Here is a 57,671-nt window from a genome sequence, read left to right on the forward strand (position 1 = left end):
GCCCGCCGCCGTACCCCCAACAGCTGGGCGGCTCACCGGGGTTGCCCGCCTACCAGCCGTGGTCGCAGGGCTACCACCCCTACAACCACCCGGCGCCGGTCAACGGCCTCGCCATCGCCTCCCTGGTGCTCGGGGTGCTGTGCTGCCTGCCCGGCGTGGGGCTGGTGCTGGGGCTGGTCGGGCTGCGCCAGATCCGCCGGCGCGGCGAACGCGGCACGGGGCTGGCCGTGGGCGGCGCGGTGCTGTCCGGGGTCGGGCTCGTGCTGTGGGCGCTGCTGCTCGCGACGGGCGGCGCGTCGGCGCTGTGGCACGGGTTCTCGGACGGCGTACGCGGGGGCAGGACCCTCTCGCTGGCCGAGGGCGAGTGCTTCGACACGCCGGGGGGCGCGCTGAGCGGTGACACGTACGACGTGGACAAGGTTTCGTGCGCCGGCGCGCACGACGGCGAGGTGTTCGCGACCGCCACGCTCCCCGGCGGCTCCTACCCCGGGGACGACGCGGTCGGCGACACCGCCGACGAGCGCTGCTGGAGCCTCCGGGACGGCTACGCGATGGACGGCTGGGCGGTCCCGCAGGACGTCGACGTGTACTACCTGACGCCGACCGAGGAGAGCTGGGCCGCCGGGGACCGCGAGATCACCTGCGTGTTCGGCAACACCACCGAGGGCAAGGACCTGACCGGGTCGCTGCGCAACGACGAGACCGTCCTCGACGCCGACCAGGTCGCCTACCTGAAGGCCGCTCACGTCCTCAACGCCGCCCTGGACACCGCTCCTGACGAGGAGTACGTCGAGGACGACCTGCCGGGGCACAAGGCGTGGGCGGGCCGGGTGTCGGCCGCGCTGGGCGAACAGGCCCGGATGCTGCGCGCCCGCGACTGGCCCGCCGGCGCCCGCGGGCCCGTGGCCGCGCTCGCCGCCGACCTGGACAAGGCGCGCGCGGAGTGGGCGAAGGCCGCGAAGGCCGGGGACGCGGACGCCTTCTACGAGCACTACGACGCCGGCTTCGACCTCATCGACCCGTCCCGGGGGGTCGCCGCGCGGGGTGCCCTGGGGCTCACCACGACCGTGCCGACGGGGGAGGACGGATCCGAGGCGAGCATCCAGGTGTGAGGGCGCGCCTATACGGGGCAGAAAGCGCCTGGGTAAAGCCCTCCCCGGGCTTTTGTCATCACATCGAGTGATTCTCTGGCCTTTGCTTGCACGGCTCAACCCAGGGTTGCCAGGCTGTTGCTGTCTGTACAACCTGATGGGAGCGGCCAGTGACTTTCGGTGAGCAGCCGGCGTACCTGCGTGTCGCGGGTGATCTCCGCAAGAAGATCGTCGACGGTTCACTGCCGCCCCACACCCGTCTGCCCTCCCAGGCCCGTATCCGCGAGGAGTACGGCGTCTCGGACACGGTCGCGCTGGAGGCCCGCAAGGTGCTGATGGCCGAGGGGCTGGTGGAGGGCCGCTCCGGCTCGGGGACGTACGTGCGCGAGCGGCCCGTGCCCCGGCGGGTCGCCCGCTCCGGATACCGCCCGGCCGGCGGCGCCACCCCGTTCCGGCAGGAGCAGGCCGACGCCTCGGTGCGCGGTACCTGGGAGTCCAGCAGCGAGCAGACCGAGGCCGGCGCGGCCATCGCCGAGCGGCTCGCGATCCAAGCCGGCGACCGGGTCATGCGCACCAAGTACCTCTTCCGGGACGGCGGCGAGCCGATGATGCTCTCCACCTCCTGGGAACCCCTCGCCGTCACCGGCCGCACCCCGGTGATGCTGCCCGAGGAGGGGCCGCTCGGCGGGATGGGCGTGGTCGAGCGGATGCGGGCCATCGACGTCATCGTGGACAACGTCACCGAGGAGGTCGGCGCCCGCCCCGGCCTCGCCGAGGAACTGCATCTGCTCGGCGGTGTCCCCGGGCACGTGGTCCTCGTCGTCCAGCGCACCTACTTCGCCTCCGGCCGCCCGGTCGAGACGGCCGACGTGGTCATCCCGGCCGACCGCTACCGGGTCGCCTACCACCTGCCCGTCAAATGACCACCCCGCCCGGGCGGTCGGTCCGCGCGTCCCTCGGCGTGAGGTAGCGCACACCCCGACGCGCCGCCCGGGCGGTCACCGGCGTCGTCCCGCCCCCGCCGGCGCCGCGCGAGCGGCAGCGATCCGGCCGTTTTGGCAGGTGGCCGGGGGTGCCTTCGGAGTGCCTCCGACCCGGGGCAGCAGCACTTCCGGCGGCGCATTCGCTCCCGTGCGCCCCCGGCGTTCTGGCTCGATGCGTACCTCTTTGTGAAAAGCCGTATTCGCAGCGTGAAGGTTGGGCGTACGCTCGGGCATATGCGGATTGCGGTTTCCTTATACGGGGCCCGGCGGGGGACCGGGCCCGGGGGAAGGCGGGGCGGTGCGAGAAGGAACGCGGGCGGTGGGGGCCATGAGTGAGGGCACGGTGTCCCTGCCCTGGATCGTGATACGGCAGGACGACAACGGCAATCGCTACCGCGTCGGCCGGTACGCGACCCGCGCGGAGGCCCAGAAGATCGCCGACAGCCTCGATGACCGGGGGCACAAACAGCTCTACTGGGTCGAGCGCATCGGCCAGAACGGGGACGGCACGCAGAACTGACCGGTCGCGTGCTTTTGTAGGCTCCGCTCCATGACGCGTACGACGCCCGAGGCGGAACGGATCGTGGTGGTGGGGGCCGCCCTGCTCGACGGCGGCAGGCTGCTGGCCGCGCGCCGCAGCGCGCCCGCCGACCTGGCCGGGCGCTGGGAGCTGCCCGGCGGCAAGGTCGAGGCGGGGGAGCGGCCCGAGGACGCGCTGGTGCGTGAACTGCGCGAGGAACTGGGCGTCGACGCCGAGCCGGTCGACCGCGTGCCCGGCGAGTGGCCGCTGCGGGCGCCGTACGTCCTCCACGTGTGGACCGTCCGCCTGCGCCCCGGCTCGCCCCTGCCCCGGCCCCTCCAGGACCACGACGAGCTGCGCTGGCTGACGCCTGACCGCATCTGGGAGGTCGACTGGCTCGACCAGGACGTCCCGGCGGTCCGGGAGGTGGCGCCCACGATCGGGCGAGGAGTGTAGGCGCACGGCCCCGGAGCGGAGCGCGCCCGCTCGTGCCACCGTGCGCCGTCTCGCGCGGTACTGCCACCCGGATATCGGGTATGTGCCCATTAACCCCATGAAACCGGACATGGGTGGGCTCGCTGGCCTGGGAAGTGATCGGCGTGATCGACACCGATGGCGACTGCGCCGAGTGGACGTTTCCCGCGGAACCGGGCGCCGTGCGCAGGGCCCGCGCGGCGGTCCGCTCCCAGTTGCACGGCTGGCACCTGGACTGCGTCGCCGACCTCGCCGCGCTGCTGGTCAGCGAGCTGGTCACCAACTCGCTGCGGCATGCCACCGGCCCCATCGGCGTACGGCTCGTCCGGCCCACCGGGCTCGACGGCACGCTGCGCGTGGAAGTCTCCGACCCGCTCCCCGACCTGCCGCGCGAACGCGTCGCCCACCCCGAGGACGAGAGCGGACGCGGCCTTCAGCTGGTCGCCGGCTCCTCGCTCAACTGGGGCACCCGGCCCGGCGCGGGCGGAAAGACGGTCTGGTTCGAACTGGCGGTGCCCGGGTGACGGCACAGCACGCGCAGGGGCACAGGGGCGTACAGCCGACGGCGTGCCGTCCATCGTGCGCGCCGGGGGCGTACGTGGTCCCGCGATACGTGATTCGGCGCTGTGTTCCCTGGTTAGAAGAGTGGAAGTGTTGTCACGGACCGGTCTGAAAAGCACCTGGACCGAGCTGTGATCGTGAACACCGTGTCGTGCGGCGCCGTAGTGCTGGATACTGCGGGCAGCCGCCCCCGGTGACCGGTGCCGGACGCGGTGAGCTGGAGGGGACGGTTCGCGTGAGCGAGATACCAGCGAAGGCCACGGAGTCCGAGGACCCGTCGGACGGCGCGAGGAGGCAGGCCGCGGAGGCTGGTGCGGCACCCGGTGACGCCATGTGGCAGAGCAGTCCGCCTGGTTCCATCTACGACTACATCAAGGTCGCGTCCTTCTCCATCAGTCCCGGCGGGCTGGTCGACCAGTGGAGCCTGCGCGCCGAGCAGCTCTTCGGCATCCCCGCCGCACGCGCCGTCGGCATGGACCCCATAGAGGCCTTCATCGATCCCGACCTGCGCGAGCGCGGCCAGCGGAAGATGGCCGAAATCCTCGACGGCCGCGAATGGACTGGAGTCGTACCGTTCCGGATGCCGGACCGGCCGGACGGCACGCGCGGCGAGGAGGGCCTGGCCGAGGTGTACGTCATGCCGACGCGCACCGCCGAGGGCGACAAGGCCGCCGTGTGCATCGTCGTGGACGTCCGCACACTGCGCAGCATCGAGACCGACCTCGCCGCCTCGCAGTCGATTTTCGGTCAATCCCCTTTCGGATTCCTGCTCATCGACCCGGACCTGCGGGTGCGCCGGGCCAACATGCGGTTCGCCTCCATCTTCGGCGGCACCCCGGACGACCACCGGGGCAAGGGAGTTCACGACTATCTGCCGCGCGGCGAGGCCGAGCGCGTCTCGGCCACGCTGCGACGGGTGCTGGAGAGCGGCGAGTCCATCACCGACATGCACGTCACCGGCTTCGTCCCGGGCTCCGAGGAACGCCGGCACTGGTCGGTCAACCTCTACCGCGTGCACAGCGGCAGCGGCCGGCCCATCGGCATCGCCTGGCTCGGCACCGACATCACCTCCCGCCGCGCCGCCGCCCGCGAGGCCGCCGCCGCCCGGCGCAACCTCGCCCTGCTCAACGAGGCCGGCGCCCGCATAGGGAACTCCCTCGACCTGGAGACCACGGCCCGCGAACTCCTCGACGTCGTCGTCCCCGGCTTCTGCGACCTCGCCACCGTCGACCTCTACCAGGGCCTGCTGGCCGGCGACGAGGCCCCGCCCGGACTCGCCGACGGCAGCGCCGAACTGCGTCGCGTCGCCTTCGCCAGCGCCGTCTCCGGCGCGCCCTTCGGCAGCTCCGGGAAGGCCGTCGAGGTCGGCGCGGTCCACCACTTCCCGTTCAGCTCGCCCTGCGCGGACGCCCTGCGCACCGCCCGCCCGCGGCACGTGCCCCCCGAGGAGGGCGGACTCGTGCAGTCCACGCTGGCCGTGCCGATGGTCGCCCACGACACCGTCGTGGGACTCGCGCAGTTCGCCCGGACGAAGGGCAGCGAGCCGTTCGGCGACCGCGACCGGGACCTCGCGGTCGAACTGGCCGCGCGGGCCGCCGTCTGCATCGACAACGCGCGCCTGTACCGCCGGGAGCACGAACGGGCGTTGATACTGCAACGCTCCCTGCTCCCGCCCGGCGACCCCGAGGCGTCGGGCCTGGACATCGCCTGCCGCTACCTGCCCGGCAACGCGGCGACGGAGGTCGGCGGCGACTGGTTCGACGTCATCGAACTCCCCGGCCACCGCACCGCCCTGGTGGTCGGGGACGTCATGGGCCGGGGCCTCAGGGCGGCGGTGGCGATGGGCGAACTCCGCACGGCCGTACGCACGCTGGCCCTGCTGGACCTGGAACCGGCGGAAGTGCTCTCGGCGTTGGACGAGATCGCGCGGGGCCTCGGCACGCCGGGCGGCGTCCAGCAGGCGACCCGTGCGGCCCGTCAGCCCCGGGACGCGGACCTCTCCGAGGTGTACCTCGCGACCTGCGTGTACGCCGTGTACGACTCCGTCACCAGACGCTGTACGTTCGCCAACGCCGGGCATCTGCCGCCGGTGCTGGTCGAGCCCGGTGAGGCGGCGCTGATGCTCGACGTGCCGCCCGGCATGCCGCTGGGCGTGGGCGGCGAGCCGTTCGAGGAGGTCGAGGTCGAACTCCCCGAGGGGGCGCTGCTCGCGCTCTACACGGACGGCCTGGTCGAATCGCGCGACCACCCGCTGGACGAGGGGCTCCAGGCCTTCGTCGGCGCGCTCACCGATCCCACCCAGCCGCTGGAGGACGTCTGCGACCACGTCCTCAACACCCTCGACACCCACCACGGCGAGGACGACATCGCCCTGCTGATGGCCCGGGTGCAGGGGCTGCCCGCCGAGTCCGTCGGCGACTGGACGCTGCCGCGCGAGCCGCGCAGTGTGGGCCGGGCCCGGGAGTACGCCCGCGGACAGCTGCTCTCCTGGGATCTGGAGCCGCTGGTCGACACGACGGAGCTGCTGGTCAGCGAGCTGGTGACGAACGCGCTGCGGTACGGCGAGGGGGACATCAGGCTACGGCTGCTGCTCGACCGCACGCTGGTCTGCGAGGTCTGGGACTCCGGCCTGGTCCAGCCCCGGCGCCGACGGGCCCGGGACACCGACGAGGGCGGACGGGGCCTGCAACTGGTCGGCCTGCTCAGCGCGGCCTGGGGCTCCCGGCGGACGCCTCGCGGCAAGACGGTCTGGTTCGAGCTGCCGTTGCCGGGAGGAGAGGGCAGCCTCACAGACCCGGCAGAGGCCCTGCTGAGCCTGTTCTGACCCCACTCGGGAGGCAGTCCGCCCCTGCCCCCGATTTCCGGAGGGCGCGTCGGGCCGCACCTACGTGTGCAGCCGGGAGCGGGTCCGCGGGCCGCCGAACGAGGGCGGGGGACCGCCGTCGGGGTCCTCGCCGAGGAGGACGCCGCCCAGGACCGCACCGGCGAGGCCGGCCGCGTCCCCCTCGGTGCCGTGGGCCCGGACATCCCGGTCGGCCAGTCTCCGCGCCTCCCCGGCCACGACGTCGGCCCACCCCACGTTGCCCGCGCCCAGCTCGCGCACCGCCTCCGCCAGCCGGGCCCGGGCCTCCGCGCCCACCGCCCCCCGGTGCACCCCGACGAACTCCTCCGCCCCGGCGACCGAACTCCGCGCCACGAGCAGCGCCGCCGTGTCCAGCACCCCCGACCGCGCCCCCGTCTGCCGCTCCACGGCCCGGGTGATCCGGCGCAGCGCGTCCAGCGGGTCGTACGCCCCACCGGTCAGCTCCTCGCGGACCGCCGCCAGCACTCCATCGGCGTGGGCGGGCCGACCCCCCGGCTCACCCGCCGCCGCGCCCCCTTCGGCCTGGGCCGGCCGGGCAGGCGGTTCACCTGAGGTCGGTGAGGCCTGGTCGGTCGCGCGCTGGGCCGTCGTCGGCGGGGTCTCCGGCTCTCCCGTCGTAGGCGAGGCGCGCCGGGCCGTCGCCGGGCCCCCTTCGGTCTGGGCCGACTGGGCAGGCGGTTCACCTGAGGTCGGTGAGGTCTGGTCGGTCGCGTGCTGGGCCGTCGTCGGCCGGGCTTCCGGCCCATCCAGCGTCGGCGAGGCGCGCCGGGCCGTCGCCAATTTCGACTCCGCGCCGGTCAGCGCCGCCGGTACCAGTCCGGCCGCCTCCCGCAGCTGGTCCGCGAGCCGCTCCACCCCGTCCACCAGCAGCCCCGCCTGGGCCACCGCGCCCTCGCCCGCGCGCAACTGCCACGCGGCCCGCCGTGTCTCGCCCACATCGGCGGCCTGCCGGGCCTCGTTCAGCCGTGCTCCGGCGAACACCAGGCGGTCCTTGGCCAGTTCGACGTACCCGGTGACGGACCCGGTGGCCGAGTGCGCGTACCGCTCCCGCAGCGCCGCCAGTGTCCGCTGCGCGGCCGTCGTCCGCGCCGCCAGCTCCCGGAACCGCTCCTCGGCCACGCCCAGCGCCGCGCGCACCCCCTCCTCGTCCCCCGTGAGTCCCCGCAACCGGTCCAGCGCCTCCGCCTCCGCGTCCAGCCGCCGCCCGGCCTCCGCGCAGCGTCCGATCACCCCGACCAGCGCCTGGCGCCGGGCGCCCGCCTCCTCCGGGACGCCCTCCTCGTACCGCCGCCAGATCGCGAACGCCGCCGACAGCTCGGTCTCGGCGGCTCGCAGCGCGTGCGTGAACGGCTCGGTCCGCTGCTCCCCGAACCGTTCCCGGACGAAGGACAGTTCCTCCCGGCTGGTCCGTACGCAGTCGTCGGCCAGCCGCAGTGCCGCCCGGGCCTGGCGTTCGGAGTCGGCCGGGGCGGGCAGGGGCGGGTGCGTCGAGACGATCCCCGGGGTCGTCCGGGTCCGGGCCCGGCGGGTGCGCCGCAGATAGCCGTATCCGGCCAGGGCGACGGCCGCGACCCCGGCGACGAGCGGCAGCACGAGGTCGGCGGTCGACGTGCCGCCCTGCTGCGGGGCGGCGGCGCTCGCCACCGTGCCGACGGGGGCCACGGGAACCGGATCACCGGCATGGACCGTCATCACCGGCAACATCAGCCACCCGGCTCCCACCAGGGCGCCCAGCACGGCATGCGCCACCCGCACCCGTATGTGTGCGGTGGCCCGCCGGGGCCGGCCCCGGATCAGGGAGGACGTCACATTTCGGAGCGTATGGGCAGGTAGACGGCTCCGCGAGCGGGATGGATACGGGTGGGGGACCAGGCGGACAGGGGGGCGCGATGGACGAGAACCGGACCGACGACATCCGGACCGAGGAAGAGGGGACCGACGAAGACCGGACCGACGACGCACGGGACGAGGAACGCGGTGCGGTGCACATACGTGAGAAAGAGGACCGCGCCGAGCGGCAACCCCCTCACCCGGGTGACCCCGCTGCCCAGCCGGCCCCCGGTCCCCGCCCCCGCAAACGCCGCCTCCTGCGGATCGCCGCCGCTCTCCTCGCCCTCCTCCTGCTCCCCCTCCTCACCGCCGAGACGGCCCTGCGCCTCAACTACACCGGCGATCCCGCCCCCGGCACCCGCACCCGGCACCGGGACGCCCTCTGGCTCGGGCACGCCTGGGTGGACGGGCGGAAGACCGACCGGGACGTCGAGGCCCTCGCCCGCCGCCTGAGGGGCACCGGGATCCGCGATCTGTACGTCCACGCGGGGCCGCTCGAACACGACGGGACCCTGCCGGCGTCGGCGTACCCGAAGGCCCGCCGGCTGATCGCGGCCGTACACCGGGAACTCCCCGGCGTCCGCGTCCAGGCCTGGCTCGGCGACAAACTGGCCACGGAGGGCCCGGACGGCCTGCGCCTGGAGCGCGCCGCGACCCGGGCGGCGATCGTCACCTCGGCCCGGCAGATCCTCGCCGCCGGCTTCGAGGGCACCCACTTCGACCTGGAACCGCTGCACTCCGGCGACCGCGACTACCTGTCCCTCCTCGACGACCTGCGCGCCCTCACCCACGCCCGGGGCGCCGTCCTCTCCGTCGCCGCCCACCAGATCGACCCGCTGCCCGCCTTCCACTCCTTCTGGGGCACGACCACCGGCCACCCCAAGTGGTGGTCGCAGGCGTACTTCGGGCAGGTGGCCCGCCGTGTGGACCAGATCGCCGTCATGTCGTACGACACCATGCAGCCGATGCAGAGCCTGTACGGCGGCTATGTGGCCCAGCAGACCAGCCTCGCCCTGGAGGTCACCCCCGAGAGCACCGACCTGCTGATGGGCCTGCCCTTCTACCACGAGAACCGGTTCGGCCACTGGGCGCACGCCGAGACCGTCCCGGCCGCCGTGCGCGGGGTCCGCCTCGGTCTGAGCCGCACGGACGCCGACCGCGCCCGCTTCGGCGTCGCCCTCTACGTGGACTTCGCGGCCACCGAGGCGGACTGGCGGGCGTACCGGGAGGGCTGGGTGGCTACGCCCCCGAGCGCCTCCTGATCTTCGAACCCAGCCAGACCAGCGGGTCGTACTTGCGGTCCACCGCGCGTTCCTTCAGCGGGATCAGGGCGTTGTCGGTGATCTTGATGCCCTCGGGGCAGACCTCCGTGCAGCACTTGGTGATGTTGCAGTAGCCGAGGCCGTGGTCGTCCTGGGCGGCGCGACCGCGGTCCAGGCCGGTCTCGGCCGCCGCGTCCAGCGGGTGCATGTCGAGCTCGGCGACGCGCATCAGGTAGCGCGGGCCGGCGAACGCCTGCTTGTTCTCCTCGTGGTCGCGCACCACGTGGCAGGTGTTCTGGCACAGGAAGCACTCGATGCACTTGCGGAACTCCTGCGGGCGGTCCACGTCCTCCTGGAACATGCGGTACTCGCCGGGGCCGAGTCCAGCGGGCGGCACGAAGGACGGGACCTCGCGCGCCTTCTGGTAGTTGAAGCCGACGTCCGTCACCAGGTCCCGGATCACCGGGAAGGCACGCAGCGGGGTGATCGTGATCGTCTCCGCGCGGTCGAAGACGGACATGCGGGTCATGCACAGCAGCCGGGGGCGGCCGTTGACCTCCGCCGAGCACGAACCGCACTTGCCCGCCTTGCAGTTCCAGCGCACGGCGAGGTCGGGCGCCTGGGTGGCCTGGAGGCGGTGGACGATGTCCAGGACCACCTCGCCGTCGTTCACCTCGACCGTGAAGTCCTCCAGGTTGCCGCCCTGTTCGTCGCCCCGCCACACCTGGAAGCGGGCTTCGTAGCTGCTCACTCGTACAGCTCCTCTTCGGCGAGGTACTTGACCAGCTCCTCCTTCTCGAAGAGGGCGAGCAGGTCCGGGCGGATGGGGTCGGTGGTCTCGCGGGTGAGGCGGATCTGGCCGCGGGCGGGGTCGGACGCCGCGAGGCCGCCCGTGGGGTCGGCGAGGGCGCACAGCAGGTTCACGTTGCGCCAGGCCCGGTCCATCCGGGGATGGTCCTCGCGGGTGTGCCCGCCGCGCGACTCGGTGCGCTCCAGCGCGGCCCGGGCCACGCACTCGCTGACCAGCAGCATGTTCCTGAGGTCCAGGGCGAGGTGCCAGCCGGGGTTGAACTGGCGGTGGCCCTCGACACCGGCCCGCCGGGCCCGCACCCGCAGCTCGGCGAGCTTGTGCAGGGCCTGCTCCATCTCGCCCTCGCGGCGGATGATGCCGACCAGGTCGTTCATCGCCTGCTGGAGTTCCTGGTGCAGGGTGTACGGGTTCTCCGGCGGCCCCGCCTCGCCCTCCGCCCCGGCGGAGAACGGCCGCAGCGCCTCCGCCGAAGCCGCGCCGATCTGGGCGTCGTCCACCGGCGGGCGCCGGTCGGCCGTCCCCTGCGCGTACTGCGCCGCGTGCCAGCCCGCCCGGCGTCCGAACACCAGCAGGTCGGACAGGGAGTTGCCGCCGAGCCGGTTGGAACCGTGCATGCCGCCGGCCACCTCACCGGCCGCGTACAGCCCCGGCACCCCGCGCGCCGCCGCCGTGTCGGAGTCGACCGCGATGCCGCCCATCACGTAGTGGCAGGTCGGCCCGACCTCCATGGCCTCGGCCGTGATGTCGACGTCCGCCAGCTCCTTGAACTGGTGGTACATGGACGGCAGCCGGCGCCGGATCACCTCGGCGGGCATCCGGGTCGACACGTCCAGGAAGACCCCGCCGTGCGGGGAGCCCCGGCCCGCCTTCACCTCGGCGTTGATCGCGCGGGCCACCTCGTCGCGGGGGAGGAGTTCGGGCGGCCGGCGGTTGTGGTCGGGGTCCTCGTACCACCGGTCGGCCTCGTCCTCCGACTCGGCGTACTTCTCCTTGAAGACGTCCGGGATGTAGTCGAACATGAACCGCTTGCCCTCGGAGTTCCGCAGCACCCCGCCGTCCCCGCGCACCGACTCGGTGACGAGGATGCCCTTCACCGACGGCGGCCAGACCATGCCGGTCGGGTGGAACTGGACGAACTCCATGTTGAGCAGCGGGGCGCCGGCCAGCAGCGCCAGCGCGTGGCCGTCGCCCGTGTACTCCCACGAGTTGGACGTGACCTTGAAGGACTTGCCGATGCCGCCGGTCGCGAGGACCACGGCCGGGGCCTGGAGGACGAAGAAGCGGCCGGTCTCACGGTCGTAGGCGAAGACGCCGCTCACGCGCGAGTCCGCGGCGTCGCCGCTGCCGGGCACGGTCTTCAGGATCCGGGTGACCGTGCACTCCTGGAAGACCTTCAGCCGGGACTCGTAGTCCCCGGTCTCCTTGAAGTCCTCCTGCTGGAGCGCGACGATCTTCTGCTGGAGCGTGCGGATCAGCTCCAGGCCCGTACGGTCGCCCACGTGGGCCAGGCGCGGGTACTCGTGCCCGCCGAAGTTCCGCTGCGAGATGCGGCCGTCCTTCGTACGGTCGAACAGCGCGCCCCAGGTCTCCAGTTCCCACACCCGCTCCGGGGCCTCCTGCGCGTGCAGTTCGGCCATCCGCCACTGGTTGAGGAACTTGCCGCCGCGCATGGTGTCGCGGAAGTGGACCTGCCAGGTGTCGTGCTCGTTGGCGTTGGCCATCGCCGCCGCGATGCCGCCCTCGGCCATCACCGTGTGCGCCTTGCCGAACAGCGACTTGCAGATCACCGCCGTACGGGCGCCCCGTTCGCGCGCCTCGATCGCCGCGCGGAGGCCCGCGCCCCCGGCGCCGACCACGACGACGTCCCACTCCTGCCGGTCGACCACGGACATCAGTCAGTCCCTCACTGGATCTCTAGAAGAAGCGCGGATCGTCGAAGACCCCGGACGCGACCAGGTAGACGTAGAAGTCGGCGAGCGCCACGCTCAGCAGCGAGGCCCAGGCCAGCTGCATGTGGCGGGCGTTGAGCCGGCCGACGAACTGCCACGCGCGGTAGCGCACGGGGTGCCGGGAGAAGTGCTTGAGCTTGCCGCCGACGATGTGCCGGCAGGAGTGGCACGAGAGGGTGTACGCCCAGATCAGCGCGATGTTGGCGAGGAAGACCAGGGTGCCGAGGCCCATGTGCCCCCACCGGTAGTGCTCGTCCCGGAAGGCCAGCACGGTGTCGTACGTCAGCACGCCGGCCACCAGCAGGGCGGCGTAGAAGAAGTACCGGTGGATGTTCTGCAGGACCAGCGGGAAGCGGGTCTCGCCGGTGTACGTCCGGTGCGGCTCGGCCACCGCGCAGGCGGGCGGCGACGCCCAGAAGGCGCGGTAGTACGCCTTGCGGTAGTAGTAGCAGGTCAGCCGGAAGCCGAGCGGGAAGATCAGGATGATGATGGCGGGGGAGATGCCCCACCAGCCCCCGAACAGGTCGGCGTTGGGCCCGGCGCGCATGGTCCGGCAGTTCTCCGCCAGGCACGGCGAGTAGAACGGCGAGACGTACGGCGCCGCGTAGTAGTGGGCGTTCGCGAAGGCCCGCCAGGTCGAGTACACGACGAAGGCCAGCAGGCCGGCCGCGGTGGCGGCGGGCGCCAGCCACCAGCGGTCGGTCCGCAGGTGCGGGGCGGCGATCGCGGCGCGCGTACGGGTGCGTACGCCACCGCTGTTCTGTTGGGGTTCCGTACCAGTAGCCAAGGGGGACTCCGGTCGGTTCGAGGGGGGAGTGTCAGGGGGCGCGGCGGTCGCGGGCGCCCAGGCCCTCGTCGTCCGAGTCCGTCCACAGGCTGATGTCGTAGGGCGCGTCGGAGATGGTGACGAGGTCGGGCCGGCGCGGCGTGGCCGGGGCCGCGGCGGCCTCCCGCAGCAGTGCCACGCTCTCACGCAGATGGTCGGCGTCCAGGCGGACCCGGCGTATCTCCAGAGCGCTGCCGAGCTGGTGTTCCAGGCGGCTCACCGACCGGTTGAGGTCGTCGAGACAGCGCTGGACGGCGTTGATGTCGTCGTGCACGGACATGACTTGCCCTCGCTTCCGCGGGTCCGGCGGTCATGGGCGGCAACGTTCATGCGCCTTGGAGTGTTGCGCCTCACGCCCGCCGGTGTGAAGGGATGTGCAGCGATTGGCCGGGGCGTACGGATGCACCGCCCGGTGTGTTGCGCCGCACGGGTGGGCTTACCGGCCGTCGTCGCCGTGTCGCCCACCGTGGCCGGATCCTTTCCTCTTCAGTGGCCGCATAGATCTGATCAGCTCCATATACCGCCAAACGTGATCAGCTCCATATACCGACAAATGCGAGCATAAGGCCCGTGGCTTCCTGGAGGTAGCAGAGATGTCCTACGACGGCGTTGGGCAGCGCCCCACAGGGGTGCGAGACTCCATCGACGGGCGGCTCTGCCGCGGGGCGCGACCGGCCACGACGCACCCGCGGCCAACCGGCGACCGGTCCCGGCAGCTGAAGCGAGCCCTCGTCTTCCTGAGCGCGAGCGCCCTCGCCGTCCCCCTCCTCGCCGGCTGCGGCGAGGACGACGAGGCCGGCACCCCGCTCGCCCCGCAGGACATCGCTCTCGTCGCCCGCGACAAGGTCGCCGACGGCGGCACCCTGAAGTGGGCCGTGGACGCCGTGCCGGAGACCCTGAACACCTTCCAGGCCGACGCCGACGCCGGCACCGGCCGGGTCGCCCAGGCCGTACTGCCGTCCATGTTCCGGCTCGACGCCGCCGGCCGGCCGGTGGCCAACCCGGCCTACCTGGAGTCGGCCGAGGTCATCGAGACCGAGCCGCGCCAGGTCGTGCTGTACAAGCTGAACCAGCAGGCCGTCTGGACCGACGGCCGGGAGATCGGCGCCGCCGACTTCGTCGCCCAGTGGCGCGCCCTGTCCGGCAGGAACAGCGCCTACTGGACCGCCCGCAACGCCGGCTACGACCGCATCGCCAAGATCGAGCGCGGCGCCAGCGACCTCCAGGTCCGGGTCACCTTCTCCCGCCCCTACGCCGACTGGAAGTCGCTGTTCTCCCCGCTGTACCCGAAGGACGTCATGGGCACCCCGGACGCCTTCAACGACGGCGCCCGGCGCAAGCTGACGGTCACCGCCGGACCCTTCAAGGTCAAGAAGGTCGACACCGCGAAGAAGGACGTCGTCCTCACCCGCAACCCGCGCTGGTGGGGAAAGCCCGCCAAGCTGAACGAGATCGTGCTGCACGCCGTGACGCGCGACAAGCGGGCCGCCGCCCTCGCCGACGGCAGCGTGGACCTGGCCGAGATCGACTCCGCCGACGCCCAGCGGATCGGCCTCGCGGGCCGGGCGAAGGGCACCGGCACCCCGCTCCAGGGCGCCGGCGGCAAGACGTCCGTGAAGAAGCTGCGCGACTGGGCGCTCGCGCACGGCTTCGACTCCGACCAGGTGCACGCGGGCAAGCAGAAGCTGCGCAAGGCCATCACCCGGTACCTGGAGCAGCAGCAGGCGCTGCGGGACGTCGAGGTCCGCAAGTCCCTGGAGCCCGCCTACACGCAGCTCGCCCTCAACGGCTCGACCGGTCCCCTCGCCGACGACCGGGTCCGCCGGGCCGTCGCCCGCGCCCTGGACCGCGTGGAGCTGGCCCGGCTGGTGCTCACCCCGCTGGGGCTGCCCGCCGTCCCGGTCGGCAGCCACCTCGCCCTGTCCGGGCAGGCCGCCTACGCCGACGGCAGCGGCGCGATCGGCGGCCAGGACGCCAAGGAGGCGCAGGCGCTGCTCGCCGACGCCGGCTGGGTGCGCGGCGGCCCGCTCAAGGAGCCGAAGAAGGCCGAGAAGGCGGCCGGCCCCGCGCGCCCGTCCGAGGACGTGTCGAACGGCGGCAAGGACGGCGAGTACATCGTCGGGGAGGACGACGACGAGAAGGGCCACGACGACGGGTCCGGCGGCGGCAGCCACGGCGGCCCGGACGGCGACGGCAAGGGCAAGCACCACGAGTCCGCCGGCGACCAGCACGAGCACCCCGACCAGCACCTCGCGCGGGAGGGCAAGCACGGCGGCGCGCCCGGCGCGTACGCCCCCCAGGGCACGGCCGCCCCGGCCGCCGCGCCCGCCGGACCGCTCGCCAAGGACGGCAAGCCGCTCGCCCTGCGCTTCGTCCTGCCCTCCGGCTCCGGCTCGGACACCCTGAACTCGGTCGCCGAGCGGATCTCCGCGATGCTGGAGCAGGTCGGCATCCGCACGACGATCACGAAGGTCTCGGACGAGAGCTACTTCAAGGACCACATCGCCGCCGGCGACTACGACCTCGCCCTGTACTCCTGGCCGTCCTCCGCGTTCCCGGCGACGGACGCCCGGCCCATCTACGCCAAGCCGGTCGCGGCGGCCGACGGCTCGGTGAACGTCGAGCAGAACTTCACGCGGGTCGGCACGGACCAGGTCGACCAGCTCTTCGACCAGGCCGCGACCACGCTGGACGAGGACGAGGCGCGTTCCCTGATCCGCAAGGCCGACGCCCGCATCTGGGCCGCCGCCGGCTCCATCCCGCTCTACCAGCGGCCTCAGCTGGTGGGAGTCCGGAAGAACGTGGTCAACGCCGGGGCCTTCGGTTTCCGGACGCCGGTGTACGAGGACATGGGCTTCCTGAAGAAGGGTGCGAAGATCTCGCCGAGCCCGGCCAAGTAGCCGCTGCCGGGTGCGTCGGATCCGGCCTGAGCTGCACCGACGTATCCCGGCGAGCTCCGGCGGCAGGGGCCACGTACCATGGGGTGAGGCCGTGGCGTGTCCAGCCCGGCAGGGCCCGCGCGACAGGACGTACGCGCAGGGCAGTCCGCACACTCCGGGAGTACGCCACAATATGACTGCGTTTTCTACGCGTCACGACATCCGCAACGTCGCCATCGTCGCCCACGTCGACCACGGCAAGACCACCATCGTCGACGCGATGCTGAAGCAGGCCGGTGCCTTCGCCGCCCACCAGCTCGAGCAGGTCGACGACCGCGTCATGGACTCGAACGACCTGGAGCGTGAGAAGGGCATCACGATCCTCGCCAAGAACACGGCGGTCAAGTACCACCCGAAGGACGGCGGGGAGCCCATCACCATCAACATCATCGACACCCCCGGCCACGCCGACTTCGGCGGCGAGGTCGAGCGCGGTCTGTCGATGGTCGACGGCGTCGTGCTGCTGGTGGACGCCTCCGAGGGCCCGCTGCCGCAGACCCGCTTCGTGCTGCGCAAGGCGCTCCAGGCCCGGCTCCCCGTCATCCTGTGCATCAACAAGACGGACCGTCCCGACGCCCGCATCGACGAGGTCGTCAACGAGACCTACGACCTCTTCCTCGACCTGGACGCGGACGAGGAGCAGATCGAGTTCCCGATCGTCTACGCCTGCGGCCGTGACGGCATCGCCTCGCTGACCAAGCCGGACAACGGCACGGTCCCGGCCGACTCCACCAGCCTGGAGCCCTTCTTCTCCACCATCCTGGAGCACATCCCGGCCCCGACCTACGACAAGGACGCCCCGCTCCAGGCGCACGTCACCAACCTGGACGCCGACAACTTCCTCGGCCGTATCGCGCTGCTCCGGGTCGAGCAGGGCGAGCTGCGCAAGGGCCAGACGGTCGCCTGGATCAAGCGCGACGGCTCCATCGCCAACGTCCGCATCTCCGAGCTGATGATGACGGAGGCGCTCACCCGCAAGCCGGCCGAGAAAGCGGGCCCGGGTGACATCTGCGCGGTCGCCGGCATCCCGGACATCATGATCGGCGAGACGCTGGCCGACCCGGAGAACCCGGTCGCGCTGCCGCTGATCAAGGTCGACGAGCCGGCGATCTCCATGGTGATCGGCACCAACACCTCCCCGCTGGTCGGCCGTGGCGCCACCGGCAAGGGCGCCGACAAGAAGGCGGCCGTCAAGGACCGCAAGGTCACCGCCCGCCAGGTCAAGGACCGCCTGGACCGCGAGCTGATCGGTAACGTCAGCCTCCGTGTCCTGGAGACCGAGCGCCCGGACGCCTGGGAGGTGCAGGGCCGTGGTGAGCTGGCGCTCGCCATCCTGGTCGAGACCATGCGCCGGGAGGGCTACGAACTGACCGTCGGCAAGCCGCAGGTCGTCACCAAGGAGGTCGACGGCAAGACGTACGAGCCGATGGAGCGCATGACGATCGACGTGCCCGAGGAGCACATGGGCGCCGTCACCCAGCTCATGGGCGTGCGCAAGGGCCGCATGGACAACATGTCCAACCACGGCTCCGGCTGGGTCCGCATGGAGTGGGTCGTCCCCTCCCGCGGCCTGATCGGCTTCCGCACCGAGTTCCTGACGCAGACCCGTGGCACGGGCATCGCCCACTCCATCCACGAGGGCTTCGAGCCGTGGGCCGGCCCGCTGCAGACCCGTAACAACGGCTCCCTGGTCGCCGACCGCTCCGGTGCCGTCACCGCGTTCGCGATGACGAACCTTCAGGAGCGCGGCGTGCTCTTCGTGGAGCCGGGCACCGAGGTGTACGAGGGCATGATCGTCGGCGAGAACTCCCGCTCCGACGACATGGACGTCAACATCACCAAGGAGAAGAAGCTCACCAACATGCGGTCGTCGACGGCCGATGTGACCGAGTCGATCGTGCCGCCGCGCAAGCTGTCGCTGGAGCAGTCGCTGGAGTTCTGCCGCGACGACGAGTGCGTCGAGGTGACCCCGGAGGCCGTTCGCATCCGCAAGGTCGTGCTCGACCAGCGGGAGCGGGCGCGCGCCGCGAGCCGCGCCAAGCACAGCTGATTCCGGCCACCTGAGCCCGGGTTCCCCCATGGTGGGGGAACCCGGGCTTTTTGCAACCGATTTTCGGGCGCCCCATGTCCGACATGCGGAGATCACTGCCCGATAGCCATGTAACAAGTCCGTTTCGCGCCTTCTTCTGGCGAACAGTTTGTCCAGATTTTGGAAGGTGTAGGCGTGAGCTGTGACTGAATTGAGATCTACGGGCAGTGGTCGGTGGTCGACCCATGGCAGATAGTTAGCCGCGTAGCGCTCGGGTCAATGGGTCTCGCGCTGTGGGGACAGCGCCGACTCACGAGCACCACAGGGTTTCTGACCCTCCGTCAGGGGTGTCGGAGGGAAGACGGAAACCCTCGCCAGTTGGTGAACACGTGAAGTCATGAGGAGGGAACCCCGGTAACTACGCGCGTCCGACTGCGGTCACGCGCGTTCTCGGAGTACGCGGACACCTCTCACGCTTATACCTGTGAAACGGACGAACCGTGACAAGTCCTATCGATATAGAGGGCGGCGGGGCTTCGGTCGTCGTCGACGGCGCACCAGGGCCGGAGACGAAGAACGAACCCGTCAAGCTCGCGGGCCGGTCCCCCGGCCAGCTGATGTGGCTGCGCTTCAAGCGCGACCGCACGGGCGTCATCTGCGCCGTGGTGGTGATCGGCTACTTCGTCGTCGCTCTGCTCGCACCGCTGCTGGTGAAGCTGTCGGGCACTGATCCGTACACCCTGTACGGCCAGGACCCCACCTACGCCGACAAGCCCGTCCTCGACGAATTCGGGCTTCCGCTGGGGTATTTGGGGGGCGTCTCCGGCGACCACTGGTTCGGCGTCGAACCGCAGTACGGCCGCGACCTCTACGCCATGCTGCTGTACGGCATGCGCACCTCGCTGTACATGGCGCTCGGCATCACCGTCCTCATCATGGTCACCGGTGTCGTGATCGGCCTGATCGGCGGGTACTTCGGCGGCCGCACGGACTACTGGATCGGCCGCGGCACCGACTTCTTCCTCTCCTTCCCGCAACAGCTCTTCTTCATCGCCTTCATGCCCGTCGTCACGTCCTTCTTCGTGGACCCCCGCGAGGAGACGCCGACCTACTTCCGCGCCCTGGCCATGCTGATCGTGCTGTGGCTGCTGGGCTGGATGGGCATGGCCCGACTGGTCCGGTCGACGGTACTGTCCCTGCGCGAACGGGAGTTCGTGGAGGCGGCCAAGGTCTCGGGCGCCTCGCCGTGGCGGATCGTGCGCAAGGAGATCCTGCCCAACGTCGTGACCCCGATCCTGGTGCAGTTCACGTACCAACTGCCCAGCACCATCCTCAGCATCGCCTTCCTGTCCTTCGCGGGCGTCGGGTTCGTCGAGCCGACACCCGACTGGGGACGCCTCTTCGCCGCCGGCGCCCGATACGCCGAGCAGGACCCGGCGTTCATGTTCTTCCCCGGGGTGGCGCTGGTGATCTTCGTCCTGTGCTTCAACCTCCTCGGGGACTCCGTACGGGACGCGTTCGACCCCAAGTCCGGGCGGTAGGTCGTCCGTTGGGTGGGGGTGGCTGCCGCCCCCGCCGGCCCGCACCCGGCCGGCGCCCGGCAGATCTCACGGATAACAACCGACAGGTAGGTGGATTCGCCACATGATGTCTCATCGCGCCCGCGGAGCGCGTGCCGTAGTGATCGCCATCGCGGCCGGCTCCCTGGCTCTCACGGGCTGCTCCAAGAACGAGGGCGGCAAGTCCGGCAAGGACTCCAAGAAGGACCAGAAGGAAGCGGCGGTCCAGTCGAAGGCGGTCACCTATGTCGACGCCGCGGGTTCGACCGGACCCGCGAAGGACGTGCCCGGCGCGAAGCCCGGCGGCACGATCACGGTGTACCAGGAGGCCGGCCTGTCCCACCTGGACCCCGGCCAGATCTACGTCTCCGACGCCGGCCAGGTCGCCAACCTGCTCTTCCGCCGCCTGACCCAGTTCCAGGAGGACGACAAGGGCAACGTGTCCGTCGCCGGTGACCTCGCCACCGACTCCGGCAAGTCCTCCGACGGCGGCAAGACCTGGACCTTCACGCTGAAGGACGGCATCAAGGACGAGAACGGCAACCCGATCACCTCGGCCGACGTCCGGCACAGCGTCGAGCGCCTGTACGCGAAGTTCATCTTCGACGGCCCGACCTACCTCCAGACCTGGCTGAGCGGCGCCGACTACCGCAAGGCCCTGCCGGGCGGCGGCTTCGACGGCAAGCACCTGCCGGCCTCCGTGCTGGACACCCCGGACGACAAGACGGTGGTCTTCCACTTCGACCAGCCGCGCCCGGACCTGCCGCAGACGCTCGCCATGGCCGGCTACGCGGTCGTCCCGGCGAAGGGCGACACCAAGGAGAGGTACGAGAAGAAGCCGGTCTCCACCGGCCCGTACAAGATCGCCGAGAACAAGGCCGGCAAGACCCTGAAGCTGGTCAAGAACACCAACTGGGACCCGAAGACCGACTCCGTGCGCCACCAGTACGTCGACGGCTTCACCATCCAGTTCGGCGTCACCGAGTCCACCCAGACCAAGCGTCTGATCGCGGACGAGGGCGACAACAAGAACGCCATCCAGCTCACCAACGGCGTCGAGGCCACGCAGATCCAGGACGTCATCAACAACCCCGAGGCCAGCAAGCGCACGGTCAAGGGCTACCAGCCCTACGTGATGACGCTGACCTTCAACCTCGACCGGGTCAAGAACAAGAAGGTGCGCGAGGCCGCCACCTACGCGGTCAACTCCAAGTCCCTCATCGCCGGCGAGGGCGGCGCCTACGGCGGTGACGTCGCGCCGAACTACTTCGCGCCGACCCTGCCCGGCTACGAGCCGAGCTACGACCCCTACGGCCGGCTGAAGACCCCGCAGGGCAACATCGCCAAGGCCAAGGAGATCCTCAAGGGCGTCCCGGCCGCCGAGAAGAAGATCGTCTTCGCCTACGCCAACAGCGAGGCCGGCCAGAAGCGCAAGGTCGCCATCGAGGACGCCCTGACCAAGGTCGGGTTCGACGTCGTCGCCAAGGAGGTCGACGCGGCGAGCTACTACGAGCAGATCGGCAAGCTCAAGAACCCGTACGACGCCTACATCACCGGCTGGGGCCAGGACTGGCCGTCCCCGGGCACGGTCGTCACCCCGATCTACGACGGCTCCCAGGTCTTCGACGGCTCCGCGAACTACTCGCACGTCAAGGACCCGAAGGTCGACGCCCTCATCAAGAAGGCGCTGACGCAGAACCCGACCGACGCCGCCAAGACCTGGAAGGAAGCGCACCACTACCTGCTGGAGAACGTCATCCCGGCGGCCCCGCTGTGGTACACGAAGCAGTTCCAGATCTCCGGCTCCAACGTGGGCGGTGCCCGCTACGGCTCGGTGTCCAGCCTCCTCGACATCAACCGGCTGTACCTGAAGTCGTGACCCGCGGCTGACCCAGGGGGCGCGCTCCGCAGCGAGCGCGCCCCCTGTCCGAGCGCCCCCTACCCACCGTCTCCGCAGAGAGCCAGCCCGCCATGCTTCAGTTCATCCTCCGGCGCACGGTCGGCGCCTTCGTCACGCTCTTCCTCATCGGGGCGGCGACGTTCTTCCTCTTCGTGGCCGCACCCTCCGACTACGCCTCCCTGGCCTGCGGCAAGGACTGTTCGCCCCAGCGGCTGGCGGACATCCGGGAGGCCCTCGGGCTCAACCTGCCCCTGGCCCAGCAGTTCTGGGACTTCATGTCCGGCATCGTGACGGGCCGCGACTTCCCGACCGGACACTGCTCGGCCCCCTGCCTGGGCGTGTCGTTCTACTCGGGGGACATGGTCTGGAGCACCATCATGGACCGGTTCCCGCTGACCCTCACCCTGACCGCCGGCGGCGCGATCGTCTTCCTCGTCATCGGCGTCGGCGCGGGCATGATCGCCGCCTACCGGCGCGGGACGCTGGTCGACAAGGTCGCCACCGGCGCGTCCATGGTGCTGAGCTCGTTCCAGATCTACTTCCTCGGCCCGATCGTGCTGACGGTCCTCGTCTACAGCACCGGCTGGATGGAGGACCCCAAGTACGTGCCCCTCACCGAGGACCCGGTCGGCTGGTTCGTCGGGATGTCGATCCCGGTCTGTGTGATGGCCACGATCTTCACCGCGCAGTACACCCGTATGGCGCGCTCCTCGATGATCGAGCAGCTCGCCGAGGACCATGTGCGCACCGCCCGGGCCAAGGGCATGTCGCGCAAGTACGTCTTCCTGCGCTACGCCTGGCGCGGCTCGCTCATCCCGATCGTCACCGTGCTCGGCATCGACGTCAGCTCCATGCTGGGCGGTGCCGTCGTCACCGAACTGACCTTCTCCCTCCAGGGAATCGGCCGGCTCGCCGTGGACGGCGCGGTCAACAAGGACCTGCCGCTGACCATGGGGGTCATGCTGTTCGGCGCCTTCTTCATCCTGATCATCAACATCCTGACCGACATCACCTACGCGTGGATCGACCCCCGCATCCGGCTCTCCTAGGAAGAACCAGCCATCGTGACCACACTGACCAAGGCCGAAGGGGCACCGGCCCCGACCGGGCCGGACGGATTCCTCTCGGTGCGCGATCTCCAGGTGACGTTCTCCACCGAGGACGGCCCGGTCAAAGCCGTCGACGGTCTCTCCTTCGACCTGTACCGCGGGAAGACCCTCGGCATCGTGGGCGAGTCGGGCTCGGGCAAGTCGGTCACCAACCTGACGATCCTCGGGCTGCACGACCCGATGTTCACGACGATCGACGGGGAGATCCTCCTCGACGGCAAGGAACTGATCACCGCCACCGAGAAGGAGATGGAGAAGCTCCGCGGCAACCGGATGGCGATGATCTTCCAGGACCCGCTCACCGCGCTGTCGCCCTTCTACACCATCGGCCGGCAGATCGCCGAGCCGTACATGAAGCACACGGGCGCCTCGAAGAGGGCCGCCTGGGAGCGGGCCGTGGAGATGCTCGCCAAGGTCGGCATCCCCAACCCCAAGGAGCGCGCGCGGGACTACCCGCACCAGTTCTCCGGCGGTATGCGCCAGCGCGCGATGATCGCCATGGCCCTGGTCTGCGACCCGGACCTGCTGATCGCCGACGAGCCGACCACGGCGCTGGACGTGACCGTGCAGGCCCAGATCCTGGACCTGCTCAAGGACCTCCAGCGGGAGTTCGGCACGGCGATCGTCTTCATCACCCACGACCTCGGGGTCATCGCCGACATGGCCGACGACATCATGGTCATGTACGCCGGGCGCGCGGTGGAGCGCGGCACCGTCGACGAGGTGCTCAGGGCGCCGCAGCACCCGTACACCTGGGGCCTGCTGAACTCCATGCCCCGGCTGGACTCCGACCTCGGCACCCCGCTCTCGCCGATCCCCGGCACCCCGCCGAGCCTGCTCACCCCGCCGACCGGCTGCCGTTTCCACCCCCGGTGCACCTTCCGGGACCGGGTCGAGGGTGACCGGTGCGTCACCGAGCGCCCGCTGCTGGGCCCGGACCGTTCCTCGGCGTGCCACCTCGGCGCGGATCAGAAGCGCACCATCTTCATCGAAGAGATCAGGCCCCGTCTGGGCTAGGAGGACAACCGTCATGAAAGAGGACCTGGTCCTCCCCACCCCCCGCGAGGCCGGTGACGACGCGGTGCCGCAGCCGCTGCTGAAGGTCTCGGGGCTGGTCAAGCACTTCCCGGTCAAGGGCGGCTTCCCGATCCGGCGGACGGTCGGCGCGGTGCAGGCCGTCGACGGCCTGGACTTCCAGGTCGGCGAGGGCGAGAGCTTCGGCCTGGTCGGCGAGTCCGGCTGCGGCAAGTCGACCACCGGCCGGCTCATCACCCGCCTGCTGGAACCGACCAGCGGCACGATCACCTACCGCGGCCAGGACATCAGCCACGCGACCCGCAAGCAGCTCGCGCCGGTCCGCTCCGAGATCCAGATGATCTTCCAGGACCCGTACTCGTCGCTGAACCCGCGGCAGACGGTCGGCAAGATCATCTCCGGTCCGATGGAGATCAACGGCATCGATCCGGAGGGCGGCCGGGAGAAACGCGTGCGCGAACTCCTGGAGATCGTCGGACTGAACCCCGAGCACTACAACCGCTTCCCGCACGAGTTCTCCGGCGGCCAGCGCCAGCGCATCGGCGTCGCCCGCTCGCCCACGACCTGGCCGTCGTACGCCACTTCTCCCAGCGCGTCGCGGTCATGTACCTCGGCAAGATCATCGAGGTGGGTGACCGGGACTCCATCTACGCCCGCCCGCGGCACCCCTACACCCACGCCCTGCTGTCCGCCGTCCCCGAGGTGACCCTGACGGAAGGGGAGGCACCGCAGCGCGAGCGCATCCGCCTCGCCGGCGACGTGCCGTCCCCCATCTCCCCGCCCTCCGGCTGCCGCTTCCGCACCCGTTGCTGGAAGGCGCAGGACAAGTGCGCGGCCGAGGAGCCCCCGCTGCTCCAGCTCTCCGGCAACCGGGACGGCCACCTGACGGCCTGCCACTTCCCGGAGGAGCCGACCATCGAGGCCCGCGAGGAGGACATCGTCCTGGACCCGGCACTGGCGGCACTGGAGGAGGACCAGGCGGACTAGGGGCTGTCGTGCGGATCAGGTCGGCTGTCGGTGCCTTCGAGCCGAGCCGGCCCCGCGACGCCGGAATGATCCGTCCGACAGGGCCCAGGGGCCTCGGCCGGGCGGGTCAGGGGGCTTCGGCCGGGCGGGCCACCGTGATGATCTCCGGGGACGTGTCCGTCAGGGGCCCCCGGTTCCAGTCGCCGTACTGATCGGTGACGGTCAGGCCCGCCTCCGCGAGGAAGGTGTCCAGCGTCCCGGCGTCCAGGAAGCGCAGGACGCTGTGGTTGACCCGGGGGGCGGGCCAGTGGGGGCCGGCGTAGGTCTCGGTGAAGCGGATCCGGCCCCGGTCCGGGCCTCCGCCCCGCACTTCGTGCCAGACCCGCACCGGAGTGCTGTCGGCGGCGGTGATCTCGTGCACCCGGTCCGGGGTCCACCGCTCCCAGGCGCGGGCACCCGGATTGCGGGTCTCGAACACGAACCGCCCCCCGTCCCGCAGGGCCGCGCGGGCGGCGCGCAGGCAGATCCGGATCTCCTCGTCCGTCACCAGTTCCTGGAAGGCGTGCCCGGTCATGACGACGAGGTCGAACTCCCCTTGCCACCGCCGCACCCGCGCATCGCCGAGCACCCACTCGACGTCCGGCCGGGCGCGCCGCGCCTGAACGAGCATGGCGGCGGCCGGATCGAGGCCCATCAGCCGCCCCCGGTGCCCCTCGTCCCGGGCCCTCCGCAGCAACCGACCGGTGCCGCACCCGATGTCCAGCACGGAGCCGGCCTCCCGCAGCAGCCCGAGGTAGAAGTCGTCACCCGGTCCCCAGGGATTGAGGCTGTCGTACAGCGCGGCGAGCGAGAGATCGGCAAAGACGTGATCGACCACCGCGGCAGTCTGACACAGGTTGCTGAACGGTGCGTCAGGAACGGTGCTTCCCGAAGTCCGCGGGTTCAAGGGGCCGTTGACACGGACGGGCTCCGAAGGCGGACCTGCGGAAAGCGGGAGTCCGGGACACGGAAGAGGGCCCGTGCCTGGGGAGGCGCGGGCCCTCGTCCCCCGGAGCGGACGTTCAAAGGCTCGGGTCAATGGGCCGTGAAAGTCCGATCCGCAAGGGGGCGGCCGACGGAAAGGGGTGTGTCAGGCCGCCGCCTCGGGGTCCTTGGAGAGACGGGGGGCCGGGATCGTGGGCTCCGTCTCCGGGTAGTGGCACGCCGTCAGGTGGCCCGGCTTGTTGCCCTCGACCTGCACCAGCGGCGGCGCCTCCGTGGCGCACTTCTCGGTCGCCTTCCAGCACCGGGTGCGGAAGCGGCAGCCGGAGGGCGGGTTGATCGGCGACGGCACATCACCGGTCAGACGGATGCGCTCACGCGGCTCCTCGTCCACCGTCGCCTCGGGCACGGCGGAGAGCAGAGCCCGCGTGTAAGGGTGGCGCGGGTTGTCGTACAGGTCCTCGCGGTCGCCGATCTCGACGATCTTGCCTAGGTACATGACCGCGACGCGGTGGGAGAAGTGCCGCACGATCGCGAGGTCGTGGGCGATGAAGACGAACGCGATGCCCAGTTCCCGCTGCACCTTCTGGAGCAGGTTGACGACCTGGGCCTGGATGGAGACGTCGAGCGCGGAGACCGGCTCGTCGGCGACGATGAGCTTCGGGTTCAGGGCGAGGGCGCGGGCGACGCCGATGCGCTGGCGCTGGCCGCCGGAGAACTCGTGCGGGAAGCGGTTGTAGTGCTCGGGGTTCAGTCCGACGATCTCCGAGCTGCTTGCGGTTGGCGTGCGTGATGTCCTGACCGCGGTAGCTGATCCTGCCGGCCGTGGGTTCCAGCAGGCGGGTGATGAGCCGGCCGGTGGTGGACTTGCCGCAGCCGGACTCGCCGACCAGGCCCAGGCTCTCGCCCTCGGCGACCTGGAAGTCGAGCCCGTCGACGGCCTGCACCGCGCCGACCGTACGGCGGATCGGGAAGCCGCCCTTGATCGGGAAGTGCTTGGTCAGCCCGGAGACGTCCAGGAGGGGAGTGGTGTCGCTCATTGGTGAATTCCGTCTCTTGTACGTCAGTGGGCCTTGGCGGCCGTGTCGGCGAGGTACTCGCGGCGCTGCTCGTCCGTCAGGTGGCAGGCGCTGCCGCGACCGTCCACGATCTCCAGCAGCGGCTGCTCCTTCGAGCACCTGCCGTCCGCCACCTTGTCCGCGAAGGCACAGCGCGGGTGGAAGCGGCAGCCGGACGGCGGGTTCAGCAGCGACGGCGGCGAGCCCGGGATCGGGTTCAACGGTACGTCGACCGGGCCGTCCAGGCTCGGCATGGAGCCGAGCAGACCGTAGGTGTACGGGTGCTGCGGGGTGCGCAGCACCTCCGTCTTCGAACCGCGCTCCACGCACCGGCCGCCGTACATCACCAGGACGTCGTCGGCGATGTCCGCGATCACGCCGAGGTCGTGCGTGATGAAGATGATCGCGGTGCCGAACTCCTGCTGGAGATCCTTGAGCAGATCCATGATCTGGGCCTGCACCGTCACGTCGAGCGCGGTCGTCGGCTCGTCGGCGATCAGCAGCTCCGGGTCGCACACGAGCGCCATCGCGATCATCGCGCGCTGGCGCATACCGCCGGAGAACTCGTGCGGGTAGTTGTCCACCCGCCGGTCGGGCTGGGGGATGCCGACACGCCTCAGCATCTCGATGGCCCGCGCCCGCGACTCGGCCTTGGAGGCGCCGGTGTGCTTGCGGTACACCTCGCCGATCTGCGTGCCGATGGTGTGGTACGGCGACAGCGAGGCCAGGGCGTCCTGGAAGATCATCGCCATCTTGTTGCCGCGGAGCTGCTCCAGGGTCTTCTCCGAGGCGCCGTTCAGCTCCACGCCGTCCAGCTCGATGGAGCCGTCGATCTTCGTGCTGTCCGGATTGTGCAGGCCCAGGATGGCCAGGTTGGTGACCGACTTGCCGGACCCCGACTCACCCACGATGCCCAGCGTCTTGCCGCGTACGAGGTCGAAGGAGAGGCCGTCGACGGCCTTGACGACGCCGTCCTCGGTCGAGAAGTGCACCTTCAGGTCCTTGACGGACAGGAAGGGCTGCGAATCGGTGCTCGTCACGGGGACGCTCCAGAGGGGGGTGATGCGGGGTAGCTGGCGGAGGAGGGCGGGGTCAGGCGAGCCGGATCCGCGGGTCGATCAGGGCGTAGCAGGCGTCGACGACGATGTTGGCGATCACTACGAAGGAGGCCGTGATGATCATGACGCCGAGCAGCATCGGCAGGTCGTTGTTGATCACCGACTTCACGGCGAGCAGGCCGATGCCCTGGAGGCTGAAGGTCTTCTCGGTGATCATCGCGCCACCGAGCAGCACGCCCATGTCGATGCCGAAGATGGTGACGATCGGGCCCATGGCACCGCGCCAGGCGAAGCGGAAGAAGACGTTGCGCCGGGACATGCCCTTGGCGCGGGCGGTGCGGACGTAGTCCTCGGTGAGCGTCTCGACCAGCTGCGAGCGGGTCATACGGGTGTAGTTGGCGGTCCAGATCAGCGCCAGCACCAGCCAGGGCACGAGCAGCCCGGTGAACCAGGCACCCGGGTTCTCACTGAACGGGGTGTAGGAGGGCTGGTTGAGCAGGTGCGACTGGTAGACGAGGAGGTACAGGGCGACCGGGCCGACGAAGTAGATCTGCATCGACGACGCGACCAGCGAGGCGGAGCTGGCGATCTTGTCCAGCGGCTTGCCCTGCTTGACGGCGGCGAGCATGCCGGTGCCGATACCGAAGATCAGGAAGACGACCGCGGAGCCGATGGCGAGGGAGGCCGTGGTCGGGAAGCGGTCCCACACCGTCGCGAGGACGGGCTCACGGTTGATGAACGAGTAGCCCAGGCAGGGGGCGTCGCAGTGGCCGAAGCCCGGGTAGTCGCGGCCCACGAAAATGGCCTCGAGCCAGTGCCAGTACTGGACCGGCAGCGGGTCCGAGATCCCCATGTTGTGCCGGATCACGTCGAGCGTCTCCGGGGTGCAGACCTTGCCGCAGGCGATCCGGGACGGGTCGCGCGGCACCGCGTAGAAGAGCATGTACGTGACCGCGCTGATGATCAGCAGCGTGACCACGGCGCCGAGGAGCCGGCGGACGAGGAAGCGAAGCATGGGGGTTGGCTTTCCTGGGAGGGCCGTCGTGCGGAACGGGCCGGGACGGGATGACCGGAGGCCCGGTGGACGAGCCGAGGGTGGGGCGGCCGGAGCCGCCCCACCTCTCAGGTGTGGATCAGGCCTTGACGTACATCTTGTAGAGCATGCAGCCGTCGAAGTTCGGGTCCATCTTGACGTTGCCGAGCTTCGAGCCGTGGAGGTACAGGCGCTTCATGTAGACGTCGGGGATGAAGGCACCCAGCTCCGTGACCTGCTTGTCCAGGGCGGCCCACATGGCGTTGGCCTTGTCCTGGTCCGTCTCCGCCGTGGCCGCCTTGATGGCCGCGTCGACGTCGGGGTTCTTCAGGTGGCAGTAGTTGGTGCCCTGGTCCACCACGTTGTGGCTGTCGAACAGCGGCTGGAAGACCGAGTAACCGGTCGGCCAGTCGGCGGACCAACCGCCCCAGTAGATGTCGAACTCGTTGTCGAGCTTGCCGATCTGGTCGTACCAGGTGGTGGAGTCGATGCCCTTGGTGACGACATCGAAGCCGGCCGCCTTGAGGGCGTTCTCGACGACGACCTTCACCTTGGCGTTGATCGGGTCCTGCTGGTAGGCGTAGACGACCTTGGTGCCGAGCTTGCCGGCCTTCTTCAGGACAGCCTTGGCGGCGGCCGGGTCGCCGGCCGGGTTCTTCAGCTTGCCCCAGACGTCCTGCGACTTGTAGCCGGCGACGAGCGGGCTCATGATGCCGGTCGCGTAGTCACCGCGGTGCGTGCCGCCCTGGATGGAGCGGATGCCGGCGGTCGGCCAGGCCTTGATGATGGCCTCGCGGACCTTGATGTCGGTGACGCGGGTCTGGTTGATCCAGTAGACGCTGGTGCCGCTGCTCAGGTCCTCGAAGAGGCGGTCCTTGGCCTTGGCGGTGGCCTGCTGGACCTTCGACTGCGGGACGGTGCGCCAGGACACGGCGTACTGGTCGTTGCCCGAGTCGGCGATCAGGCGGTCGGCGGCGGTCTCCGCCTCGATGCCGAAGGTGAAGTCGAACTCGTCCGGGTAGGCGTTGCGGATCGGGTCCGTCTTCGGGTCCCAGTGCTCGTTGCGGACCAGGACCATCGACTTGTCGGTCTGGTGCGACTTGATCCTGTACGGGCCGCTGGAGAACGGCTTCTTGTCGTAGTCCTGCTTGGTGTCGTGCTTCACCGGGGGCGGCGCGTACGAGTGCATCGCGACGACGTAGTTGAAGTCCGGACGCGCCTCGGAGAGGTGGAAGGTGATGGTCTTCCCGCTCGTCGTGATCGACTTGAGGTGCTTGTTGCCCTTGAAGGGACCCGGGTAGGACTTGCGGTACTCCTGCGTGCCCGTCAGCCAGGTCTGGGCGTACACGGCGCCCTCGGTGATGAAGTTGGCGAAGGCGCGCTCGAAGCCGTGGCGGACGTCGTCGACGGTGATGTCGGAGCCGTCCTCCCACTTCACGCCGTCCTTCAGGGTGAAGGACCAGGTCTTGCCGCCGTCCTTCATGGTGCCCGTGTCGGTGGCGAGGTCGCCGACCAGGGTCATGGAGCCGTCGTCGCCGACCTTGTAACCGGTAAGGGTGCGGGCGAGGACGACCACGGCCAGCGAGTTCCACGCGTAGTAGACGCGCTGCGGGTCGAGGTGCGAGAAGTCGTCGTCGTTCAGCAGGTAGACCTTGCCGCCCTTCTTGGCACCGGGGACCTCCGGAGCCGGGCCCTGCGAGTCCGCCGCCGTGCCGATCTTGACGGTGGTGGTGTGGGCCTTGGCCGCTTCCTGCTTGCCGGTGCCGGCGCTGCTGGAGTTGCCGCTGCTGCACGCGCTCAGCACGGTGCTGGAGGCGGCGGCAACACCGGTGGCTATCAGGAAGTTTCTGCGCGAGAAGGACATCGCATCCTGCCTTGAAGTGGGTTGATGAGAGAAGCCCGGCACCCCGGCGTCCTTGCCGTGGTCCTGAGGAGGGCCGGAGTCAGCGCTTGGTCTTCGGGTCGAGCGCGTCGCGCACCGAGTCGCCGAGGAGGTTGAACGCCAGTACGAAGATCACCATCGAGATGCCGGGGAAGAGCAGGAAGGTGAAGTCGTCCTGGTAGAAGCCGGCGGCGTACCCGATCATGACGCCCCAGTCGGGGGTCGGGTCCTGCATGCCGACGCCGAGGTAGGCGAGGCCCGCCTCCGTGGTGACCATTGCGGGCAGCAGGAGCGTGCCCTGGATCAGGATGGGCGTCCACAGGTTGGGCAGCAGTTCCTTGAAGATGATGCGGGCCGGAGACGCGCCCGTGACCTTCGCGGCCTCGACGAACTCCCGCTCGCGCAGGGCCAGCACCTGACCGCGCAGCAGTCGGGCGATGGAGGCCCAGCCGAAGACGACCAGGAGGGTGATCAGGGAGATCACGACGATCGAGGTGGGCGTGTCCTCGTTGCTGGCCACGAAGAGGCTGAGGACCACGGGCGTGAACGCCACGAAGAACAACTGCTGCGGGAAGGCGAGCAGGATGTCGATGACCCGGCCCAGGATCCAGTCCGTCTTGCCGCCGATGTAGCCGGCGGTGATGCCGATCACCACACCGACGATCATGATGAGCACCGTGATCGCGGTGGCGAGCAGCAGCGAGTTGCGGACCGCGTACAGCAGGAAGGTGAAGACGTCGCGGCCGAGCTGCGGGTCGATGCCGAACCAGAACTCGCTGTCGATGCCGCCGTTCGGCTTCGCCGGGAGGCCGTTGTCGCCCAGCAGCCCGGGCGTGTTGATCCCGTACGTCGTGTACGGGTCCTTGCCGTAGAGCTTGGCTATGAGCGGCGCCGCGAGGCCGATCACGAAGAAGAGGATCACGATGATCGCCGAGGCGACGCCCACGCGGTCCCGCTTGAAGCGACGCCAAGCGAGCTGTCCGGGGGACCTGCTCTCGCTGCCCTTCGAGCCGTCCGAAGTGATCGACTTCTCGACGGTCTCGTCGGTCACCTCAAGCGGGGCAGCCGCGGATGGAGTTGGGGGGGTCATGGTGCTCCTGGCCCAAGGGAGGGTCTGATGACTCCGCAGGGCGCTCCCCTACGGGCTACGCCGGACTTTTTCAACGCAATTCATTCAAGGTCAATAAATTCTCGGTCGCCTTGGTTGTCTCTTTACCTTCTTTGCTCTCCCTTGATCATTCCGTAGCTACGCGGGTAGCGCGCCGTAATCAATCCGTGCTTCACATCGGGCGAACTGGACTAAACGGGCAAGGAGTTCGATATGCGGACGGTGGAGTGTCGACATGCGTACATCGGCACGTCTCAATCCAACGTTTCGGCATCGTTACACGAAGATCTATTGCGCTCTTCACCCAAGATCATCAAGGCGGCCGAGGGGTGATGCCTGCATTCGGATGACGTGTCCCCCCAAAGGCCGCTCAATCGGGCGGCGGACATGCGATACATGCCTTATATGACGATATTGGCCGGTAGTGGATCAGCGTCGCGGAGGAGGCACGCCATGCGGGGAGTCACGCATGCCCGGGGGGCCGTGTGCGCGGTGGCGCTGGCTCTCGCCGCCACCGGCTGCGGGGGCGGCGGCTCAAGCGGCGGCGGCAGCGGCGGCGCGGTGCTCAGCTCCTCCTGGGGCGACCCGCAGAACCCGCTGGAGCCGGCCAACACCAACGAGGTGCAGGGCGGCAAGGTCCTCGACATGATCTTCCGGGGCCTGAAGAAGTACGACCCGAGGACCGGCAAGGCCACCGACATGCTCGCCCGGTCCATCGACACCAAGGACTCGCGGAACTTCACCATCAGGGTGCGGAGCGGCTGGACCTTCTCCAACGGCGAGAAGGTCACCGCCCGCTCCTTCGTGGACGCCTGGAACTACGGCGCAAGCCTGAGGAACAACCAGAAGAACGCCCTCTTCTTCGGCTACATCGACGGCTACGACAAGGTCCACCCCAGCTCCGGCAGGCAGACCGCCGACACGCTGTCCGGGCTGAAGGTGGTGGACGACCACACCTTCACCGTCCGGCTCAACCAGAAGTTCTCCACCTTCCCGGACACCCTCGGCTACGCGGCCTTCGCCCCGCTGCCGCGCGCCTTCTTCACGGACCACGCGGCCTGGCTGAAGAAGCCGGTCGGCAACGGTCCGTACACGGTCGCTTCCTATATGAAGGGCTCCCAGATGTCCCTGCGGAAGTGGGACGGCTACCCGGGCCCGGACAAGGCGCGCAACGGCGGGGTCGACCTGAAGGTCTACACCGACAGCAACACCGCCTACACCGACCTGCTGTCCGGCAACCTCGACCTCGTGGACGACGTGCCCGCCGCCCAGTTGAAGAACGTCAAGACCGACCTGGGCGACCGCTACATCAACACCCCGGCCGGCATCCTCCAGACCTTCGCCTTCCCCTACTACGACAAGGCGTGGGACAAACCGGGCACGGAGAAGGTGCGCACGGGCCTGTCCATGGCGATCAACCGCGAGCAGATCACCGAGAGGATCTTCCACGGGACTCGCACCCCGGCCACCGACTGGACCTCGCCCGTCCTCGGCGTGGCCGGCGGCTTCAAGGAGGGCCTGTGCGGCAAGGCCTGCGAGTACCACCCGGACGAGGCCAAGAAGCTGATCAAGGAAGGCGGCGGGATCCCCGGCGGCCAGGTGAAGATCACCTACAACGCGGACACGGGCTCGCACAAGGAGTGGGTGGACGCCGTGTGCAACTCGATCAACAACGCCCTCGGCAACGACAAGGCGTGCGTCGGCAACCCGGTCGGCACCTTCGCCGACTTCCGCAACCGCATCGGGCAGCACAAGATGACCGGGCCGTTCCGCGCGGGCTGGCAGATGGACTACCCGCTCATCCAGAACTTCCTCCAGCCGCTGTACTACACGAACGCCTCCTCCAACGACGGCAAGTGGTCGAACAAGGACTTCGACAAGCTGGTCGACCGGGCGAACGCCGAGAGCGACCAGACCAAGGCCGTGAAGCTGTTCCAGCAGGCCGAGGGAGTCGTCCGGGACAACATGGCCGCCATCCCGCTCTGGTACCAGAACGGCAGCGCCGGTTACTCGGAGCGGCTGTCCGACGTGGCGCTCAACCCGTTCAGCGTGCCCGTCTACAACGAGATCAAGGTCAGCTGAGCCGCCATGGGACGCTATGTCGTCCGGCGACTGCTCCAGATGATCCCGGTCTTCGTCGGGTCCACCCTGCTGATCTTCCTCATGGTCAACGTGATGGGCGATCCCGTCGCGGGCCTGTGCGGGGAGCGGGCCTGCGACCCGGCGACGGCGGCGCAGCTCAAGCGGGAGTTCGGCTTGGACAAGCCGGTCTGGCAGCAGTACCTCACCTACATGGGCAACGTCTTCACCGGCGACTTCGGCACGGCGTTCAACGGGCAGAAGGTCACCGAGCTGATGGGCACGGCGTTCCCCGTCACCATCCGGCTGACCATCGTGGCGATCCTCTTCGAGGTCGTCATCGGCATCACGCTGGGCGTCGTCACGGGCCTCAGGCGCGGCCGGCCCATCGACACCACCGTGCTGCTGCTGACCCTGGTGGTGATCTCCGTCCCCACCTTCGTCACCGGTCTGCTGCTCCAGCTGCTCCTCGGCGTGAAGTGGGCCTGGATCAAACCCTCCGTCTCCCCGGACGCGGCCTTCGGCGAGCTGCTCGTGCCGGGCCTGGTCCTGGCCTCCGTGTCGCTGGCCTACGTCACGCGGCTGACGCGGACCTCGATCGCGGAGAACAAGCGCGCGGACTACGTCCGTACGGCCATCGCCAAGGGCCTGCCCCGGCGCCGGGTCATCACCCGGCACCTGCTGCGCAACTCGCTCATCCCCGTGGTCACGTTCATCGGGACCGATATCGGGGCGCTGATGGGCGGGGCGATCGTCACCGAGCGGATCTTCAACATCCATGGCGTCGGCTACCAGCTCTACCAGGGCATCCTGCGCCAGAACACCCAGACGGTCGTCGGCTTCGTGACCGTGCTCGTGCTGGTCTTCCTGGTCGCCAACCTCCTCGTCGACCTCCTGTACGCCGTACTCGACCCGAGGATCCGCTATGCCTGAGCAGCAGCCGTACGAGGCCGGGCGGGCCATCGCCGGTACCGGGATGGGCGGCGCGATGGATCTCGCGGCGAGCGAGGCGACCACGCTGGAGAGGACACCGGGCGGACCGGAGGGCACGGGGCCGGCGGGCAAACCGCGCTCCCTGTGGTCGGACGCCTGGCGGGACCTGCGCCGCAATCCGGTCTTCCTCGTCTCCGCCCTGGTCATCCTCTTCCTGGTCTTCGTCTCGGTCTGGCCGTCGGCGATCGCTTCCGGGAACCCGCTCACGTGCGACCTGGCCAAGGCGCAGGACGGCTCGGCTCCCGGGCACCCCTTCGGCTACGACGGCCAGGGCTGCGACGTCTACACGCGCACGGTGTACGGCGCCCGTACGTCGGTCACGGTCGGGGTGCTGGCCACGCTCGGGGTGTCGGTGTTCGGCTCGGTGCTGGGCGGGCTGGCGGGCTACTTCGGGGGCCTGTGGGACGCGGTGCTGTCCCGGGTCACGGACATCTTCTTCGCCATCCCGGTCGTCCTCGGCGGACTCGTCCTCCTCTCGGTCGTGACCTCCAATACGGTCTGGCCGGTCATCGGGTTCATGGTGCTGCTCGGCTGGCCGCAGATCTCCCGGATCGCGCGCGGCTCGGTCATCACCGCCAAGCAGAACGACTACGTCCAGGCCGCTCGCGCGCTGGGCGCCTCGGACTCCCGGATCCTGCTGCGGCACATCGCCCCGAACGCCGTCGCGCCGGTGATCGTGGTGGCCACCATCGCGCTGGGCACCTACATCGCCCTGGAAGCGACCCTGTCCTACCTCGGCGTCGGCCTCAAACCCCCCAGCGTCTCCTGGGGCATCGACATCTCCGCCGCCTCCCCCTACATCCGCAACGCCCCCCATGCCCTGCTGTGGCCCTCGGGCGCCCTCGCGGTCACGGTGCTGGCGTTCATCATGCTGGGCGACGCGGTCCGCGACGCCCTCGACCCGAAGCTGAGGTGACGTTCACCGTGCTGCTCGACGTCCGGGACCTCCACGTGGAGTTCCACACCCGCGACGGCGTCGCCCACGCCGTCAACGGAGTCAGCTACGCGGTGGACGCGGGGGAGACGCTGGCGGTGCTGGGGGAGTCGGGATCGGGGAAGTCCGTCACCGCGCAGGCCGTGATGGGCATCCTCGACATGCCGCCCGGGCGGATCACCCAGGGGCGGATCCTGTTCCAGGGACGGGACCTGCTGACGCTGAAGGGCGAGGAGCGGAGGAGGATCCGGGGCGCCGGAATGGCGATGATCTTCCAGGACGCGCTGTCGGCCCTGAACCCGGTGATGACGGTGGGGGATCAGCTGGGGGAGATGTTCGTGGTCCACCGGGGCACGTCGCGCAAGGACGCGCGGGCGAGGGCCGTGGAGCTGATGGAGCGGGTGCGGATCCCGGCCGCCGCCCAGCGTGTGCGGGACTACCCCCACCAGTTCTCCGGCGGGATGCGCCAGCGCATCATGATCGCCATGGCGCTGGCGCTGGAACCGGCCCTCATCATCGCCGACGAACCCACCACCGCCCTCGACGTCACCGTCCAGGCCCAGGTCATGGACCTCCTCGCGGACCTCCAGCGCGAGTACCGCATGGGACTGATCCTCATCACCCACGACCTGGGCGTCGTCGCGGACGTCGCCGACAGGATCGCGGTGATGTACGCGGGCCGGATCGTGGAATCCGCGCCCGTCCACGACCTCTACAAAGCCCCCGCCCACCCCTACACCCGGGGCCTGCTCGACTCCATCCCCCGCCTGGACCACAAAGGCCACGAGCTCTACGCCATCAAGGGCCTGCCACCGAACCTGACGCACATCCCCCCGGGCTGCTCCTTCCACCCCCGCTGCCCCATGGCCAGGGACGTCTGCCGCACCGACGAACCCCCGCTGTACGAGGTCTCCGACGAGCGGGGCAGCGCCTGCCACTTCTGGAGGGAGTGCCTCGATGGCTGAACCGATTCTCGAAGTGAGCGGCCTGGTCAAGCACTACCCGCTCACCCGGGGCGTCCTGTTCAAGAAGCGGATCGGCGCGGTCAAGGCCGTCGACGGCGTCGACTTCACCCTCGCCCAGGGCGAAACCCTCGGCATCGTCGGCGAATCGGGCTGCGGCAAGTCCACCGTCGCCAAACTCCTGTGCGGCCTCGAACGACCCACCGCCGGCACCATCACGTTCAAGGGCGAGGACATCACCCGGCTGTCCGGCAAGGCCCTCAAAGCCGTGCGCCGCAACATCCAGATGGTCTTCCAGGACCCCTACACCTCCCTCAACCCCCGCATGACGGTCGGCGACATCATCGGCGAGCCCTACGAGATCCACCCCGAGGTGGCCCCCAAGGGCGACCGCCGCCGCAGGGTCCAGGAACTCCTCGACGTCGTCGGTCTCAACCCCGAGTACATCAACCGCTACCCCCACCAGTTCTCCGGCGGTCAACGCCAGCGCATCGGCATCGCCCGGGGGCTGGCGCTGCGCCCCGAGATCATCGTCGCCGACGAACCCGTCTCCGCCCTCGACGTCTCCGTGCAGGCGCAGGTCATCAACCTCCTCGCCCGGCTCCAGACGGACTTCGACCTCTCCTACGTCTTCATCGCCCACGACCTGTCCATCGTCCGGCACATCTCGGACCGCGTCGCCGTCATGTACCTGGGCCGCATCGTCGAGACCGGCCGGGACGCCGAGATCTACGACCACCCCACCCACCCCTACACCCAGGCCCTGCTCTCCGCCGTCCCCGTACCCGACCCCGACGCCCGTGAACGCCGCGAGCGGATCATCCTCACCGGTGACGTGCCGTCCCCGACGAACATCCCCTCCGGCTGCCGGTTCCGCACCCGCTGCTGGAAGGCGCAGGAACGCTGCGCCGTGGAGGTCCCCGCGCTCGCCGTGCCGGCCGCCTTCCGTGACGCGGCCGGTCCCGCCGCGCACCCCTCGGCCTGTCACTTCGCGGAGGAGAAACAAGTGGTGCCGCCGGAGGAGTCCCGGCTGAACGGCAACGGGCCGGGGTGACATGGCGCACCCCGGCCCGTTCACGGCACCCGCACGGCCGTACGCTGATCAGCCTCCCGTGTCCGTATATCGGTCCCGCTTCGGTGAAGTTGCCTGCGTGTTAACGCAGTTCACGCCTGTCCGCCGGGCTCGGGGAGGGAGCGCCGGAGGAAGTCGAGCTGGAGCAGGAGCAGGTTCTCCGCGACCGTCTCCTGCGGGGTCATGTGAGTCACCCCGGACAGGGGCAGCACCTCGTGCGGGCGGCCGGCGGCCAGCAGCGCGGAGGAGAGGCGCAGGGAGTGGGCGACGACCACGTTGTCGTCCGCCAGTCCGTGGATGACCAGCATCGGACGGTGCGGCTCGGCGGGGTCGACCAGGCCCGCGTCGTCGATCACCGAGTTGCGGCGGTAGACCTCCGGCTGCTCGTTCGGGTCGCCGAGGTAGCGCTCCTGGTAGTGGGTGTCGTACAGCCTGAGGTCGGTGACCGGCGCGCCGACCACCGCCGCGTGGAAGACGTCCGGGCGGCGCAGCACCGCCAGCGCCGACAGGTAGCCGCCGAAGGACCAGCCGCGGATCGCCACCCGGGTGAGGTCCAGCGGGTAGCGCTCGGCGAGCGCGTGCAGGGCGTCGACCTGGTCCTGGAGGACGACCGCCGCCACGTCGTCCCGGATCGACTTCTCCCAGGCGGGCGCGCGGCCCGGGGTGCCCCGGCCGTCGGCGACGACCACCGCGAAGCCCTGGTCGGCGAACCACTGGGAGGTGAGGTGGGCATTGTGCGCGGCGACCACCCGCTGGCCGTGCGGACCGCCGTAGGGGTCCAGGAGTACCGGCAGGGGAGTGTCACCGGGGTAGTCCCGTGGCATAAGCACGGCGCACGGAATTCGGCGTGCGCCCCCTTGTGTCAGGGTCACTCGGGGGGACAGACCGGGATCTTCGGCGTACGACCGGACAGTCGCCGTCGGTTTTCCGTCACACAGCACCTGGACCCGGGCGCCAGGGCGGTCCAGTGCGGCGGACACGAGGACGGTCACGTTCCCCGAGCGCACCGCCGAGTGCACACCGGGCTCCTGGGACAGGCGCTCCAGGCCCAGTTCGTTCACCCGGTACACATGAACCTCGCCAATTTCCGGCGACTCGGCCTCCGGGCCGGAAGAGGCGGAAACCAGTACGTCGTCCGCACCCACGTCCAGGACCGCGCGCAGATGCAACTGACCGCTGGTCAAGGGGCGTTCGCCGACCGCCAGAACCCGTGCGCCCCCCTCGTCCGCGATACGCACAAGCTGCCCGGAGGGGTTCCAGCAGGGCACACCGGCGAACAGTTCCAGCCAAGTTGGATCTTCATCGGCGTGCACCATCCGCGTGGCCCCGGAATCCGGGTCGACCGCCAGGTAAAGCTGGCTGCGCTGATCCCGCGCCTGCACCAGCAGCAGCGGCGCACCCGCCTCTGACCAGTGCACACGCGCCAGATACGGGTAGCGCGTGCGGTCCCAGACCACCTCCGTGCGCGTCCCGTCCAACCCGCACACGAACAGCCGGACGTCCGCGTTGGGGGTGCCCGCGGCCGGGTACCGGATGCCGGCCGGCTCACGTTCCGGATGGGCCGGATCCGAGATCCACCACCGTCGTACCGGCGTGTCGTCCACGCGTGCCACGAGCAGCCGGTCCGACCCCGGCGCCCACCAGAAGCCCCGCGAACGCGCCATCTCCTCCGCCGCGACGAACTCCGCGAGGCCGTAGGAGACGTCCGCCGACTCCGGCTCGGCCAGCACCCGGTCGCCGTCCCCCTCGGCGCCCACCACCCGCAGCGCGCCCCGGGCGACGTACGCGATGTGCCGGCCGTCGGGGGAGGGACGCGGGTCGATCACCGGCCCGGGAACGGGGAGTTCACGCGCCGTCCCGGCGCGCAGCTCCGCCGTGAAAAGCCGCCCTGACAAGGCGAAAGACGCCAACTCCACGGCGCCGTCGGTGGCGTAGCCGATGATGCCGGCGCCGCCCTCGCGGCTGCGCTCGCGGCGCGCCCGCTCCTCGGCCGAGAGCTCCTCGGCGGCGCCTTGGAGGAGCACGCGCGGATCGGCCGCCGGGCGTTCCGCACCCCCCGGAAGATCCAGTACCCACAGGGAGTTGGCCCGGTCGTCGCCGGAGCCGGAACGCAGAAACGCGACACGCGAACCGTCGGGTGCCACGGTGAACGCACGCGGCGCGCCGAGCGTGAACCGCTGGGTCCGGGCGTGCCGACGGGGGAAGGAGTCAGCCTCGGTCGTCATACCCCGACCATATTGGCCATGCGCCCCCTTGTGCGGCTGTGCGCCGACCGATGCGCGAGTACGGATAGTTATGATCACTACCGCAGAGTGGGTATGAACCTGCTGGCGTCTGCATGGATTTGCTCTACTGATCTAGAACCCGCGTCCCTGGGATCTTTGGAGGTGAGCCGCCGTGGCACTCTCGATTTCGGCGGTGGTGCTGCTGGCGATCATCGTCTTCCTGCTGATCAAGAAGTCAGGGCTGAAGGGCGGCCATGCCGTCGTCTGCATCCTGCTCGGCTTCTATCTCGCCTCCTCGACCGTCGCTCCCACGATCAGCGAGCTGACGACCAACGTCGCCAGCATGATCGGCAGCATCAAGTTCTGACGGCCGGCGTCGCGGGGGCGGGCGCGGGGACCTCGTAGGGTGGTGGCCATGACGGAACTGCCCTCCCGGCGTCTTCTCCTGGTGCACGCGCACCCGGACGACGAGTCGATCAACAACGGCGCGACCATGGCCAGGTACGCGGCCGAGGGCGCCCACGTGACCCTGGTCACCTGCACCCTGGGGGAGCGGGGCGAGGTCATCCCGCCGGAGCTGCGGCATCTGACGGGCGCCGCGCTGGGCGCGCACCGGCGCGGCGAGCTGGCCGCGGCCGTGTCCGCGCTCGGCGTCACGGACGCCCGGCTGCTCGGCGGCGCCGGGCGGTACGGCGACTCCGGGATGATGGGCCTCGCCGACAACGACGACCCCGGATGCTTCTGGCAGGCCGACGTCGACGAGGCGGCCGGGAGGCTCGCCGAGGTGATCCTGGAGGTCCGCCCCCAGGTCCTCGTGACGTACGACGACGACGGCGGCTACGGCCACCCGGACCACATCCAGGCCCACCGCGTCGCCATGCGCGCGGTCGACCTCGCGGCCGAACGCGGCCACCTGATCACCAAGGTGTACTGGAACCGCGTCCCGCGCTCCGTCGCCGAGGCCGCCTTCGCCCGCCTCCAGGACGAGCTGTCCGCACTGCCGTTCGACAAGGGCGCCACCGTGGACGACGTGCCCGGCGTGGTGGCCGACGAGCGGATCACCACCACGATCGACGGCACCGCCCACGCCGCCGCCAAGGCCGCCGCGATGCGCGCCCACGCCACCCAGATCGAGGTCGCCGAGCCGTACTTCGCGCTCTCCAACGAGCTCGCCCAGCCGCTGTTCACGACCGAGTACTACGAGTTGGTGCGCGGGCCGGGACAGCGCGGGGAGACCGACCTCTTCGCCGGTCTCGACCTCGGGGAGGCGTCATGAGCGACGGCGGGAACGGCTCCCCGCTCGCCCAGCCGCTGCGCCCGCCCTCCGCGGGACGGGCCGCCGCCCTCGTCGGCCTGTTCCTGCTCGGCGCCGTCACGGGCATCGCCGGGGCCCTCCTGCAGGCCGCCTGGTTCCCCGGCGGGCTGCTGCTCGCCCTCGTGGGCGCCGCCGGGCTCTTCCTCGGCGGCGGGTACGCCACCGGAGGCCGGGGCGGGGCGGTCGCGCCGGCGGCGGGCTGGGTCGTCGCCGTCATCCTGCTCACCACCACGCGCCCGGAGGGCGACTACCTCTTCGGCGCGGGCGGCAGTTCCTATCTGTACCTGCTCGGCGGCATGGCCCTCGCTGTGATCTGCGCCACCGTCGGCGCAGGGCGGCAACCGCGCGGCGGCTCCGCCCGACTTGGCAAGTGACGTACCACTTCGCCGTGCGGCGCACGTGCGAGTCCGGTGTGGGTTTCCTCGGCGGTCATGGGATACGCGCCAGAAGTGGCCAGTATGGTGGTGCGCGCCGCCGTGCCTCCCCCAAGTTGTCGACTGCGCTCGAACAGGGGGTACCCCCAGCTGAGGTCGAAACGGGCGGCGGAGCCAACCGGGAGAACCTGCCTTGAGTCGTGAAACTGACACTCCGTCCTCCGGGCCCGACGGGCGCGGCGGAGCCGCATACCCCTCCGGCACGCCGCCGTACGGGACCCCCATGGCTTCCGACGACGGTACGGGCGCGGGCCGTTCGGGCACGCGGCCGGAGGAGAAGAAGACCGAGACCACGCTGACGACCCGGATCCGGATCAACATCCCCGGGTCCCGGCCGATCCCGCCGGTCGTCGTGCGCAAGCCCGTCGGGGACGGCGAGGGCGCCGGGGAGGAGGCGCCGGCCGCCGAGCCGCGGCCCGTGGCCGACCGGCCGTCCGCCGGCACCGCCGAGGCCCCGGCCGAGCCCGCCGCCCAGGCGGAGGACAAGACCAGCGACTGGTTCGCGCCCCGCAAGTCCGGCGCGCCCAAGGGCGGTCCGGGCGGCGGTGGCACGAACGGCGCCGGGACGCCCGGCGGTTCCGCGGCCGCCAACGCCTCCTCCGGCGTGTCGGGCACCCGTTCGAGTGGTCCGGGAGCTTCGGGTGCGGCCGGTACCACCGGCGCATCCGGTGGCGGCCGTCCCGGTGGTGTGGTCGGCTCCATGAGCGTGCCGGGCGGTCCGCGCTCCGGCGGCACGAACGGCAAGGGCCTGCCCGGCGCCACCGGCGGCCCGGTCGCCCCGGGACACGGCGGCGGCACCGGCTCCTTCGACGTGACCGAGGCCCTGACCGGGAGCCCCCGGGGCGGCGGTTCCCGCCCCGGCTCCGACGAGCCCCGCCGTGACGACCTGCCGTACTTCTCGGAGAACGGCGGCCAGGACGACTTCGGCACGGGCATGGCGGGCACCGGCGGGCACGACGGCTTCGGCGCGGGTGCTGCCGGGGCCGGCGGCCTCGACGGTTTCGGTGGCGGGCACGACGGCTACGGCGGTGCCGCGGGCGGTGCCCGTGGGAACGGCGGTCCCGGCGGCGCCAGCGGCTTCGACGGACCCGGCGGCCACGGCGGCCCCGGCGGCCCCCAGGGCGGCCCGGCCGGCCCCACCAGCGGTCCGGTCACCGGCGACGGCACCCTCGTCCCGCCGGCCACCGGCGGCGGCGTCGGCATGGGGCCGGGCGAGCCCTTCGACGGCCCGTCGGGCGCCGGCTTCGGCGGCTCGCCCGCGCGCAGCGCCCTCTCCGACATCGCCGATCTGGACGCGCCCGGCGCGGCGGGCGGCCCCGGCGGCCCCGGCGGCTTCAACGGCCCCGGCGGCGCCGGGCGGCCCGGCGGTCCGGGTGCTCCGGGGGGCAACCCCGGCGGCCCGGCGGGCCGTGGCCCCGGTGGCGGGCTCAGCGACGACACCGCGATCCTCACCCCGCAGAAGCCGGCCCCGGAGCCGGGCACGCCCGGATACCGCCCCCCGTCCGCCGACAACGTCTCCGGACACACCGTCACCAGCGGCATCCCGGTCGTCCCGAACGCCGGCAAGCCCCCGTTCGGCACCCACCCCGACGGCCAGGCGGCGCCCACGGCGCCCAAGCCCGCACCGGCCGCCGCGCCCAAGGCGGCGGGCAAGCCGAAGCCGAAGAAGAAGGGCCGCAGCAAGCTGATGCTGCTGGTCGTCGGCGTGTTCGTCGTGGCGGGCGGTGCCTACGGCGCCGGGCTGCTGATGAACCACACCGACGTGCCCAAGGGCACCACCGTGCTCGGTGTCGACATCGGTGGCGGCACCCGCGACGACGCCGTCAAGAAGCTGGACGACGCCTTCGGCAGCCGGGTGAACAAGCCGCTGGAGCTGGCCGTGGGCGGCAAGACCGTCACCCTCACGCCGGAGAACGCCGGTCTCCAGTTCGACTACCAGGCCACGGTGAGCGAGGCCGCGAAGAGCGACTACAACCCGGTCCACGTCGTCGGCTCGCTCTTCGGGCAGAAGCGCGTGGTCCAGCCGGTCATGCCGGTGGACGAGGAGAAGCTGCAGGCCGCGCTCCAGCACGCCGGCGGCGGCGCGGGCTCGGCCACGGACGGCACCATCAAGTTCGAGTCCGGCAAGGCCGTGGCGGTCTACGGCAAGGCGGGCAAGGCCATCGACGCGGGCCGCTCGACCACGGCGGTCGAACAGGCGTACCGCACGCTGGTGGAGAAGGGCAGCACGCCCCCGGTCACCGTGCCGACCGCCATCAAGCAGCCGACGGTGTCGAACGCCGAGGTCGACCGGGTGATGAACGACTTCGCGAAGCCCGCGATGTCCGGCCTCGTCCGGGTGCAGACCGACGCGGTGCACAGCATCCCGTTCGGCCCCGTGTCGCTGCCGAAGATCATCAGCTTCAAGGCCGTGGACGGCAAGCTCGTGGACACGTACGACCTCAAGGCGCTCAAGGAGGCCTACGGCAGCACCTTCGACGGCGTACAGATCCAGACCGCGACCGGGAAGCGTGGCGTCCTGCCGCAGGACGTGGTCTCCGCGCTGCGCAAGGCGCTGCGGGGCAAGACGGCGGCGGAGCGGGTCGGGGTCATCGAGACCAACCCCAGCTAGACGCCGAGCCGGAACACCACCACGACGGGCCCGCGGTCATCCGCGGGCCCGTCGCGCCGTTCCTCCCGCGCGCACCTTCGGGGCACCGGGCATGACATCTGTCATCCGGCACCCGGGACCCCCGACACTGCCGGGCCCCGGGCCGTCTCCGCCAGCATGGACGGCATGACGACGACAGCGGCACCGGCCACCACCACCCCGGTGGTCGGGTTCGACCAGGTGACCAAGACGTACGGGAGCGTGCGGGCCGTCGACGGCCTCTCGCTCCGGCTGTACCCGGGCGAGACCGTCGCCCTCCTCGGCCCGAACGGGGCCGGCAAGTCCACCACCCTGGACCTGCTCCTCGGGCTCAAGCACGCCGACAGCGGCACGGTGAGCCTGTTCGGCACCCGCCCGCGCGAGGCGATCGTCGCCGGCCGGGTCGGGGCGATGCTGCAGAGCGGCGGCCTGATGGACGGGGTCACTGTTGCCGAACTGGTGAAGCTGGCCTGCTCCCTGCACCCGCGGCCGTACCCGGTCTCCGACGTGCTGGCCCGCGCGGGCATCGCCCAGATCGCCGACCGCAAGGTCGACAAGCTCTCCGGCGGCCAGGCGCAGCGGGTCCGGTTCGCCCTCGCCACCGCCGGCGACAGCGATCTGATCCTCCTGGACGAGCCGACCACCGGCATGGACGTCTCCGCCCGCCAGGCGTTCTGGGCCACCATGCGCGAACAGGCCGACCAGGGCCGTACGGTCCTCTTCGCCACCCACTACCTGGAAGAGGCCGACGCCGTCGCGGACCGGGTCCTGGTGCTGCACCGGGGCCGGCTCCTCGCCGACGGCACGGCCGCCGAGATCAAGGCCAGGGCGGGCGCGCGGCGGATCTCGTTCGACCTGACCGGTGAGATCGACGAGAGCGCCCTGCGCGGACTGCCGTTCCTCACCTCGGTCGACGTGTCGGGCCAGACCGTCCGCATGCAGTCCGCCGACGCCGACGCGACCGTGCACGCCCTGTACGGCCTCGGTGTCTATCCCCGCAACCTCGAAGTCGCCGGGCTCGGTCTGGAGCAGGCCTTCGTCGCCATCACGGAGGCCGAGGAGGCCAAGCAGTCGTGAACGCCCTCATCAAGCTCGAACTGGCCCGCGCCCTGCGGAACAGGAAATTCCTGTTCTTCTCCGTGCTCTACCCCTCGATCATCTACCTGATCTTCTCCAGCAGCGCCGGCCCGGCCGCGCGGGTCGACGGCAGCGGCCTGACCGTCGCCACCTACCTGATGGTCTCCATGGCCTCCTTCGGCGCCCTGACCGCCGTCCTCATGGGCAACAGCGAGCGCATCGCCAAGGAACGCGAGAGCGGCTGGGTACGGCAGCTCCGGCTGACCCCGTTGCCCGGGCGCGGCTACGTCCTCGCCAAGACCGCGAGCGCCGCCGTGGTGAGCCTGCCGGCCATCGTCGTCGTGTTCGCCGTCGCCGCCGGCGTCAAGGACGTACGCCTGGACGCCTGGCAGTGGCTCGCGCTCACCGGGGTGATCTGGGCCGGCAGCCTCGTCTTCGCCGCGCTCGGCGTCGCCCTCGGCTACCTCGCCTCCGGGGACGCGGTCCGCCCGATCACGATGATCGTCTACTTCGGTCTGTCGATCCTCGGCGGCCTGTGGATGCCGTCCACGACCTTCCCGCAGGTCCTCCAGGACATCGCCAAGTGGCTCCCCACGCACGCGTACGCTGCCCTGGGACGGGCGATCGAGCAGAGCCAGGCCCCGCACGCGGCGGACATCGCCGTCCTCGCCGTCTACTTCGTCCTCTTCGCGGGCGGCGCGGCCTGGCTGTACCGGAAGGACACGCTGAAGGCGTGAGCGCGATGACGGAAGACCCCCTGACCCGCGAGAAGCGGCCGCAACACCAGGTGCGGCTGGGCCAGGGCCCCCGCACCCGGCGGGACGTGCTGGCCAAGGTGCTGTGGATCGGCGTGTGGCTGGTCTTCCTCAGCTCACCGGTCGACGACCTGGTGGGCGGCCACCACACCGCGCGCGCCACCCTCGTCGGCTCCCTCGGCCTGGCCGCGTTCGTCGGCGTCTACCTGGCGCTGGTCTTCCGCAACATGGGCCGGCCCTTCGCGCCCCGTACGGTCGTCGGCCTCATCGCGGTCCTGGCCGTCCTGGCACCCGTCCTCGCCTACACCCTCGGCAGCGCCTGGCTCGGCCTCTTCGTCTACCTCTCGGTGGCCTGCGGGGCCACCCTGCCGGTCCGGGCGTCGTACTGGGCGATCCCGGCGACGGCCGCGCTGATGTACCTCATCGGGCTGCACTCGAACGAGAAGGAGGCCCGCGGGCTGCTGCTCCTCGTCGTGCTCATCGGGTTCGCGATGGTCGGCGTCGGGCAACTGGTGCGCACCACCATCGAGTTGCGCAAGGCGCGGGCCACCGTGGCCCAGCTCGCCGCCAACGAGGAACGGCTGCGACTCGCCCGCGACCTGCACGACCTGCTCGGCCACTCGCTGTCGCTGATCACGCTGAAGAGCGAGCTGGCCGGCCGGATGCTGCCCGGCCACCCCGACAAGGCGGCCCAGCAGGTCGCCGACATCGAACAGGTCAGCCGGCAGGCCCTGGTCGACGTCCGGGAGGCCGTCACCGGCTACCGGCGGCCCCGGCTCGCCGCCGAACTCGCCGGTGCCCAGGTGGCCCTGACCGCCGCCGGGGTCGTCGCCGAGGTGCCCGCCGAACCCGACCTCGCCGGCGTGCCCGAGGAGGCCGAGTCCGCGCTGGCCTGGGCGCTGCGCGAGGCGGTCACCAACGTGGTCCGGCACAGCGGCGCCGACCGCTGCGCCGTACGGCTGCTGCGCCGTCAGACCCTGGACGGGCCGGTGCTCGAACTCTCCGTCGAGGACGACGGGAGCGGGGGCTCCGGGAAGGGGCCCGGCAACGGACTGACCGGGCTGACCGAGCGCCTGGAGAAGGCCGGCGGCACCCTGGAGGCGGGCCGGGTCAGGCACGGTTTCCGGCTCGTCGCCCGCGTGCCCACGGCCGCCGGGGCGGACGTAGGATCCGGGGCATGACGAGCATGATCAAGGTCCTCCTGGCCGAGGACCAGTCGATGGTCCGCGAGGCGCTGGCCGCATTGCTCGGCCTGGAGGACGACATCGAGGTCGTCGCCCAGGTGGCGCGCGGCGACGAGGTGCTCGCGGCCGTCGGCGCGCACGGCGTGGACGTCGCGCTGCTCGACATCGAGATGCCCGGCTGCACCGGCATCGAGGCCGCGGCCCGGGTGCACCGGGAGCACCCGCGGGTCAAGCTGGTCGTCCTGACCACCTTCGGCCGCCCCGGCTATCTGCGCAGCGCCATGGAGGCGGGCGCCGACGCCTTCCTCGTCAAGGACGCCCCGGCCGCGCAGCTCGCCGAGGCGATCCGCAAGGTGCTGGCCGGCGAGCGGGTCATCGACCCCACGCTGGCCGCCGCCGCGCTCGCCGAGGGCGCCAACCCGCTCACCGAGCGCGAACGCGAGGTGCTCCGCGCGGCGGCCGACGGCTCCACCAACGCCGAACTCGCCCAGGCACTGCACCTGTCCCAGGGCACGGTCCGCAACTACCTGTCGACCGCCATCCAGAAACTGGCCGCGCGCAACAGGGCGGAGGCGGTACGGATCGCCCGGGACAAGGGGTGGCTGTGAGGGACCACCTCAGTTGAGCTTGGACCTCGCCGTGCGCGCCTCCTGCCGGATCTTGCGGGCCGCCGACTCGTCCACCACCTCGATCAGGTCGGCGTAGTGCTGTAGCTCCTCGGCGCCCGCGACGAACTCCCCGCGCTGTACCAGCAGTTGCCCGCGCTCATAGCGCAGCCGCGCCGGATGCGAGGGGATGAGCAGCGCCAGCTCCACGGCCCGCAGCGCGACGTCCGACCGCTCCGGCCGGGCCGCCGCCCACGCCCGGATGTTGTTCAGGATGCGCTGGACGACCTCCAGCGGCGGCGCCGGCTCCAGCATCGAGGGGTCCAGCGGTGTGCCCGTGGCGCCCACGACCAGCAGCTCGGCGTCCGTCCCGGTCAGTACCCGGCCGCCGTCGAACGGATCGGCCAGCACCTGCTCCGCCGCCGCCCCGAACCCGACCACGAAGTGCCCCGGCAGCGCGACCCCGTACACCGGGGCGCCCGCCCGGCGCGCGACCTCCAGCCACACCACCGACAGCAGGATCGGCAGCCCGCGCCGCCGCCGCAGCACCTCGTGCAGCAAGGAGGACTCCAGCCGCTGGTAGTCGCCCGGCGTCCCGTGGAACGCGTAGCGGGTGCCGAGCAGCCGTCGTACGGCCTCCGCCCACGCCTGCGGCCCGCCCGGCCGGTACGGCAGCTCGCCCGCCAGCCGGTCCAGCTCCGCCTCCGCGGCGTCGATGCCGGCCTCGTCCAACGAGCCGTCCGTCTCCGCGCCGATCAGCAGACACAGCGCCGACAGGTCCGGCCGCTCGGACCGGGCCTCCTCGGCGAACCGCCGCCGCACCTCGGCGGAGCGGTCCGGAGGGGGCGGATACGGGGGCGGCAGATACGGATGACTCATGGCAGCCTCATGCCCTTCCACGGCGAGTTCCACGGCGGGGTGGGCCGGGTTCGGCGGCCGGACGCGGTGCCTGTCCGGGCCCGGCGCCGGCCGCTGGGCCGCTCGCCCGGCCGGGGACGGGAGCCGGCGCGCCGTGCGCCCGGGCTGGGACGCCGGCTGCCTCGCCGGCCGGGGACGGGCCGCCGGCTATGGCGCCCGGCTGGGTGTGGCCTCCTGGTGCGGCGCCGGGCATGCCGCCGGTCCTGGCCTTGGTGCGGGGCGCGCTCGCCGTCCGGGACCGGTCACGGGGCGCGCTCACCGTCCGGAACCGGCCACGGGGCGCGCTCACCATCCGGGACCGGCCGCGGGGCGCGTGACTCGCCTGGGTGAGGCTGTCGGGGGTGCTGCCGGGCGTGTCACTCGCCTGGGTCAGGCCGTCCGGAGTGCCACCGGGCGCGTCACTTGCCTGGGTGAGGCCGTCGGGGGTGCTGCCGGGCGTGTCACTCGCCTGGGTCAGGCCGTCCGGAGTGCCATCGGGCGCGTCATTCGCCTGGGTCAGGCCGTCCGGAGTGCCACCGGGCGCGTCACTTGCCGGGGTCAGGTCGTCGGGGGTGCCATCGGGCGCGTCATTCGCCTGGGTCAAGCCGCCCGGAGTGCCACCGGGCGCGTCACCCGCCTGGGTCAAGCCGTCGGGAGCGCTTCCCGTCCGGCTCCGGTCGTCGGACTGGCCGGCCGCCTCGAAGGGGGCGTCGGGGGTGTCCTCCGGCAGGGGCCGGCTCTCGGGGCCGCTCCGCGGCCGGGAGCCGGTCTCGTGTGCAGCCTCCGGCGAGGGACGGTCCGCGGAGGCGGGGGTCCGTTCCGGTCGGACCCGCTCTTCGGGGGCCCGGTAATGGTGGTAGGCGTGGTGGGGCGCGAAGCCCAGGGCGCCGTAGAGGGCCCGGGCGGACTCGTTGTCCGTCTCCACCTGGAGCCAGGCCGCCGAGGCGCCCTCCTCCAGCGCGCGCCGGGCCAGCGCGGCCATGACCTCGGTGGCCAGCCCCTGCCGGCGCCGGCCGGGGTCCACCTCGACGGCGGCGAACCCGGCCCACCGCCCGTCCACGACACACCGCCCGATCGCCGCCGGCGGCTCGCCCTCCCCGGCCCCGGGCACGGAGGCGAACCACACCGACGGCCCGGTCCCGAGCACCCGCAGGGCCACCTCGCTCACCCCCTTGCGCTGGTACCGCCCGAGCCACGCCTCGTCCGCCGTCCGGGACAGGACCACGCCCGCGCCCGCGGCCCGGTCCGCGACCGGCGCCAGGGGCCCGATCCACAGCTCGGCGGTCACCTCCCGCACCCAGCCGCGCCGCTCCAGCTCCGCGCACAGCAGCTCCTGCGTGCCCTCGGCGCCCGTCGCGGTCTGCACGTACGCGGGCAGGCCACGCTCGCCGTACCAGCGTCGTACGGCCGCCAGGGCCGCGTCGAGCGGCAGCCCGGGGTCCCCGAGGGGCAGCACACTGTTGGCGCGCCGCGTGAACCCGCCCGCCGCCCGCAACTCCCACTCGCCGAGCCGCTCGCTCTCCACCGGCCGCCACGCCCGGGAGGTGACCCGCGCCAGCTCCGGGTACGTGGCGGCGGGCCCCCTGCGCCGCGCCGGGGCGGCGGGCACGACCTTCCCGGCGACCAGCGCGGATTGCGGGATCCGGACGCGTTCGCCGTCCCGCCGTGTGATCATGAGCACGCCACCGTCCCATGATGTGAGAACACCCACCGTGTCAGTGAACTTCTCCGGTCCGGCACCTGGTTCGCCCAACCGCCGTACAGAGACCCGTTTCCCCACGTCAGCAGGGGTGATTCGGACCTCTGGGCGTCCTTTCGCCGAGATTTCCACTGGTCAGTTCACCCCTCCTGTTCGGATCATGCTCCGGAACGGAGATACTAGGGGCGGGCATCGACGACGCCGCGCTCCCGCGCGCCAGGCGGCGGAGCCTGAGGAGGCCCGCCAGCGCCCTATCGAGGAGGAACGACAGCGTGACCTACGTCATCGCGCAGCCTTGTGTCGACGTCAAGGACAAGGCGTGCATCGAGGAGTGCCCGGTCGACTGCATCTACGAGGGCCAGCGGTCCTTGTACATCCACCCGGACGAATGCGTCGACTGTGGTGCCTGTGAGCCGGTCTGCCCGGTCGAGGCGATCTTCTACGAGGACGACGTCCCCGAGGAGTGGAAGGACTACTACAAGGCGAACGTCGAGTTCTTCGACGAGCTCGGCTCTCCCGGCGGCGCCAGCAAGCTGGGGCTGATCGAGCGCGACCACCCCTTCGTCGCCGCGCTGCCGCCGCAGGGCGAGTGACCGTCTGAGCGTCAAGCGGCCGCCAACCGCGCCGCCTCGGTCCCGTACGGCCCGGATCACCCTGATCACCGCCGCACGGGACCGAGGTGTTTGCCGCACCGTACGAAAGTGAGCCTGATTCCCGTGTCCGCAGTCTCCGACCGGCTTCCCACCTTCCCCTGGGACAAGCTGGAGCCGTACAAGAAGACGGCCGCGGCCCACCCGGACGGCATCGTCGACCTCTCCGTCGGCACCCCGGTCGACCCGGTCCCCGAGCTGGTCCAGAAGGCCCTGATCGACGCGGCCGACTCCCCGGGCTACCCGACCGTCTGGGGCACCCCCGCCCTGCGCGACGCGATCACCGGCTGGCTGGAGCGCCGCCTGGGCGCCCGCGGGGTCACCCACCGGCACGTCCTGCCGGTCGTCGGCTCCAAGGAGCTGGTGGCCTGGCTGCCGACCCAGCTCGGCCTCGGCCCCGGCGACAAGGTCGCGTACCCGCGCCTCGCCTACCCCACCTACGAGGTCGGCGCCCGCCTGGCCCGCGCCGAGTACGAGGTCTACGACGACCCGCGCGACCTGGACCCGGCCGGCCTGAAGCTGCTCTGGCTGAACTCGCCGTCCAACCCCACGGGCAAGGTCCTCTCCCGGCAGGAGCTGACGGACATCGTCGCCTGGGCCCGCGCCCACGACGTCCTCGTCTTCTCCGACGAGTGCTACCTGGAGCTGGGCTGGGAGGCCGACCCGGTCTCGGTCCTGCACCCGGACGTCAACGGCGGCTCCTGCGACGGCATCGTCGCCGTCCACTCCCTGTCCAAGCGCTCCAACCTGGCGGGCTACCGCGCGGCCTTCATCGCCGGCGACCCGGCCGTCCTGGGTCCCCTCCTGGAGATCCGCAAGCACGGCGGCATGATGACCTCCGCACCGACGCAGGCGGCGGTCGTGGCCGCGCTCGGCGACGACGTCCACGTCCACGAGCAGCGCGAGCGCTACGCCGCCCGCCGCGAGGCCCTCCGGGAGGCGCTCGTCGCCAACGGCTTCCGCATCGAACACAGCGAGGCGAGCCTCTACCTCTGGGCCACCCGCGACGAGTCCTGCTGGACCACGGTCGCCCGTCTGGCCGCCCGGGGCATCCTGGTGGCCCCGGGCGACTTCTACGGCGAGGCGGGCGAGAACCACGTACGCGTGGCGTTCACCGCGACGGACGAACGCGTACGGGCGGCGGTGGCGCGCCTGACCGCGTAGCCCGGCCCCCCCACCCGTTCCGCCGGCCGCTGCCGCCACCGCCGTGGACACGAAAGCCGACGGGGCCCAGGAAGCAGACCTGGACCCCGTCGGCGTTCAGCGCCGGCCGCTCAGCCGCCCAGCGGCAGGCCCTTGGCCGGCAGGGAGGACGTCGGCAGGGACGACGTCGGCAGCCCGCCCTTGGTGAGGGAGTCCGTCGGCAGCCCGCCCTTCGTCGCGCCGGAGGCCGCGTCCCCCAGGACACCGCCCGCCGTCCCGGCCGCGTCGCCCGCGGCCTTCTGCGCCGCCGGGGCCGCCTTCTTCACGGCACCGCCGCCAGTCTTGACCGCGGCCGAGGTGACGCTCTGCGCGGCACTGTCGACGGTGTTGCCGACCTGCGCGCCGTCCAGGGCGGTCAGTCCGCTCAGGTTCGGGGTGGCCACCGGCAGATTCGTGGCCGCTCCGGCGGAGCCGGCCGCACCGACCCCGGCGGCCGCTCCCGCTGCGACGAGCAGCGCGGCACGGGCGATCCGGCGGGTCAGAGGGAGGGACATGATGCTCCATTCGACGGGGAGAGAACGGTGTCTGTGTCCAAGCCCGTCTCCGGCTCGGACGCCGTGACTACCGCTCGAAGCCCGCGAAGGTTGCGGACGCCTCAGGTAAAGAATGGATAACGCGTCGCATTATCAGGTGTGGATAAAAACGGGCAAACAGCGTTCGCCGGAAATCGTGCAGAATCCTTCCCGCCTTTGATTTCCAAGGGTTCCCGCGCCGGTCACGCCACCCGCCCGAACCATCGGACGCCCCGGCGCCGCACAACCCGTCGGAGTGATCGTCCGTACTACTGTCCGGCCACGATCCGCACCGAGCCCACGGACGTCTCCACGGACTTCCCGCCGGAGCTCTCCGCGCCCCCGGCCCCGTCCGGCCCGGCCGTCCGCCACTCGCCGCCGTCGCTCCCCGCGGTCCACACCCGGCCCGCGTACGACACCCGCTCGATGTGCAGCGCCGAGGAGTTGGCCACCGCCCACTGCGCGAGCTGCCAGCCCCGCTCCCGCTCGCCACGCCCGGTCGCGTCCGTCTTCGCACCCTCCGGCACGGGAACCGTCACCGTCCGCCCGTGCGCGGTCGCGGTCACGCTCGGCGACGGGGACGGCGACGGCACGGGCGTCCCGCCCACCACCGCGCCGGTCTCCTGGAGCGCGTCCCGCCCGAAGTCCCGTACCAGCGCGTCCCGCACCGCGTGCGGGCCGGTCGCCGAGGTCGTGCGCCGCGGGCGTCCGTCGCAGGTCAGCGCGGCCTCCGCCCGCCCGGTCAGGGCCGCCGCCAGCAGCGTGGCGTCCTGCTCGTGCTTGGCGTACGCCTCCGGATAGCCGCTGCGCTGCACCCGCTGCGCGGCCACCGTCAGCGGCAGGTCCGTGTAGCCCGGCACCCTCGCCAGGTGCGCGTAGAAGATGCCCGCCGCGTAGGCCGGGTCCATGATCTGCCGTTCGGAACCCCAGCCCTGGGAGGGCCGCTGCTGGAACAGGCCCAGCGAGTCCCGGTCGCCGTGCTCGATGTTCCGCAGCCCCGACTCCTGCAGGGCGGTCGCCAGCGCGATCGTCACGGCCCGCTCGGGCATCCCGCGCCCGGTGCCGACGGCGGCGATCGTCGCCGCGTTCGCCGCCTGCTCGGGCGTGAACTCGTACGAGGCCCCGTCGTCCGACGAGACCACCTTGCAGCCGCGCGCACCGCCGCCTCCGGTGACGTACTGCACCACGAGGTACGCGGCGACGCCGCACAGGACCAACAGGGCCGCGGAGTAACGGAGGAGGCGTCCGCGGCGCTTGTGATGGGTGGGGGACGGCTCTGACACGCGTACAAGGTACTGGAGCCCCCCGGGCTCCCTGCGAGGGGTCCGCAGGACCGCGCCGTCGTTCACGCCCCCGGCCCCGGCGGGCGGCGCGCTAGGGTCGTGACCATGGCCGACACCTCGCTTGACCTCACGCTGGACGCCGCCGCGCTCACCGCGCAGCTCGTGGACTTCCCCTCCGAGAGCGGCACCGAGAAGCCGCTCGCGGACGCCATCGAGGCCGCCCTGCGCGCCCTGCCGCACCTGACGGTGGACCGCTACGGCAACAACGTGATCGCGCGGACGGACCTGGGCCGCGCCGAGCGCGTCATCCTGGCCGGGCACATCGACACCGTGCCGATAGCGGACAACGTGCCCTCGCGGCTCGACGCGGACGGGGTGCTGTGGGGCTGCGGCACGTGTGACATGAAGTCGGGCGTGGCGGTGCAGCTGCGCATCGCGGCCACCGTCCCGGCCCCCAACCGCGACCTGACCTTCGTCTTCTACGACAACGAGGAGGTCGCCGCCGACCTCAACGGCCTGAAGCACGTCGCCGAGGCCCACCCGGAGTGGCTGGCGGGCGACTTCGCGGTCCTGCTGGAGCCCTCCGACGGCGAGGTGGAGGGCGGCTGCCAGGGCACGCTGCGGGTGCTGCTCAGGACGAAGGGCGAGCGGGCCCACTCGGCGCGCGGCTGGATGGGCGCCAACGCCATCCACGCGGCGGCGCCCGTCCTGGCCCGCCTGGCCTCCTACGAGGCGCGGCGGCCGGTCATCGACGGGCTGGAGTACCGCGAGGGCCTGAACGCGGTCGGCATCAGCGGGGGAGTGGCCGGGAACGTCATCCCGGACGAGTGCGTGGTCACGGTCAACTTCCGGTACGCCCCCGACCGCACCGAGGAGGAGGCGATCGCGCACGTCCGCGAGGTGTTCGCGGACTGCGGGGTGGAGGAGTTCGTGGTGGACGACCACAGCCCCGGCGCGCTGCCCGGCCTGTCCCAGCCGGCCGCCGCCGCCTTCATCGAGGCGGTGGGCGGCGCCCCGCGGCCCAAGTACGGGTGGACGGACGTGTCCCGCTTCTCCGCGCTCGGCATCCCCGCGGTCAACTACGGCCCCGGCAACCCGCACCTGGCGCACAAGCGGGACGAGCGCGTGGAGACCGCGAAGATCCTCGCGGGCGAGGAACGGCTGCGTAGCTGGCTCACCGCGTAGCACGTGCGGGGGCGCGCCGCTGCACGCCGGACACGCTCAGGTCCCCCCGCCGTAACCCGCGTAGATCTAGTCTGAGATCGAACTACCGGCAAGCGGAGGGAGCGCACATGCCTACCGGCAATCCCGTGGGGAAGAAGCAGCCGCCGGACGAGCAGCGGCTGGGACCGGTCCTCCGACGGCGGGGCCAGGTGACGGCCAGCACCACCGACCAGCGGCTGCTGGACGAGCGCGCCCCCACGGACTGGGTCCACACCGACCCCTGGCGGGTCCTGCGGATCCAGTCGGAGTTCATCGAGGGCTTCGGCACGCTCGCCGAACTCCCGCCCGCCATCAGCGTGTTCGGCTCGGCGCGGACCCCGGTGGACTCGGCGGAGTACGACGCGGGCGTGCGACTCGGCCGGGGGCTGGTGGAGGCCGGCTGGGCGGTCATCACGGGCGGCGGCCCGGGAGCGATGGAGGCGGCCAACAAGGGCGCGTGCGAGGCGGGCGGCATCTCGGTCGGCCTCGGTATCGAACTTCCCTTCGAGCAGGGACTCAACCCCTACGTCGACATCGGCCTGAACTTCCGCTACTTCTTCGTCCGGAAGATGATGTTCGTGAAGTACGCGCAGGGCTTCGTGGTCCTGCCCGGAGGCCTCGGCACCCTCGACGAACTCTTCGAGGCCCTGACCCTGGTCCAGACCCAGAAGGTAACCCGGTTCCCGATCGTCCTGTTCGGCCGCGAGTACTGGGGCGGCCTGGTGGACTGGCTGAAGAACACCCTGGTGGCCCAGGGCAAGGCATCGGAGAAGGACCTCCTGCTGTTCCACGTGACGGACGAGGTGGACGAGGCGGTGGCCCTGGTGTCCAAGGAGGCGGCCCGCTAGGTCCCCGGCACCGGGGGGTTCCGCCGCCGGAACCCCGCCGCCCTCGCGCGGGGCGGAGCCCCCCGGTCGGTCAGGCCAGGCCCCGGCGTGCCACGGCGGGAACCCGGTGGCCGGCGATGGACGCCACCATCTCCAGCACCTGACGGGTCTCGGCCACCTCGTGCACGCGGTACACCTGCGCCCCCAGCCACGCGGAAACGGCGGTCGTCGCCAACGTACCGATCAGCCGTTCCTTCACCGGCCGGTCCAGCGTCTCCCCGACGAAGTCCTTGTTGGACAGCGACACCAGCACCGGCCACCCCGTGGCCACCATCTCGTCCAGCCGCCGCGTCGCCTCCAGGCTGTGCCGCGTGTTCTTCCCGAAGTCGTGCCCGGGATCGATCAGCACCGACTCGCGCGGCACACCGAGCGCGACCGCCCGCTCGGCCAGCCCCACGGTCACGTCCAGGATGTCGGCCATGACGTCGTCGTACGCCACCCGGTGCGGACGCGTCCGCGGCTCCACGCCCCCGGCGTGCGTGCACACCAGCCCCACCCCGTACCGCGCGGCGACCTCCGCGAGCCCCGGGTCGACCCCGCCCCACGCGTCGTTCAGCAGGTCCGCGCCGGCCTCGCACACGGCCTCGCCGACCTCGGCGCGCCAGGTGTCCACGCTGATGATCACGTCGGGGAACCGGCGCCGTACCTCCGCGACGAACCCGACCGTGCGGCGCGCCTCCTCCTGAGCAGTGACCTCTTCGCCCGGGCCGGCCTTGACCCCGCCGACGTCGATGATCGCGGCGCCCTCCGCCACGGCCTGCTCCACACGCGCCAGGGCCGGCTCGTCGCGGAAGGTGGCTCCTTGGTCGTAGAAGGAATCCGGCGTCCGGTTCACGATCGCCATGATCACCGGCTCGTGCGGCCCGAATTCCCGCCTGCCCAGCCTGAGCATCCGCTGTGACCTCTCCTAGTACGTTCCGCAGTACGGCCGCCTGTGACCCTAACTGTCAGACTCGCATGGCACGATCGGAGCCTGACAGATCCGGCTTCCGGCACAGCGTCCGGTAACGAGCGTGGGGACTCCCGAGGCGATGATGATGTTCTTGTTCCTGGTCGTCGCGCTGGCCGTCGTGGTCGCCGCGGTGACCCTGGCGGTGGTGGGCGGCGGGGAGAGCGCCCCGCTGCCCGAGGTGGCGCCCGAGCGGCTCCAGGACCCCCTCCCCGCGGACCGCCCGGTGGGCCGCGCGGACGTGGAGAGCCTGCGCTTCCCCCTCGCCCCGCGCGGCTACCGCATGGCCGACGTCGA

The 57,671-nt window shown here is 71.2% G+C and carries 46 protein-coding genes and 3 pseudogenes (1 of these 49 only partly in view); 32 read left to right on the forward strand and 17 right to left on the reverse strand.

Annotated features, from left to right (window positions below; all coding sequences use genetic code 11):
• The first annotated feature begins 41 nt into the window (after positions 1-41).
• The 6 genes from OO52_RS34930 to OO52_RS34955 all read left to right on the forward strand — a co-directional run bounded on the left by OO52_RS34930 (position 42) and on the right by OO52_RS34955 (position 6,453).
• A complete protein-coding gene (locus tag OO52_RS34930; RefSeq protein WP_037629882.1) occupies positions 42-1,112 on the forward strand; it encodes a DUF4190 domain-containing protein in 1,071 nt (356 codons plus the stop codon).
• Positions 1,113-1,261: 149 nt separating this feature from the next.
• Positions 1,262-2,014, forward strand: a complete 753-nt coding sequence (locus OO52_RS34935) for a GntR family transcriptional regulator (RefSeq protein ID WP_030649877.1) — start codon at positions 1,262-1,264, stop codon at positions 2,012-2,014.
• A 388-nt stretch (positions 2,015-2,402) separates the two neighbouring features.
• Positions 2,403-2,594 carry an SPOR domain-containing protein gene (locus OO52_RS34940; RefSeq protein ID WP_030649874.1) on the forward strand — a complete coding sequence of 64 codons (192 nt, stop codon included), beginning with the start codon at positions 2,403-2,405 and terminating at the stop codon, positions 2,592-2,594.
• 30 nt (positions 2,595-2,624) lie between these two features.
• Positions 2,625-3,050 (forward strand): (deoxy)nucleoside triphosphate pyrophosphohydrolase, encoded by a 426-nt coding sequence (locus OO52_RS34945; protein ID WP_030649872.1) that lies wholly within the window; start codon positions 2,625-2,627, stop codon positions 3,048-3,050.
• Positions 3,051-3,163: 113 nt separating this feature from the next.
• The gene (locus OO52_RS34950; RefSeq protein WP_030649869.1) at positions 3,164-3,592 is read left to right on the forward strand and encodes an ATP-binding protein; all 429 of its coding nucleotides are present in this window, start codon (positions 3,164-3,166) and stop codon (positions 3,590-3,592) included.
• 272 nt (positions 3,593-3,864) lie between these two features.
• Positions 3,865-6,453, forward strand: coding sequence for a SpoIIE family protein phosphatase (locus OO52_RS34955; RefSeq protein WP_030649867.1), 2,589 nt, complete (start codon positions 3,865-3,867; stop codon positions 6,451-6,453).
• 60 nt (positions 6,454-6,513) lie between these two features.
• On the opposite strand, the gene OO52_RS34960 is transcribed toward OO52_RS34955, so the two are convergent.
• Positions 6,514-8,301 carry a hypothetical protein gene (locus OO52_RS34960; protein WP_037629880.1) on the reverse strand — a complete coding sequence of 596 codons (1,788 nt, stop codon included), beginning with the start codon at positions 8,299-8,301 and terminating at the stop codon, positions 6,514-6,516.
• Between the two features lie 80 nt (positions 8,302-8,381).
• On the opposite strand from OO52_RS34960, the gene OO52_RS34965 reads away from it, so the two are divergent.
• Positions 8,382-9,584 carry a membrane protein gene (locus OO52_RS34965; protein WP_030649861.1) on the forward strand — a complete coding sequence of 401 codons (1,203 nt, stop codon included), beginning with the start codon at positions 8,382-8,384 and terminating at the stop codon, positions 9,582-9,584.
• On the opposite strand, the gene OO52_RS34970 is transcribed toward OO52_RS34965, so the two are convergent.
• The 4 genes from OO52_RS34970 to OO52_RS34985 are packed head-to-tail and all read right to left on the reverse strand — an operon-like array spanning position 9,562 to position 13,450.
• Entirely contained in the window at positions 9,562-10,335 is a 774-nt protein-coding gene (locus OO52_RS34970; protein ID WP_030649860.1) for a succinate dehydrogenase/fumarate reductase iron-sulfur subunit, read from the reverse strand. The two genes, OO52_RS34965 and OO52_RS34970, sit on opposite strands and share 23 nt — an antisense overlap.
• Positions 10,332-12,287 carry a fumarate reductase/succinate dehydrogenase flavoprotein subunit gene (locus OO52_RS34975; RefSeq protein ID WP_030649857.1) on the reverse strand — a complete coding sequence of 652 codons (1,956 nt, stop codon included), beginning with the start codon at positions 12,285-12,287 and terminating at the stop codon, positions 10,332-10,334. The genes OO52_RS34970 and OO52_RS34975 overlap by 4 nt, the downstream gene beginning before the upstream one ends.
• A 22-nt stretch (positions 12,288-12,309) precedes the next feature.
• Positions 12,310-13,131: a hypothetical protein gene (locus OO52_RS34980; RefSeq protein ID WP_030649854.1), complete on the reverse strand. Its 822-nt coding sequence runs from the start codon at positions 13,129-13,131 to the stop codon at positions 12,310-12,312.
• 31 nt (positions 13,132-13,162) lie between these two features.
• Complete coding sequence (locus OO52_RS34985; RefSeq protein ID WP_030649850.1) at positions 13,163-13,450, reverse strand: hypothetical protein; 288 nt, start codon at positions 13,448-13,450, stop codon at positions 13,163-13,165.
• 313 nt (positions 13,451-13,763) lie between these two features.
• Here OO52_RS34985 and OO52_RS34990 point away from each other — a divergent pair, with 313 nt between their 5' ends.
• The 7 genes and pseudogenes from OO52_RS34990 (at position 13,764) to OO52_RS35020 (ending at position 24,728) form a co-directional block, all read left to right on the forward strand.
• On the forward strand, positions 13,764-16,070 hold the full coding sequence (locus tag OO52_RS34990; protein WP_037629878.1) for an ABC transporter family substrate-binding protein: 2,307 nt from the start codon (positions 13,764-13,766) through the stop codon (positions 16,068-16,070).
• 172 nt (positions 16,071-16,242) lie between these two features.
• Positions 16,243-18,159 carry a translational GTPase TypA gene (gene typA, locus OO52_RS34995; protein ID WP_030649844.1) on the forward strand — a complete coding sequence of 639 codons (1,917 nt, stop codon included), beginning with the start codon at positions 16,243-16,245 and terminating at the stop codon, positions 18,157-18,159.
• 479 nt (positions 18,160-18,638) lie between these two features.
• Positions 18,639-19,679 carry an ABC transporter permease gene (locus OO52_RS35000; RefSeq protein WP_030649842.1) on the forward strand — a complete coding sequence of 347 codons (1,041 nt, stop codon included), beginning with the start codon at positions 18,639-18,641 and terminating at the stop codon, positions 19,677-19,679.
• Positions 19,680-19,782: 103 nt separating this feature from the next.
• Positions 19,783-21,576 (forward strand): ABC transporter substrate-binding protein, encoded by a 1,794-nt coding sequence (locus OO52_RS35005; protein ID WP_030649840.1) that lies wholly within the window; start codon positions 19,783-19,785, stop codon positions 21,574-21,576.
• A gap of 92 nt (positions 21,577-21,668) precedes the next feature.
• Positions 21,669-22,646 (forward strand): ABC transporter permease, encoded by a 978-nt coding sequence (locus tag OO52_RS35010; protein WP_030649838.1) that lies wholly within the window; start codon positions 21,669-21,671, stop codon positions 22,644-22,646.
• Between the two features lie 15 nt (positions 22,647-22,661).
• Positions 22,662-23,723, forward strand: a complete 1,062-nt coding sequence (locus OO52_RS35015; RefSeq protein ID WP_030649837.1) for an ABC transporter ATP-binding protein — start codon at positions 22,662-22,664, stop codon at positions 23,721-23,723.
• Positions 23,724-23,736: 13 nt separating this feature from the next.
• Positions 23,737-24,728 (forward strand): annotated as a pseudogene (locus OO52_RS35020) (ABC transporter ATP-binding protein).
• 106 nt (positions 24,729-24,834) lie between these two features.
• Here the strand turns inward: OO52_RS35020 and OO52_RS35025 are convergent.
• The 6 genes and pseudogenes from OO52_RS35025 to OO52_RS35050 form a co-directional block, all read right to left on the reverse strand.
• Positions 24,835-25,584: a class I SAM-dependent methyltransferase gene (locus OO52_RS35025; protein ID WP_030649835.1), complete on the reverse strand. Its 750-nt coding sequence runs from the start codon at positions 25,582-25,584 to the stop codon at positions 24,835-24,837.
• A 252-nt stretch (positions 25,585-25,836) separates the two neighbouring features.
• Positions 25,837-26,728 (reverse strand): annotated as a pseudogene (locus OO52_RS35030) (ABC transporter ATP-binding protein).
• 23 nt (positions 26,729-26,751) lie between these two features.
• Positions 26,752-27,786: an ABC transporter ATP-binding protein gene (locus tag OO52_RS35035; RefSeq protein WP_030649833.1), complete on the reverse strand. Its 1,035-nt coding sequence runs from the start codon at positions 27,784-27,786 to the stop codon at positions 26,752-26,754.
• Between the two features lie 52 nt (positions 27,787-27,838).
• Positions 27,839-28,819, reverse strand: a complete 981-nt coding sequence (locus tag OO52_RS35040) for an ABC transporter permease (protein WP_030649830.1) — start codon at positions 28,817-28,819, stop codon at positions 27,839-27,841.
• Positions 28,820-28,937: 118 nt separating this feature from the next.
• Entirely contained in the window at positions 28,938-30,701 is a 1,764-nt protein-coding gene (locus OO52_RS35045; protein WP_030939391.1) for an ABC transporter substrate-binding protein, read from the reverse strand.
• 79 nt (positions 30,702-30,780) lie between these two features.
• Complete coding sequence (locus OO52_RS35050) at positions 30,781-31,770, reverse strand: ABC transporter permease (RefSeq protein WP_030649824.1); 990 nt, start codon at positions 31,768-31,770, stop codon at positions 30,781-30,783.
• Between the two features lie 510 nt (positions 31,771-32,280).
• On the opposite strand from OO52_RS35050, the gene OO52_RS35055 reads away from it, so the two are divergent.
• The 5 genes from OO52_RS35055 to OO52_RS35075 are packed head-to-tail and all read left to right on the forward strand — an operon-like array spanning position 32,281 to position 37,849.
• A complete protein-coding gene (locus OO52_RS35055; RefSeq protein WP_030649821.1) occupies positions 32,281-33,909 on the forward strand; it encodes a peptide ABC transporter substrate-binding protein in 1,629 nt (542 codons plus the stop codon).
• Between the two features lie 6 nt (positions 33,910-33,915).
• Entirely contained in the window at positions 33,916-34,839 is a 924-nt protein-coding gene (locus OO52_RS35060) for an ABC transporter permease (protein WP_030649819.1), read from the forward strand.
• Complete coding sequence (locus OO52_RS35065; protein ID WP_030649817.1) at positions 34,832-35,815, forward strand: ABC transporter permease; 984 nt, start codon at positions 34,832-34,834, stop codon at positions 35,813-35,815. Before OO52_RS35060 ends, OO52_RS35065 begins: the two co-directional genes overlap by 8 nt.
• Before the next feature lie 8 nt (positions 35,816-35,823).
• Positions 35,824-36,798, forward strand: coding sequence for an ABC transporter ATP-binding protein (locus tag OO52_RS35070; RefSeq protein ID WP_030649816.1), 975 nt, complete (start codon positions 35,824-35,826; stop codon positions 36,796-36,798).
• Complete coding sequence (locus OO52_RS35075; RefSeq protein WP_030649815.1) at positions 36,791-37,849, forward strand: ABC transporter ATP-binding protein; 1,059 nt, start codon at positions 36,791-36,793, stop codon at positions 37,847-37,849. Before OO52_RS35070 ends, OO52_RS35075 begins: the two co-directional genes overlap by 8 nt.
• 110 nt (positions 37,850-37,959) lie before the next feature.
• On the opposite strand, the gene OO52_RS35080 is transcribed toward OO52_RS35075, so the two are convergent.
• On the reverse strand, positions 37,960-40,092 hold the full coding sequence (locus OO52_RS35080; protein ID WP_030649814.1) for a S9 family peptidase: 2,133 nt from the start codon (positions 40,090-40,092) through the stop codon (positions 37,960-37,962).
• Positions 40,093-40,264: 172 nt separating this feature from the next.
• On the opposite strand from OO52_RS35080, the gene OO52_RS35085 reads away from it, so the two are divergent.
• The 8 genes from OO52_RS35085 to OO52_RS35120 all read left to right on the forward strand — a co-directional run bounded on the left by OO52_RS35085 (position 40,265) and on the right by OO52_RS35120 (position 48,094).
• On the forward strand, positions 40,265-40,459 hold the full coding sequence (locus OO52_RS35085; RefSeq protein WP_030649813.1) for a hypothetical protein: 195 nt from the start codon (positions 40,265-40,267) through the stop codon (positions 40,457-40,459).
• 48 nt (positions 40,460-40,507) lie between these two features.
• Positions 40,508-41,368: an N-acetyl-1-D-myo-inositol-2-amino-2-deoxy-alpha-D-glucopyranoside deacetylase gene (gene mshB / locus OO52_RS35090; RefSeq protein WP_030649811.1), complete on the forward strand. Its 861-nt coding sequence runs from the start codon at positions 40,508-40,510 to the stop codon at positions 41,366-41,368.
• Positions 41,365-41,781, forward strand: a complete 417-nt coding sequence (locus OO52_RS35095) for a DUF6113 family protein (protein ID WP_030649809.1) — start codon at positions 41,365-41,367, stop codon at positions 41,779-41,781. The genes mshB and OO52_RS35095 overlap by 4 nt, the downstream gene beginning before the upstream one ends.
• Positions 41,782-41,974: 193 nt before the next feature.
• Positions 41,975-44,452 (forward strand): membrane protein, encoded by a 2,478-nt coding sequence (locus OO52_RS35100; protein ID WP_030649806.1) that lies wholly within the window; start codon positions 41,975-41,977, stop codon positions 44,450-44,452.
• Between the two features lie 165 nt (positions 44,453-44,617).
• Positions 44,618-45,547, forward strand: a complete 930-nt coding sequence (locus OO52_RS35105; protein WP_030649804.1) for an ABC transporter ATP-binding protein — start codon at positions 44,618-44,620, stop codon at positions 45,545-45,547.
• Positions 45,544-46,284 (forward strand): ABC transporter permease, encoded by a 741-nt coding sequence (locus OO52_RS35110; RefSeq protein ID WP_030649802.1) that lies wholly within the window; start codon positions 45,544-45,546, stop codon positions 46,282-46,284. The genes OO52_RS35105 and OO52_RS35110 overlap by 4 nt, the downstream gene beginning before the upstream one ends.
• Before the next feature lie 5 nt (positions 46,285-46,289).
• Positions 46,290-47,483: a sensor histidine kinase gene (locus OO52_RS35115; protein WP_030649799.1), complete on the forward strand. Its 1,194-nt coding sequence runs from the start codon at positions 46,290-46,292 to the stop codon at positions 47,481-47,483.
• Complete coding sequence (locus OO52_RS35120) at positions 47,480-48,094, forward strand: response regulator transcription factor (protein WP_030649794.1); 615 nt, start codon at positions 47,480-47,482, stop codon at positions 48,092-48,094. The genes OO52_RS35115 and OO52_RS35120 overlap by 4 nt, the downstream gene beginning before the upstream one ends.
• 9 nt (positions 48,095-48,103) lie before the next feature.
• Here OO52_RS35120 and OO52_RS35125 read toward each other — a convergent pair whose 3' ends face one another.
• Both OO52_RS35125 and OO52_RS35130 read right to left on the reverse strand, forming a co-directional pair.
• Positions 48,104-48,970: a transglutaminase-like domain-containing protein gene (locus tag OO52_RS35125; protein WP_030649790.1), complete on the reverse strand. Its 867-nt coding sequence runs from the start codon at positions 48,968-48,970 to the stop codon at positions 48,104-48,106.
• Positions 48,971-49,826: 856 nt separating this feature from the next.
• Positions 49,827-50,819 (reverse strand): annotated as a pseudogene (locus OO52_RS35130) (GNAT family N-acetyltransferase); the annotation flags it as partial.
• Positions 50,820-50,959: 140 nt separating this feature from the next.
• On the opposite strand from OO52_RS35130, the gene fdxA reads away from it, so the two are divergent.
• Together fdxA and OO52_RS35140 are read left to right on the forward strand one after the other, a co-directional pair.
• Positions 50,960-51,280 carry a ferredoxin gene (gene fdxA / locus OO52_RS35135; protein WP_014674796.1) on the forward strand — a complete coding sequence of 107 codons (321 nt, stop codon included), beginning with the start codon at positions 50,960-50,962 and terminating at the stop codon, positions 51,278-51,280.
• 123 nt (positions 51,281-51,403) lie between these two features.
• Positions 51,404-52,501 (forward strand): bifunctional succinyldiaminopimelate transaminase/glutamate-prephenate aminotransferase, encoded by a 1,098-nt coding sequence (locus OO52_RS35140; protein ID WP_030649784.1) that lies wholly within the window; start codon positions 51,404-51,406, stop codon positions 52,499-52,501.
• Positions 52,502-52,611: 110 nt separating this feature from the next.
• Here the strand turns inward: OO52_RS35140 and OO52_RS35145 are convergent, their stop codons facing one another.
• Together OO52_RS35145 and OO52_RS35150 are read right to left on the reverse strand one after the other, a co-directional pair.
• Entirely contained in the window at positions 52,612-53,034 is a 423-nt protein-coding gene (locus tag OO52_RS35145; RefSeq protein ID WP_030649783.1) for a hypothetical protein, read from the reverse strand.
• Positions 53,035-53,321: 287 nt separating this feature from the next.
• Positions 53,322-54,335: a hypothetical protein gene (locus tag OO52_RS35150; protein ID WP_030649781.1), complete on the reverse strand. Its 1,014-nt coding sequence runs from the start codon at positions 54,333-54,335 to the stop codon at positions 53,322-53,324.
• 105 nt (positions 54,336-54,440) lie between these two features.
• Here OO52_RS35150 and dapE point away from each other — a divergent pair, with 105 nt between their 5' ends.
• Positions 54,441-55,520 carry a succinyl-diaminopimelate desuccinylase gene (dapE, locus tag OO52_RS35155; protein ID WP_030649779.1) on the forward strand — a complete coding sequence of 360 codons (1,080 nt, stop codon included), beginning with the start codon at positions 54,441-54,443 and terminating at the stop codon, positions 55,518-55,520.
• Between the two features lie 107 nt (positions 55,521-55,627).
• Positions 55,628-56,386, forward strand: coding sequence for a TIGR00730 family Rossman fold protein (locus OO52_RS35160; RefSeq protein WP_030649776.1), 759 nt, complete (start codon positions 55,628-55,630; stop codon positions 56,384-56,386).
• A gap of 70 nt (positions 56,387-56,456) precedes the next feature.
• Here the strand turns inward: OO52_RS35160 and folP are convergent, their stop codons facing one another.
• Positions 56,457-57,317, reverse strand: coding sequence for a dihydropteroate synthase (gene folP, locus OO52_RS35165; protein WP_030649774.1), 861 nt, complete (start codon positions 57,315-57,317; stop codon positions 56,457-56,459).
• A gap of 139 nt (positions 57,318-57,456) precedes the next feature.
• Here folP and OO52_RS35170 point away from each other — a divergent pair, with 139 nt between their 5' ends.
• A protein-coding gene (locus OO52_RS35170) for a DivIVA domain-containing protein (protein ID WP_030649772.1) crosses the window boundary here: on the forward strand, positions 57,457-57,671 show its 5' portion. Its footprint extends 151 nt past the window's final position; 215 of the gene's 366 nt are visible here — the first part of the coding sequence; its start codon is at positions 57,457-57,459; the stop codon falls past the right edge of the window.

Origin of the sequence: Streptomyces flaveolus (assembly GCF_000716535.1) — a bacterium.
GTDB classification, from domain to species: domain Bacteria; phylum Actinomycetota; class Actinomycetes; order Streptomycetales; family Streptomycetaceae; genus Streptomyces; species Streptomyces flaveolus_A.

Bases quoted from the DNA above. Each gene is read 5' to 3' on its own strand.
- OO52_RS34940 (WP_030649874.1), top strand. From the start codon at position 2,403: ATGAGTGAGGGCACGGTGTCCCTGCCCTGGATCGTGATACGGCAGGAC.
- OO52_RS34945 (WP_030649872.1), top strand. From the start codon at position 2,625: ATGACGCGTACGACGCCCGAGGCGGAACGGATCGTGGTGGTGGGGGCC.
- OO52_RS34965 (WP_030649861.1), top strand. From the start codon at position 8,382: ATGGACGAGAACCGGACCGACGACATCCGGACCGAGGAAGAGGGGACC.
- OO52_RS34975 (WP_030649857.1), bottom strand. From the start codon at position 12,287: ATGTCCGTGGTCGACCGGCAGGAGTGGGACGTCGTCGTGGTCGGCGCC.
- OO52_RS34985 (WP_030649850.1), bottom strand. From the start codon at position 13,450: ATGTCCGTGCACGACGACATCAACGCCGTCCAGCGCTGTCTCGACGAC.
- OO52_RS34990 (WP_037629878.1), top strand. From the start codon at position 13,764: ATGTCCTACGACGGCGTTGGGCAGCGCCCCACAGGGGTGCGAGACTCC.
- typA (WP_030649844.1), top strand. From the start codon at position 16,243: ATGACTGCGTTTTCTACGCGTCACGACATCCGCAACGTCGCCATCGTC.
- OO52_RS35005 (WP_030649840.1), top strand. From the start codon at position 19,783: ATGATGTCTCATCGCGCCCGCGGAGCGCGTGCCGTAGTGATCGCCATC.
- OO52_RS35010 (WP_030649838.1), top strand. From the start codon at position 21,669: ATGCTTCAGTTCATCCTCCGGCGCACGGTCGGCGCCTTCGTCACGCTC.
- OO52_RS35040 (WP_030649830.1), bottom strand. From the start codon at position 28,819: ATGCTTCGCTTCCTCGTCCGCCGGCTCCTCGGCGCCGTGGTCACGCTG.
- OO52_RS35045 (WP_030939391.1), bottom strand. From the start codon at position 30,701: ATGTCCTTCTCGCGCAGAAACTTCCTGATAGCCACCGGTGTTGCCGCC.
- OO52_RS35055 (WP_030649821.1), top strand. From the start codon at position 32,281: ATGCGGGGAGTCACGCATGCCCGGGGGGCCGTGTGCGCGGTGGCGCTG.
- OO52_RS35060 (WP_030649819.1), top strand. From the start codon at position 33,916: ATGGGACGCTATGTCGTCCGGCGACTGCTCCAGATGATCCCGGTCTTC.
- OO52_RS35065 (WP_030649817.1), top strand. From the start codon at position 34,832: ATGCCTGAGCAGCAGCCGTACGAGGCCGGGCGGGCCATCGCCGGTACC.
- OO52_RS35075 (WP_030649815.1), top strand. From the start codon at position 36,791: ATGGCTGAACCGATTCTCGAAGTGAGCGGCCTGGTCAAGCACTACCCG.
- OO52_RS35080 (WP_030649814.1), bottom strand. From the start codon at position 40,092: ATGACGACCGAGGCTGACTCCTTCCCCCGTCGGCACGCCCGGACCCAG.
- mshB (WP_030649811.1), top strand. From the start codon at position 40,508: ATGACGGAACTGCCCTCCCGGCGTCTTCTCCTGGTGCACGCGCACCCG.
- OO52_RS35095 (WP_030649809.1), top strand. From the start codon at position 41,365: ATGAGCGACGGCGGGAACGGCTCCCCGCTCGCCCAGCCGCTGCGCCCG.
- OO52_RS35105 (WP_030649804.1), top strand. From the start codon at position 44,618: ATGACGACGACAGCGGCACCGGCCACCACCACCCCGGTGGTCGGGTTC.
- OO52_RS35115 (WP_030649799.1), top strand. From the start codon at position 46,290: ATGACGGAAGACCCCCTGACCCGCGAGAAGCGGCCGCAACACCAGGTG.
- OO52_RS35120 (WP_030649794.1), top strand. From the start codon at position 47,480: ATGACGAGCATGATCAAGGTCCTCCTGGCCGAGGACCAGTCGATGGTC.
- OO52_RS35125 (WP_030649790.1), bottom strand. From the start codon at position 48,970: ATGAGTCATCCGTATCTGCCGCCCCCGTATCCGCCCCCTCCGGACCGC.
- OO52_RS35145 (WP_030649783.1), bottom strand. From the start codon at position 53,034: ATGTCCCTCCCTCTGACCCGCCGGATCGCCCGTGCCGCGCTGCTCGTC.
- dapE (WP_030649779.1), top strand. From the start codon at position 54,441: ATGGCCGACACCTCGCTTGACCTCACGCTGGACGCCGCCGCGCTCACC.
- OO52_RS35160 (WP_030649776.1), top strand. From the start codon at position 55,628: ATGCCTACCGGCAATCCCGTGGGGAAGAAGCAGCCGCCGGACGAGCAG.
- folP (WP_030649774.1), bottom strand. From the start codon at position 57,317: ATGCTCAGGCTGGGCAGGCGGGAATTCGGGCCGCACGAGCCGGTGATC.